Source organism: Streptomyces sp. AP-93, assembly GCF_022808175.1.
Taxonomy (GTDB): domain Bacteria; phylum Actinomycetota; class Actinomycetes; order Streptomycetales; family Streptomycetaceae; genus Streptomyces.
This window is the reverse complement of the sequence record NZ_JALGBX010000013.1, coordinates 111811-168800: the sequence shown is the minus strand read 5'-3', so window position 1 is coordinate 168800 and position 56990 is coordinate 111811. Positions and strand designations below refer to the sequence as shown.

General features: G+C 72.9%; 51 protein-coding genes (1 of these 51 running past the window's edge). 17 read left to right on the top strand and 34 right to left on the bottom strand.

Annotated elements, in window-relative coordinates:
- The 4 genes from MTF69_RS22470 to MTF69_RS22455 form a co-directional block, all read right to left on the bottom strand.
- Nucleotides 1-19 carry the 5' portion of an MFS transporter gene (locus tag MTF69_RS22470; protein ID WP_243336965.1) on the bottom strand. 1199 nt of this gene lie to the left of the window's left edge, so the window shows 19 of its 1218 coding nt (coding positions 1-19); the start codon lies at nt 17-19; the stop codon falls past the left edge of the window.
- A 66-nt stretch (nt 20-85) separates the two neighbouring features.
- Nucleotides 86-640, bottom strand: coding sequence for a DUF5825 family protein (locus tag MTF69_RS22465; RefSeq protein WP_243336963.1), 555 nt, complete (start codon nt 638-640; stop codon nt 86-88).
- Nucleotides 637-2514 carry a RiPP maturation radical SAM C-methyltransferase gene (locus MTF69_RS22460; protein ID WP_243336962.1) on the bottom strand — a complete coding sequence of 626 codons (1878 nt, stop codon included), beginning with the start codon at nt 2512-2514 and terminating at the stop codon, nt 637-639. The genes MTF69_RS22465 and MTF69_RS22460 overlap by 4 nt, the downstream gene beginning before the upstream one ends.
- Nucleotides 2515-2632: 118 nt before the next feature.
- A complete protein-coding gene (locus MTF69_RS22455) occupies nt 2633-2779 on the bottom strand; it encodes a hypothetical protein (RefSeq protein ID WP_243336960.1) in 147 nt (48 codons plus the stop codon).
- A 167-nt stretch (nt 2780-2946) separates the two neighbouring features.
- Between MTF69_RS22455 and MTF69_RS42965 the strand changes: the two genes are divergently transcribed.
- Nucleotides 2947-4443 (top strand): TerD family protein, encoded by a 1497-nt coding sequence (locus MTF69_RS42965; protein WP_279346079.1) that lies wholly within the window; start codon nt 2947-2949, stop codon nt 4441-4443.
- A 16-nt stretch (nt 4444-4459) separates the two neighbouring features.
- On the opposite strand, the gene MTF69_RS22440 is transcribed toward MTF69_RS42965, so the two are convergent.
- Nucleotides 4460-5152 (bottom strand): MarR family winged helix-turn-helix transcriptional regulator, encoded by a 693-nt coding sequence (locus tag MTF69_RS22440; RefSeq protein WP_243336958.1) that lies wholly within the window; start codon nt 5150-5152, stop codon nt 4460-4462.
- Between the two features lie 35 nt (nt 5153-5187).
- On the opposite strand from MTF69_RS22440, the gene MTF69_RS22435 reads away from it, so the two are divergent.
- The gene (locus MTF69_RS22435) at nt 5188-5625 is read left to right on the top strand and encodes a carboxymuconolactone decarboxylase family protein (RefSeq protein ID WP_243336957.1); all 438 of its coding nucleotides are present in this window, start codon (nt 5188-5190) and stop codon (nt 5623-5625) included.
- Nucleotides 5626-5707: 82 nt separating this feature from the next.
- On the opposite strand, the gene MTF69_RS22430 is transcribed toward MTF69_RS22435, so the two are convergent.
- The 12 genes from MTF69_RS22430 to MTF69_RS22375 all read right to left on the bottom strand — a co-directional run bounded on the left by MTF69_RS22430 (nt 5708) and on the right by MTF69_RS22375 (nt 25314).
- Nucleotides 5708-6133, bottom strand: a complete 426-nt coding sequence (locus tag MTF69_RS22430; RefSeq protein ID WP_243336955.1) for a hypothetical protein — start codon at nt 6131-6133, stop codon at nt 5708-5710.
- A complete protein-coding gene (locus MTF69_RS22425) occupies nt 6130-6453 on the bottom strand; it encodes a hypothetical protein (RefSeq protein WP_243336954.1) in 324 nt (107 codons plus the stop codon). Before MTF69_RS22425 ends, MTF69_RS22430 begins: the two co-directional genes overlap by 4 nt.
- Nucleotides 6450-7430 (bottom strand): GTPase, encoded by a 981-nt coding sequence (locus tag MTF69_RS22420; RefSeq protein ID WP_243336951.1) that lies wholly within the window; start codon nt 7428-7430, stop codon nt 6450-6452. The genes MTF69_RS22425 and MTF69_RS22420 overlap by 4 nt, the downstream gene beginning before the upstream one ends.
- Before the next feature lie 142 nt (nt 7431-7572).
- Nucleotides 7573-9939, bottom strand: coding sequence for a sensor histidine kinase (locus MTF69_RS22415; protein WP_243336945.1), 2367 nt, complete (start codon nt 9937-9939; stop codon nt 7573-7575).
- Entirely contained in the window at nt 9936-10634 is a 699-nt protein-coding gene (locus tag MTF69_RS22410) for a response regulator transcription factor (protein WP_243336944.1), read from the bottom strand. Before MTF69_RS22410 ends, MTF69_RS22415 begins: the two co-directional genes overlap by 4 nt.
- Nucleotides 10635-10800: 166 nt before the next feature.
- On the bottom strand, nt 10801-12969 hold the full coding sequence (locus tag MTF69_RS22405; protein WP_243336943.1) for a TIR domain-containing protein: 2169 nt from the start codon (nt 12967-12969) through the stop codon (nt 10801-10803).
- A gap of 65 nt (nt 12970-13034) precedes the next feature.
- Nucleotides 13035-14063, bottom strand: coding sequence for a toll/interleukin-1 receptor domain-containing protein (locus MTF69_RS22400; protein ID WP_243336941.1), 1029 nt, complete (start codon nt 14061-14063; stop codon nt 13035-13037).
- Nucleotides 14060-16063 (bottom strand): GTPase, encoded by a 2004-nt coding sequence (locus tag MTF69_RS22395; protein ID WP_243336939.1) that lies wholly within the window; start codon nt 16061-16063, stop codon nt 14060-14062. Before MTF69_RS22395 ends, MTF69_RS22400 begins: the two co-directional genes overlap by 4 nt.
- Nucleotides 16063-20052: a GTPase gene (locus MTF69_RS22390; RefSeq protein ID WP_243336929.1), complete on the bottom strand. Its 3990-nt coding sequence runs from the start codon at nt 20050-20052 to the stop codon at nt 16063-16065. Before MTF69_RS22390 ends, MTF69_RS22395 begins: the two co-directional genes overlap by 1 nt.
- 205 nt (nt 20053-20257) lie before the next feature.
- Complete coding sequence (locus tag MTF69_RS22385) at nt 20258-22516, bottom strand: cache and HAMP domain-containing protein (RefSeq protein ID WP_243337066.1); 2259 nt, start codon at nt 22514-22516, stop codon at nt 20258-20260.
- A gap of 205 nt (nt 22517-22721) precedes the next feature.
- The gene (locus MTF69_RS22380) at nt 22722-24086 is read right to left on the bottom strand and encodes a CapA family protein (RefSeq protein ID WP_308401441.1); all 1365 of its coding nucleotides are present in this window, start codon (nt 24084-24086) and stop codon (nt 22722-22724) included.
- A gap of 190 nt (nt 24087-24276) precedes the next feature.
- A complete protein-coding gene (locus MTF69_RS22375; RefSeq protein ID WP_243336920.1) occupies nt 24277-25314 on the bottom strand; it encodes a GlxA family transcriptional regulator in 1038 nt (345 codons plus the stop codon).
- Nucleotides 25315-25385: 71 nt separating this feature from the next.
- Between MTF69_RS22375 and MTF69_RS22370 the strand changes: the two genes are divergently transcribed.
- From MTF69_RS22370 to MTF69_RS22345, 6 genes are all read left to right on the top strand, one after another.
- A complete protein-coding gene (locus MTF69_RS22370) occupies nt 25386-26753 on the top strand; it encodes an MFS transporter (protein ID WP_243336919.1) in 1368 nt (455 codons plus the stop codon).
- A 153-nt stretch (nt 26754-26906) separates the two neighbouring features.
- The gene (locus MTF69_RS22365) at nt 26907-27128 is read left to right on the top strand and encodes a hypothetical protein (RefSeq protein ID WP_243336918.1); all 222 of its coding nucleotides are present in this window, start codon (nt 26907-26909) and stop codon (nt 27126-27128) included.
- Nucleotides 27125-27367, top strand: a complete 243-nt coding sequence (locus MTF69_RS22360) for a hypothetical protein (RefSeq protein WP_243336917.1) — start codon at nt 27125-27127, stop codon at nt 27365-27367. Before MTF69_RS22365 ends, MTF69_RS22360 begins: the two co-directional genes overlap by 4 nt.
- Nucleotides 27368-27392: 25 nt before the next feature.
- Entirely contained in the window at nt 27393-27908 is a 516-nt protein-coding gene (locus MTF69_RS22355; RefSeq protein WP_243336916.1) for a GNAT family N-acetyltransferase, read from the top strand.
- A gap of 73 nt (nt 27909-27981) precedes the next feature.
- Nucleotides 27982-28569 (top strand): TetR/AcrR family transcriptional regulator, encoded by a 588-nt coding sequence (locus MTF69_RS22350; protein WP_243336915.1) that lies wholly within the window; start codon nt 27982-27984, stop codon nt 28567-28569.
- Nucleotides 28566-28946 carry a hypothetical protein gene (locus MTF69_RS22345; protein ID WP_243336914.1) on the top strand — a complete coding sequence of 127 codons (381 nt, stop codon included), beginning with the start codon at nt 28566-28568 and terminating at the stop codon, nt 28944-28946. Before MTF69_RS22350 ends, MTF69_RS22345 begins: the two co-directional genes overlap by 4 nt.
- A 35-nt stretch (nt 28947-28981) precedes the next feature.
- Here the strand turns inward: MTF69_RS22345 and MTF69_RS22340 are convergent, their stop codons facing one another.
- A complete protein-coding gene (locus MTF69_RS22340; protein WP_243336913.1) occupies nt 28982-29845 on the bottom strand; it encodes an ABC transporter permease in 864 nt (287 codons plus the stop codon).
- Nucleotides 29842-30762, bottom strand: a complete 921-nt coding sequence (locus MTF69_RS22335; RefSeq protein ID WP_243336911.1) for an ABC transporter ATP-binding protein — start codon at nt 30760-30762, stop codon at nt 29842-29844. Before MTF69_RS22335 ends, MTF69_RS22340 begins: the two co-directional genes overlap by 4 nt.
- A 211-nt stretch (nt 30763-30973) precedes the next feature.
- On the opposite strand from MTF69_RS22335, the gene MTF69_RS22330 reads away from it, so the two are divergent.
- Nucleotides 30974-32074: a sensor histidine kinase gene (locus MTF69_RS22330; RefSeq protein WP_243336910.1), complete on the top strand. Its 1101-nt coding sequence runs from the start codon at nt 30974-30976 to the stop codon at nt 32072-32074.
- Entirely contained in the window at nt 32071-32757 is a 687-nt protein-coding gene (locus MTF69_RS22325; protein ID WP_243336907.1) for a response regulator transcription factor, read from the top strand. Before MTF69_RS22330 ends, MTF69_RS22325 begins: the two co-directional genes overlap by 4 nt.
- A gap of 52 nt (nt 32758-32809) precedes the next feature.
- Here the strand turns inward: MTF69_RS22325 and MTF69_RS22320 are convergent, their stop codons facing one another.
- From MTF69_RS22320 to MTF69_RS22305, 4 genes are all read right to left on the bottom strand, one after another.
- Nucleotides 32810-33661, bottom strand: a complete 852-nt coding sequence (locus MTF69_RS22320) for a PRD domain-containing protein (RefSeq protein ID WP_243336905.1) — start codon at nt 33659-33661, stop codon at nt 32810-32812.
- Between the two features lie 148 nt (nt 33662-33809).
- Nucleotides 33810-35927 (bottom strand): glucose PTS transporter subunit IIA, encoded by a 2118-nt coding sequence (locus MTF69_RS22315; RefSeq protein ID WP_243336903.1) that lies wholly within the window; start codon nt 35925-35927, stop codon nt 33810-33812.
- Nucleotides 35928-36251: 324 nt separating this feature from the next.
- Nucleotides 36252-36881, bottom strand: coding sequence for a class I SAM-dependent methyltransferase (locus tag MTF69_RS22310; RefSeq protein WP_243336902.1), 630 nt, complete (start codon nt 36879-36881; stop codon nt 36252-36254).
- Nucleotides 36882-36890: 9 nt separating this feature from the next.
- Nucleotides 36891-37892 (bottom strand): helix-turn-helix domain-containing protein, encoded by a 1002-nt coding sequence (locus MTF69_RS22305; protein WP_243336901.1) that lies wholly within the window; start codon nt 37890-37892, stop codon nt 36891-36893.
- 168 nt (nt 37893-38060) lie between these two features.
- Between MTF69_RS22305 and MTF69_RS22300 the strand changes: the two genes are divergently transcribed.
- Both MTF69_RS22300 and MTF69_RS22295 read left to right on the top strand, forming a co-directional pair.
- Nucleotides 38061-38435: a PadR family transcriptional regulator gene (locus tag MTF69_RS22300; RefSeq protein WP_243336900.1), complete on the top strand. Its 375-nt coding sequence runs from the start codon at nt 38061-38063 to the stop codon at nt 38433-38435.
- Complete coding sequence (locus MTF69_RS22295; protein ID WP_243336899.1) at nt 38432-39031, top strand: hypothetical protein; 600 nt, start codon at nt 38432-38434, stop codon at nt 39029-39031. Before MTF69_RS22300 ends, MTF69_RS22295 begins: the two co-directional genes overlap by 4 nt.
- Nucleotides 39032-39066: 35 nt before the next feature.
- On the opposite strand, the gene MTF69_RS22290 is transcribed toward MTF69_RS22295, so the two are convergent.
- Complete coding sequence (locus MTF69_RS22290) at nt 39067-39459, bottom strand: molybdopterin-binding protein (protein ID WP_243336898.1); 393 nt, start codon at nt 39457-39459, stop codon at nt 39067-39069.
- Between the two features lie 305 nt (nt 39460-39764).
- Here MTF69_RS22290 and MTF69_RS22285 point away from each other — a divergent pair, with 305 nt between their 5' ends.
- A complete protein-coding gene (locus tag MTF69_RS22285) occupies nt 39765-39968 on the top strand; it encodes a cold-shock protein (RefSeq protein ID WP_243336897.1) in 204 nt (67 codons plus the stop codon).
- Between the two features lie 110 nt (nt 39969-40078).
- Nucleotides 40079-40867 carry a GNAT family N-acetyltransferase gene (locus MTF69_RS22280; RefSeq protein ID WP_243336896.1) on the top strand — a complete coding sequence of 263 codons (789 nt, stop codon included), beginning with the start codon at nt 40079-40081 and terminating at the stop codon, nt 40865-40867.
- Nucleotides 40868-40928: 61 nt separating this feature from the next.
- On the opposite strand, the gene MTF69_RS22275 is transcribed toward MTF69_RS22280, so the two are convergent.
- Genes MTF69_RS22275 through MTF69_RS22255 form a run of 5 tightly spaced genes read right to left on the bottom strand, consistent with a single transcriptional unit; the run spans nt 40929 to nt 45804 of the window.
- Complete coding sequence (locus MTF69_RS22275) at nt 40929-42191, bottom strand: ABC transporter substrate-binding protein (RefSeq protein WP_243336895.1); 1263 nt, start codon at nt 42189-42191, stop codon at nt 40929-40931.
- Nucleotides 42188-43339 (bottom strand): branched-chain amino acid ABC transporter permease, encoded by a 1152-nt coding sequence (locus tag MTF69_RS22270; protein ID WP_374323540.1) that lies wholly within the window; start codon nt 43337-43339, stop codon nt 42188-42190. The genes MTF69_RS22275 and MTF69_RS22270 overlap by 4 nt, the downstream gene beginning before the upstream one ends.
- A complete protein-coding gene (locus tag MTF69_RS22265; protein WP_243336894.1) occupies nt 43332-44222 on the bottom strand; it encodes a branched-chain amino acid ABC transporter permease in 891 nt (296 codons plus the stop codon). The genes MTF69_RS22270 and MTF69_RS22265 overlap by 8 nt, the downstream gene beginning before the upstream one ends.
- Entirely contained in the window at nt 44219-45010 is a 792-nt protein-coding gene (locus tag MTF69_RS22260; RefSeq protein WP_243336889.1) for an ABC transporter ATP-binding protein, read from the bottom strand. Before MTF69_RS22260 ends, MTF69_RS22265 begins: the two co-directional genes overlap by 4 nt.
- Complete coding sequence (locus MTF69_RS22255; protein ID WP_243336887.1) at nt 45007-45804, bottom strand: ABC transporter ATP-binding protein; 798 nt, start codon at nt 45802-45804, stop codon at nt 45007-45009. Before MTF69_RS22255 ends, MTF69_RS22260 begins: the two co-directional genes overlap by 4 nt.
- Before the next feature lie 187 nt (nt 45805-45991).
- Here MTF69_RS22255 and MTF69_RS22250 point away from each other — a divergent pair, with 187 nt between their 5' ends.
- Entirely contained in the window at nt 45992-47179 is a 1188-nt protein-coding gene (locus tag MTF69_RS22250; protein ID WP_243336885.1) for a CdaR family transcriptional regulator, read from the top strand.
- A 180-nt stretch (nt 47180-47359) separates the two neighbouring features.
- On the opposite strand, the gene MTF69_RS22245 is transcribed toward MTF69_RS22250, so the two are convergent.
- Nucleotides 47360-47764, bottom strand: a complete 405-nt coding sequence (locus MTF69_RS22245; protein WP_243329483.1) for a transglycosylase SLT domain-containing protein — start codon at nt 47762-47764, stop codon at nt 47360-47362.
- Between the two features lie 473 nt (nt 47765-48237).
- Between MTF69_RS22245 and MTF69_RS22240 the strand changes: the two genes are divergently transcribed.
- Nucleotides 48238-49113, top strand: a complete 876-nt coding sequence (locus MTF69_RS22240) for a serine hydrolase (RefSeq protein ID WP_243336883.1) — start codon at nt 48238-48240, stop codon at nt 49111-49113.
- A gap of 96 nt (nt 49114-49209) precedes the next feature.
- On the opposite strand, the gene MTF69_RS22235 is transcribed toward MTF69_RS22240, so the two are convergent.
- The gene (locus MTF69_RS22235) at nt 49210-50115 is read right to left on the bottom strand and encodes a D-hexose-6-phosphate mutarotase (protein WP_243336882.1); all 906 of its coding nucleotides are present in this window, start codon (nt 50113-50115) and stop codon (nt 49210-49212) included.
- 134 nt (nt 50116-50249) lie between these two features.
- Between MTF69_RS22235 and MTF69_RS22230 the strand changes: the two genes are divergently transcribed.
- Nucleotides 50250-54089, top strand: a complete 3840-nt coding sequence (locus tag MTF69_RS22230; protein WP_243337069.1) for a hypothetical protein — start codon at nt 50250-50252, stop codon at nt 54087-54089.
- A 114-nt stretch (nt 54090-54203) separates the two neighbouring features.
- On the opposite strand, the gene MTF69_RS22225 is transcribed toward MTF69_RS22230, so the two are convergent.
- The 3 genes from MTF69_RS22225 to MTF69_RS22215 form a co-directional block, all read right to left on the bottom strand.
- Nucleotides 54204-54941 carry a cyclopropane-fatty-acyl-phospholipid synthase family protein gene (locus tag MTF69_RS22225; RefSeq protein ID WP_243336879.1) on the bottom strand — a complete coding sequence of 246 codons (738 nt, stop codon included), beginning with the start codon at nt 54939-54941 and terminating at the stop codon, nt 54204-54206.
- 77 nt (nt 54942-55018) lie between these two features.
- A complete protein-coding gene (locus MTF69_RS22220) occupies nt 55019-56104 on the bottom strand; it encodes an oxidoreductase (RefSeq protein ID WP_243336877.1) in 1086 nt (361 codons plus the stop codon).
- A 27-nt stretch (nt 56105-56131) separates the two neighbouring features.
- Nucleotides 56132-56902 carry a beta-glucanase gene (locus tag MTF69_RS22215; RefSeq protein WP_243336876.1) on the bottom strand — a complete coding sequence of 257 codons (771 nt, stop codon included), beginning with the start codon at nt 56900-56902 and terminating at the stop codon, nt 56132-56134.
- Between the last annotated feature and the right edge of the window lie 88 nt (nt 56903-56990).

Sequence of the window (56990 nt, the reverse complement as noted above, 5' to 3'; positions counted from 1 at the left end):
GGCGGTGCCGACGCAGCACACGCCACGGCGTGCTCCCGTTGTCGGCGCCCGTTGACGAGGGCCGGGTCGGCGACGAGGTCACGGGTCAGATGCTCGTGCAGGGAACGGGCCAGCGGCGCAGGCGCGGCGGCAGTGCCACCGCCCACCCCTGCGTGACCAGCACGAGACGCTCGTCCGCCAGCAGGGACAGGGCCTCGCGGTGCACCGCGTCGAGCTCGTCGAGGGCCGTGGCTTCCTGCACGGCGAGGAACGCGGCGAGCAGCGCCGGCTGGTCGATGGTGAACCGGGCTGCGGCCGACGGATCCCTGCGGTCCATGACCGTCACGAAATCGGGCCCGCGGCGATGGTAGAGCAGGCCGTACGCGTACCGGGACCGCCAGGCGGCCACCCCGTCGGGCCCGTCGGGCCCGCCCGGGGAGGCGGGCCGGGGAGCCGGCGGCGGGAGGTGGTGCAGCAGTCCGGTGTCGAAGGGCAGGGCGTCGGTGTCCGGGACCCAGTGCACCGTGAGGGCTTGGCTCTGGCAGTCGCGCAGGAAACGCACGGCGTCCGCGGTGCCGCGTCCGCCCGTGCCCAGCGGCAGCGGCTCGTCCACGACGACCTGACCGCCGGTCCCGCCGATCCCGCCGCTCCCGCGGCTCATATGGCCACCGCCTCGGCCTCGGCTGCGGCTTCCGCGGTGACGGCGCGTACCGGAGCGTTCCGCAGGGGCAAGGACACGTAGGACCGCCCGTCGAAGAACAGCAATCCGAGGGAGACGTTCTCGCCGAGCCACTCCGTGAGCCGCCCCGGGGTGACCGGATGCCCCTCCTCGGTGAGGAGCCGGTGCAGGGCGTGCTCGGAGCGGCCGTGTCCGAGGTGCAGGAACGCGGCGGCCTCCCAGCCGCTCAGCCGGTGCGTACGGGGCGGCCATCCGCGTCGCCGGTCGTGCACCAGCAGTTCGCCGTCCGCGCCGGATTCCATCAACAGCGTCGAACCGGCGTGCGCGGCCCGCCAGTTCTCGGCGGCCCGTGTGAGCCGCTCCTCCGTGCTCCCGCCGATCCCGCGGGGCGGTGTGTCGAAGAGGTAGACCAGATCGGCCAGTTCCTCCACGGGGAGGTCGTAGACGTGGCCGTACATCTCGGCAGGCCTCCGTTCGGCGAAACCGAGGGCCGGATCGGCGAAGTGCGGGCTGAAGCGCTCCAGTTGGATGCGGAACGCGCCGCCCGGTGGCTGCAGGTGGACGAGCGCGGGGAACTGGTCGACGACCGCGTCGTAGTCGTCCGCCGTCTCGCCCGGGAACCCGTACAGGTAGTTCCACGTGCACGTGAGCGACCGGTCGGCGCATTCCCGGAGCGTGCGGACGTTGCGGGAGCCGGTGACGCCCTTGTCCATGAGGCCGAGGACGCGGTTGTTGAGGCTCTCGATCCCCGGCTGGATGTGCACCGCGCCCGAGCGGGCCAGGAGCGCCAGTTGGTCCGTGGTGAGGTTGGACTTGACCTCGTAGTGCATCAGGAGGTCCCAGCCGCTGTCGGCGGCGAGCGGCAGGAAGTCCGTGAAGTACGCCATGTCGATGATGTTGTCGACCGTGACGACGTCGAGGATCCGGTGCCGCCTGACGAGCCGGTCGACCTCGGCCCACAACTGCTCGCCGGGCTTGGCGCGGAACGCCATGGCAGAGCCGTTGAGACCGCAGAACGTGCAATGGTGCTTCTCGCCCCACCAGCAGCCGCGAGCGCCTTCCACGACCAGTTTCGGACGGACGTACTCGGCCACCGGGGAGGCGTCGAGCTCCGCCTGCCAGACGTCGTAGTCGGGCGCGGGGATGTCGCGCGGGGCCACCGTACGGCGCGACTCGTCGTTCGCCCGCGAGGCCCCGTCGTCCCACCAGCACAAGCCCGGTACGTCGACGGGCGGGGTCCCGGCGTCCAGATGGGCCAGCAGGGCGGGGAACGCGTACTCGCCCTCTCCGCGCACCACGTGGTCGACGAAGGGGTGGTTGCGGTGCAGGGCGTGGCCCATCGGCCCGTCGCAGTTGCTGCCGCCGAAAACCACGGTGAGGCCGGGACGGCGGCGCTTGAGCTCGGCGGCGAGCGCGAGCGAGGACACGTTCTGCATGAACGTGCTGGTGAACCCGACGACGTCCGGGTCCTCCGCGAGGATCTCCGAGGCGCTGCGGGAGACGAACTCCGCCGCGTGGACGCGCATGGCACGCGCCTTGTCCACCGGGATCCCGCGTCGCTCGGCGTACGCGCCGAGCCGCGCGACGCCCCAGTCGGGGTCCGCGTAGAGCACACCCGAGAAGACCCAGTCGCCGAGCCCGTCGAAGATCGAGTCGCTGCCCACCTCGGCGTGGTCGGCCGGGCGCAGCAGTCCGTCCGTCCGCTCCAGCAGGAATTGCGCCCAGCGCAGCGAGCCGTGGAACTCGCGGACCTCGTCGGAGGGGCGCGTACGGGTCAGCAGGGAGTGGAGCAGGCCGATCTGGAGCGAGGGCAGGTCGATCGGCTGCCAGGGCATGGTCACCAGATGAACGCGCATGCGGTCCTCCCCGCCCGGCCGGGTTCCGGCCGCCGGCCGGCCACTCCACCGGCGGCCCGGTACGGGGCGTCGGCGCCCGGCGTCCGCGGTGCCACGCCGGGCGCCGACTCCCGCCCGGTCAGGACGCCGGTCGCTTGTCGATGGTGAGCCGGTCGCGCTTCCTGGCCTCGTCGCGAACGGCCACCTTCTTGATCTCCGGCTTGATCTCCGGCTTGATCTCCGGCTTGGCCCGGGTGTCGTCCCCTGGTGCTTCGTTGCTCTCCACGATTCCTCCCGTTCCTCAAGTCCGGTGACCCTAAAGGCCGTTACTCGTGGTACGCAAGGGATGATTTCAGCCGACGGGGTAGCGGGATCGGCGCGCGGGACCCGCGCCTTGCCGCACGCGCCTGGAGGGCCGAAGATCATCGAATGATCGATTCAGGGGGAGGGAACATGATCAAGGGGGGCAATGCCTTCGTTCCGACGGTGCCGCTGCGGTTCGCCGTGCGGAGCGGGCTGGACGTGGCGGCTCTGTTGCTGACGGAGCGGGGCCGGGTCCGGTGGGACACGGACATCGTGTTCCACGGTGCGCCGGTCCATCCGTCGGGCGCCGTGCGGCTGCTCGGGGACGAGAACGGGACGGCGTGGCTGGAGGCCGCGCTCACCGCGATCGAGGAGGAGATCGTCCGGGTCGTCGTCGTCGCGTCGACGGGGAGCGGCACGATGCGGGACGTGCCGGGGCTGTCCGTGGACGCGTTCGCGCCGGACGGCACGTCGGTCGCGCGGTACGACGTGACCGACGCCGGCGATGAGACGGCGATGGTGCTCGCGGAGCTGTACCGACGGTCCGGGGGCTGGAAGTTCCGTGCGGTGGGCCAGGGCTACCTGAACGGCCTCGCGGGGCTGGTGGCGGACCACGGCGTGAACGTGGCGGACGCCCCGCCGGTGGCTGTGCCGGTGCCGGTGGCTGCGCCCGCGCCCATGGCGCCGGCGGGGCCGGTCGGGACCCCGGTGCCGTTCCAGATTCCCGCTCCGGGCACCGCTCCGGCTCCGAACCAGACCCCGGCTCCGTTCCAGGTTCCGGCTCCTGCTCCTGCTCCTGCTCCTGTGCCGTTCCAGGCTCCCGCCCAGATACCGGCGCCCGCTCCGGCGCCGTACCAGTCGCCCGCTCCGGCTCCGTACCAGGCGCCCACGCCGTACCCGGTCCCGGTCCCGGCGCCGGTCCCGATGGCCGCGGTCGCGGCGGCTGCGCAGCCCGCGCCGGAGATGCCCGCGGCGCACTGGTTGTTCGGTGGCGCCTTCGAGCCGTACGCGAAGAGCGGGCGGGACAACGACGTGATCACGGTGAACGGGCTGCCGCCCGGGCCGGTCGTCGTCGAACTCGCGATCCGGGGCGACGGGTACACGGGCCTGTGGCCCCTCACCCGGTTCAACAAGGAGGGCGACAACCTCATCAGCAGCTGCGAGAAGAACTTCCGGGGCCGGGTGCTCACCCAGGTTCCCGGGAACGGCCGGCTGCGGCTCAAGCTGGAGGCGGAAGGGAGCTGGCAGCTCCGCGTGCTGCCGCTGGCCGCGGCGACGCACCTGACCGAGGATGAGCTGGAGGGCGGCGGCCCCGACGTCCTGCTGCACACGGGCGGAACGGCCGACCTCGTCCTGCGCTACCGAGGCAGCGACAACCTCATCGTCTACCTCTACGAATTGGCGGGGCACGACGACCCCGCCGAGCTTCCGGAGGGGGAGAACGTCGTCAACGAGATCGGCAAGCGGCGGGAGACCGTACCCCTGCCCGAGGGTCCGGTCATCGTGCAGCTGGAGATGGCGGACGGACCCTGGCGCGCCCGGTTGACGGAGCTGGAGCCCCACAGCGACCCGTCGAGCGCCGGTGGCGTGGCGAAGGTGACCGACACGAACCGGCCGCAGGGCCAGTCCTGGTGGGGCAGGTCATAAGCAACCACTCGACCACCTAGGCCGACTGGTGTTCGGCGCAGTCCACCCGCAGTTCCGGGTCGCCGATCGGGGCGTCCAGCAGGGCGCAGTGGTGCGGGCGCCGGGAATCGTCATGCTCGTCCCGCCGGAAGAAGCGGCAGGTGGTGCAGGTCCGGGCGACGGACAGGACACCGGTGTCGGCGAGGTGTCCGACCAGGTCGAGGACCAGGCGCAGGGTGCGGCCCTTGTCCTCGGTGGGCAGGGTCGCCAGGTGGGTGGTGACGGGGTCGGGCCAGTGGGCGAGGGCGGCGGCCGCGGCGAGGCCCGCCTCGGTCGGTGCCATCACATGGCCGCGCTTGTCGCCCGGGACGGGCTGTTTTTCTACGAGGCCCTTGCGGCGCAGGGCGGACAGGGCTTCGCTGACGGTGGCGGCGGACAGGTCGAACTCGGCGGCGAGCGTGCCGACCCTGCGCCGCTCCGGAGGTTCGACTCCGAGGCGCAGCAGGAGTTGGACCTGGATGGGGCTGAGCCCGTGGGCGGTGGCCTGGGTCCAGATCAGCGTGCGCAGTGCGTGGCCCGCGCGTTCGAGCGCCGAGGCGAGGCGCCGGTCCAGGTCGGACCCGTCGCCCGAATTCCCGGGCAGCTCCTGCGCCGCCAGGTCGGGTGGCAGCTGCGGCGCCGCGGGGGCACCGGTGTCGGCTGGGTCGGCGGTCGGCACGGGCGGGGCCACGCGCCCTCGGCGTGACGCCGAACATGATGCGGGCGATGGCTACCTCGCCGGCCGTCCTGGACGGATACCTGTCCTTCAGCGGCGCGCTGTCCAAGGGGCTGCTGCCCGGCTCGCTCCGCGAGCAGATCGCCCTCGTCTCGGCGGCCGAGAACTCGTGCGAGTACTGCTACGCCGCCCACCACGTGCTCGGCGCCCACGCGGGCGTCTCCGCCGAGGACCTCGCCGCGGGCGGCCACGCACGGGCCTCGGACCCCAAGGCCGCGGCCGCCCTGCTCTTCGCCCGAACCGTCCTGCGGACCAGGGGGTTCGTCGCCGACGCCGACATCGAGGCCGTGCGCGCCGCGGGTTACGGCGACGGGGAGATCGGCGAGATCATCGGCGCCGTGGCCCTGAACGTCTTCACGAACTACTTCAACTCCGTGGCCCGCACCGAGGTCGACTTCCCGGCGGTCGACCTGCCGGTCGCGGCCTGAGCCGTTCTTCCGGGCCGGGCGGGCTTGTGCCCGCCCGGTCCGCATGCGCCGGTCCCCCACCGGCGCCGGGGCCGCGGGGTCCTCAGAACAGGGTCCGCACCAGGCTGCCGACGACGCGTCCCGCCGCCGCTCCGAGCGTGCCCGCGAGCGCGTCGGTGAGGTGTCCGAGCCACGAGCGGAAGGACGCCTCGCCCGCCCGCCGGATCTCGGCGAGGTCGCGGCCCTGCTGGACCAGGATCTCCACCAGCAGGGAGGCGACCCGGATGATCTCCCGTAGGGCGGCCTCCACTTCGGCCGCCTCGAAGCGACGTCCGCAACCGCAGTGGAACCGCGTCTCCCACACGCTCCAGGTCCCCCGGCAAGCCGCGCACCGCACCCGCGCCCCGTTCGGGTCGACGTCCAGCGTCCCGCCGACCCGGTCCCCGGCCGGGCAGTCCCGGTGCCTGCTCGCACTCCACGCGCGGGAGCAGGCCGGACACGCGGGGAACGGGAACTCCACCCACGTCATGCGCGCGCCCTTCGCGGCCGTTCGCCGGGCGGCGGCACCTTGCGGGACCTGCGGTAACCGTCGTGGTAGGCGTCGGCGAAGGTGCGGCCCGCGCGCCGCGCGATCGAGCCGACGTCGTCGAAGAACGCGTGGACGCTCGACAGGGACAGGCCCAGGGCCGCCGAGAGGCGCTGGGCCAGGCTGTCGACCCACAGGCGGAAGGAGACGTCCGAGAGCCGGACGATCTCGCTCATGTTCTCCTCGTTCTCGCTCATGGCGGCCCACACGCGTTCGAGCAGTTCGTCGACGTCCACCTCGGCGCCCGCGGGTTCCGTGTTCATCGGCCGCTCTCCTGCTCCACGCGCCGCGTGAATGCCAGGAACAGGGCCCGGTCCTGGGTCAGTTCGCGCCACTTCGCCTCCGGCAGCGCCGCGAGCGCCTCGGAGAGGCGGGCACCGGTGGCGGGGGCGGCGGCCTGTGCGGCCTCGACGGCTGCCTGGGGCCGGACTTCGGCGAGCATGCGGGCCGAGGCGGCCTTCAGCAGCTTCCGGTCCACCTTGGCCGTGAAGTCCGCGAGGTCCATCCGCCGCTCCAGCACCCAGCGCCGCTGCTGCGGGACTGCTTGCATCATCTCCTTGAAGAGCGCCGTCAAGTTGTAGTGCTGGCGCGCCGAGTACGTCACCGCCCCGCCCTGCCAGGCGGGCAGGACCCGGACGATCTTCTCGGTGAAGTCGGCCGCCCGTTCCCGCAGGGCCTCCAACTGGCGTGCGGACGGCAGGTTGGCGCTCCGGTTCCAGTCGTGCGGATCGATCTCGTCTGCCTTGTTCAGGGCGAGCACGAGGCGCTCGGACAGGTCCGGGCCGCTCTGGCCGAGAAGATCCAGGAGCGCTTGCTGGACGAGGTGGACGCTGCGGTCCTCGGCCGCGTGCACCCAGACGATCGCGTCGGCCGTCGGCAGGACCCGCAGATAAAGGTCGAGGTAGCGACGGTAGTTGGTCAGATCGTCGCCGATGCCCGGCATGTCGACCACCTCCAGCACGCCGCGCCGCCCGCTGACCTCCTCCACCTGGACGGCGTAGGCGTGGTCGGTGGTCGCCCGGGTGTGTCCGACCGGTTGGCCCGCGTTGAAGAGGGCGTTGACGGTGGTCGACTTACCGACGCCGGATTCCCCGATGAGGACCAGCCGGGGCGGGCGCTCCCCGTCGAGTGCCGCGTCGTACCCCCGTATCAGCGCCTCCTGTTCGGCCGGGGTGAGGGCGTCGGACCGACCCGACGCCTCTTTCAGTTCCTTGCGGAACGTGTGGACGAGCCTCTTCACGGTGTCTCCCTGGTGAGGTGCGCCGGGGAACGGGCTCCGGGGCTCCTCCCCGGACCTCTCGGCGTTCCTCGATGCTCCCGGCCCGGACCCCCTCTTGGCTGTCCCCATCGATGGGGACAACGCCCTTCGGTCCGGCTCCGGTTCAGGCCGTGCGGACGCGGGCCTCGACCCAGGTGGACTCCGCGGCGTCCTCCACGACCGCGCTGAGGCCGGCGACCGCCTCGCGCAGGGCGCCGGCCCGCCGCCGGTCCCCGGGCAGTACGACCAATGCGGCGTCGACGGTGTCCGCCGAGGCCGTCACGCTGAGGATCAGCTCCCGGGGGGTGGGCCCGGCGCCCAGGGCGGTGGTCAGCAACAGGCGCAGTAGGGCGGGCGGGTGCGGGTCGTCAGCGTCCGACTGGATCGTGACGACGCAGCCCGCCGTGCGCGCCGCGCTCAACAGGTCGCGTGCCGGGCGGTCGAGGACCCCCGGGATGTGGATCTCGTCCCGGACGGCGTAGCCGAGCAGCCGGGCCGTGTCGCGGACCTCGGGGTCCCGCGGCGAGCGCAGTCCGGTGGCGGTGGCGTCGAGGAAGGGCAGGATCTCCTCTCCCAGGTCGGCGAGGCGTCGGCGGTGCAGGGTCTCGCGGGCGTCGCGGACGGCCTCGCCCGCGAGGGCCGCGGCGCGGTCCGCATTGGCGCGCGTGGTCACCCCGCCGAGGCGGGCGACCGTACGGCCGATCGCCATGCCCATGAACACGCCGAGGGCCGGGGCCGACAGGGCGGGGAGGGTCAGGACGACCGTCCCGCCGAAGGTGGGGGCGATCGGCGGGCCGGTGAGTACGAGGAGGACCACGCCCGCCTGTTCCAGGGCCATGGCCGTCAACGCCTCCCTTGCGGGCCGCACGATCACCAGCAGCGTCAGCAGCGGCGTCACCGCGCCCACCGGCCAGGAGGTGTAGTCGGCGAGGCCGGCCAGAGGCAGCACGAGGAAGCTCCCGAGCGCTCCCGCGACGGCGAACGCGCAGGCCGCCCAGGCGGCGGCGGGGCCGATCCCGCTCCGGGCCCTCAGCAGCAGGGCCACGGTGATCGCGGCCAGGACCGCGTACCAGGCCGTCAGCCAGAGCGCACCGGGGACGTGCCGGGTGTGGATCACCGCGATGACGCCCATGACCAGGAGGAAGGGCAGGCAGACGGCGGCCAGCGGGCGCCGGACGTCGCCGATGGCGGCGTTCATCCGCTCCACCTTCGCGGGGACCGGCCGGGCCGACTTCGCCGTCCGGGCGGACGGGTACGCCGGGCCCGCCGCTTCTCCGCCGGCTCCCGCCGCCGCTTCTCCGCCGGCCCCGGCCTCCTCCTCGTCCGTCCGCCCCGGTCCGTCCGGGGCCCGCACCCGCTGCCGTTCCACCCCGGCGGGTGCCGGCCACTCCAGGCGTACGGCCGTTCCGCGTCCCGGTGTGCTGTGGACCTCGGCGCGTCCGCCCACGGCCTCCATGCGCCGCATCATCGAGCGGCGCACGCCTACGGACGACCCCCTCAGCTCCTCCCTGACGAAGCCGGTGCCGTCGTCGGTGACGCACAGGACGAAGCCCGTGCCGTGCTCCCGGACCGTCAGGTCCACCCGTACGGTCCGGGCACGGGCGTGGTCGGCCACGTTGCGCAGTGCCTCCCGGGCCGCGCCGATCGTGGCCGTCGCCACCTCGTATGGGACGGCGGCGACGCCCTCGGCCACGATGCTCGCCCCGATCCCCTGCGGGGGCGTGAGGGAACGGATCAGCGCGGCCACATCGGTGCGGCTCCCTTCGCCGGGCGTGGTCCGGGCGCCGGCGATGGCCGCCACGGCGCCGCGCGCCGCCTCCCGCACCCGGTCGACCGCGATCCCCGGTTGGCCGATGGCGCGCAGGGCGGCGCTGACCTCGTCGTGCAGCATCCCCTGGAAGTCCCGGTGGGCCTCGCGCCGGGCGGCGGCGCGTGCGGCATCGGCACGGGCCGCCGCGGCCCGGCGCTCGGATCGGTCGGCGCCGTCGCCGGCGGCGCGCATGAGCGGGGCGAGGACCGTACCGGCCACGGCCGTCGCCAGTGGCGGCCAGATGCCCTCCGCGGCTGCGGCCGGACCGTCGGCGGGCCAGCTGGTGCCGAGTTGGGCGGCGAGGGCGACGAGGCAGGCGCATCGTCCCGCGGTCCGGGGCAGGAACCCGGTGGCAAGGAGCACGGCGGGCACGGTCAGCATGCAGCGCTGCCCGATCACGACGTACGGCGAGCCGCCGGCGAGGACGATGACGGGGTGCGCGACGACGGCGACGGCGAGGGCCGCCAGGGCGTCGGCCCCGTTCAACCGGACCCGTACGCCCCGGACCACGAGGTGGAGGGTCAGCGCGACGAAGGTGACCGCCACCGCCGTCACGCCGGGCGGCGGCCGGTCGGCCGAGAGCGGGACCGTCGCCCAGTTGAGGGCGAACAGGGCCGAGACGGCTGCCACGGACCGGGAGAGCCCGGCTTCGACCCCCGCCCGGTAGGAGTTCCCGGTCATCGCCCCGGGGTGTCGGGCCGCTCCGGGCCGATGTCGATGTGGCCGTCGGCGACGGCCCGCCAGACGATCTCGGTGTTCGTCCCGAGGAGACCGTCGCCGGCGTCCGTGTAGGCCTCGATGGCCCGCTTGCGGTGCGTGCGGACGGTGTCTTCGGTGACGTGCAGGAGCTTGGCTATCTGTCCGTGGGGCAGGCCCCGCGCTATCAGCTCCAGCACCCGGTGCTGTTGCCGGGAGAGCCGGATGCCCCCGCGCGGGTCGGTGACGATCTGGTGGGCGAGCCGGCTGGACACGTACGCCTCGCCGGCGTGTGCGGCGCGGACGGCCTCGGCGAGCCTGGTCTGCGGATCCTCTTTGAGGACCAGCCCCAGGGCGCCCGCGTCGAGCGCCCTGCGGATCAGGGCGGGCCGTTGCTCGGTGGTGTAGGCGAGCACGCGGGCGCCGGTGGCCCGGATCCGTCGCACGTTCTCGCCGATGTCACTGTCGTCGCGCAGCCGCAGGTCGAGCAGGACCACGGAAGCGGTGGCTCCGTCCTCCTGGGCGAGGAGGGAGTCCACGTCCTCCGCGATCGCCACCAGCGCGATGTCGGGCGTGGTGTCGGCCAACGACGCGCGCAGGCCGACCAGGACGATGGGATGGTCGTCGACCGCGGCCACCCTGATGGGGGCGGCCGCCTCCTGCGCGTGCAATGGATCCACGGTTCCCCCCAGGGCGCGGCTCGTGCCGGAATCGTATGCTCCGTCGGCCCGGCCCGTGGGGCATTCGCCCGGTTCCGCCTCGAGCCCCCGGGACGGTGCCGCCGCCACAACGCCCTCGGAGCGACCGTGGTCGGCCCGTACGCGTACCACGGCGTGGGGCTGCCGGTCAGGCCAGTGCGGCCAGGAGCTTGGCCGCCGTTCCGCTCCACGAGTAGGCCTCCTGGAGGATCGCCCGTAGGTCCGCGGCGCGCCGGAATGCCTCCTGGCGGTCGCTGAGCACGGCCTCCATGGCCTCGCTCCATCGTGCGGCGTCCTCGCCGTCGTCACGGGTGCGCACGACGAAGTCGGCGGCACGCCGCACACCCAGGACCTCCGTCAGCAGCGCGGCGACTCCGCTCGTACTGCTCACCAGGGTGGGAGTACCGGCGGCGATGGCCTCGGCGGCGGACAGGCCGAACGCCTCCGCACGGGAGGGGAGCACCAGGAGACTCGCCCCGCTCAGGTCCTTGGCGCGCTCGCGGGCGTCCGTACTGAACGGTCGGATCACGAGGTGTCTCCCCAGAGAGTTCTCCGTCTCCAGCAGTTCCTTGAGCCGCTTCACCGCGTCCCCGTCCGCGGAAACCCCTCTGACGATGAGCCGGGTGTCCGCGAGCCGCTCGCACCGCCGCACGAGCAGCGACAGCGCCGCCGATGCCGTGTCCAGCCCCTTGACCTTCACGTCCTCGGTCCGTCCGAGGACCAGGACGCGGGGGCTTCCCTGCGGCGGAAGCCGCGGTTCGGGCGGGGCGGTCAGCAGGTCGGAAAGTGCCGACTCGGGCCCGTCGAAGCCCGGTACCAGCTCGTTCAGGGGCCGGTCGGAGAAGTCCGCCGCGTAGCTGTTCCACAGCACCCTGCCTACGGCGAAAGGATGGTCGGCGCTGTCGCCAAGAGCCACCTCCATGCTGTTTCGCTCGGCGGCGATCAGGGCGGCCTGCCCCGCGCGGTGGTCCTTGAGCCATTCCAGATCGTCCGGATCCATGTGCAGGATGTGCACGCGGGCCGCGCGCGGGTAGTGGTCGTCGGCCAGGATCTGGGCCGCCCTCCCGGTGATCCGGCCGTGCCCGATGACCACGTCCGGCGGCAGCGGCAGCACCTGTTCGCACGGCTTGCGGAACAGCGCCCACTCCCCCGCCCATGCGGGCCCCCGCCCGTGCTCTGCCTCCAGCAAGGTCACGTGCGACCTCCGGGCGTCTTCGCGTTCCTCGTCGTCGGCTCTGGGCACCAGGCAGTACACCGTGGCTCCGGCGGCCGCGAGGCCGCGGCAGAGCCGGCGGTTGAAGGTGCTCAGACCGCCGCGCCGGGAGGACCATTCGGTCGCCACCGCCAGGATCCGCTTGGGCGTGGGCGGTTCGGGAATCGACAGGGGCTGGTCGCGGCGTCGGGAGTAGACCTCCGTCCATGCGGCGTCGGCCGACAGGATCAGGGTATGGCCCGACCGGGGCGGCAGCAGCCGGTAGAACGCCGCGGGCGCCGCCGCCTCTGCCAGGACGAGGAGCCAGCGGTCACGTCGGACGAGATGGGCGAGGAGATCCGCCGCCCGGTCACCGCGCTCGCCGGAGGGAACGCCGAGGAAGTCGGCGAGTTGGGCGTACGCGGTCTGCAACGATGCCCTGTCGGTCGCCGGCACCCGCCACACGAGGTCGTACTGCGAGCCGAAGCGCCGGGCGTACTCGCGGGCCACTTCCTCGGCGCCGATGCCGTCGGCCCCCGTCGCGGCGTCGACCGGGGCGCCACCCCGGCTGAGCAGTTTCTCCCGCAGCATCCGGAACAGGGCCTCCCGTCCGAAGTCCGCGTTCTCGGCCCGGGCGAGATTGGACAGCGCGGGGGACGCGGCGGCCGGGTGGCGCGGCGGCGCTCCCGAAGGCCCCGGATCGCCTTCGGCCGGCGCGTCGTCCGGAGGGAGGAGCCGGTGGGCGGCGCTGTCGACCGCCGCCAGGAGGGACTGGACGGCGGCGCGTTCCCCTTCCGCGTACAGCGGGAGTAGCGGGCGTGCCGCCAGGGCGGGGGGCAGCAGGTGGTTCGCCACCGGCTCCACGAGCATGGGCACCAGTCGGTCGACGTCACCGACCGCGGCGGACCATTCCTCCGCGGTCCACGCGTTGTCCAGGTACGAGGGGGACACCAGCTGCACCACGATGGTGTCCGAGCCCGCGTCGGCGTCCAGCCGGTCAGTGACGAGCTTGGTGGACCAGTCCCATGGATCGGACACCACACGGTGTCCGGCGCGCCGGAGCTCCCAGGCGATCCATTCGGCCCAACTGCGGTCCCGTCCTACATGGTTGATCACTACGCGCATCGCGCCCCGCCCCTCCCCCGGCCTGCGATCACCCTACTGCGCGGGCCTGCGATCGAAGCGGTGGTTCACGTCGGCCGTGCTCGCGGCGCCGGGTCCACCCCTGTCAGCAGCAGTCCTCCGCGCGGCCGGAGCAGCGTGACGCGCCGGTCCGCGACGAGCTCCTCCAACTGCTGGCGGACCACGAGCAGAGGGGCGTCGGCCGCCGTGGCCAGGTCGGTGTCCCGGAGGGCGGGGTCCTCCGGTCGGTGGCCGGCCAGACGCTCGATCACCCGTCGCCGTACGGCGTCCAGGTCCGGCACGACCGAGGGGACCGCCCGGTGATAGCCCTGGGGAGTCAGCTCACACCAGAGGATCCGGCCGCGATGCCGGGTTACGGAGACCAGGCCCGCCGCTTCCAGGGCGCCCAGGGCCCCCTCGCGTTCACCGGGCCGTGGTGGAACCCCGCTCCCCGTCGAAACCTCCTCCGACCAGGGCAGCGGGCCGAGTTCGCCGACCTCCAGGGCCTGGTGGAGCAGCAGGCGCAACAGTGTGAGGTGGTCCTCGGGCAGACCGGGGAAGGGTGGAGGCGACGGGGTTTCGTTCTGGGCGGGGGGCGGCGTACGGACCGCCGGCCCGTGCCCTTCGGTGCCGTGGAGCCACGACGGTGTGAGGACCGGGGGCCGGTCGTTGATCCCGTAGAGCGTCCGGGCGATCTCCACAGCCGCCCGCAGGGCTTCCGGTTCCGAGCGCCCTGTTCTGAGGGGGTGCAGGTGGGCGAGGGGCGCCGGCGCGGGGGCGCTGTCCAGCAGCACGGGTACGAGGCGGCATCCACTTTCGATGCGGCGCACCGTCATGCTGTCCAACTGATCGGCCAGCCACGGGTCGTGGGCCCATTGCGGTGAGTGGACGAGGACGAACGCGTCGGCGCCTGCTATCCCTTCGACATAGAGCTTTCGGCCCAGGCTGTCGCCGTACCTGACCTCCCAGAAGTCCGCCCAGGTCACGACTCCGTTCGCTGCGAGTCCCCGCCCCAGGCTCTCGGCGAAGGCGCGGTCCGCCGTGGCATGGCAGAGGAAGACCCGGGGCGGTGCGGGCGGATCCGCCACCGAGGTCATCGGGGTGCCCGGGCGAGAAGGTCCTCCAGCTGGTCGGTGGCCTCGGTCAGCCGGGCGTGCCGGTCGCGGACCGGTGCGAGGAGGGCGTCGGGCGTCTGCTGCGCCTTTACGGTCTCGGCGAGCCCGTCGGCCTCGAGCAGCCAGTCGGTCTCGGCGACGGCGGCGAGGTCGTCTGCGAGCGTCCCGATCCGTCGGCGCAGCGCCGCCTGTTCGTTGGACCGGACCTGGTCCTGCTTCTCATTGTGGTGGACGCGCCACAACTGGTAGAGGGTCGTGAGGCTCTGCGTCACGGGTCCCGCCAAGGAGGCTGCGAAGTGGTCGTGCCCGCCGGTGGGGAGCGCCGGCGGATCGCTCCCCGCGGGCGCTCCCGCCGAGGAGGTGTCGGGCCCGCCCGGGGAGCCCTCGTCGAGCGTGCGCACGCTGCCGGAATCGGAGGCCGGGGTCTGGTCGTTCCACTCCGGTCGTCCCGGCTCCGCCGGGCTCGGCGTGGGGCCGGGGCGGCCGTCCGGAGCGCCATGGCCGTCGGATGCGGCTGACTGGTCGGACCGGGTGGTCGCCCCCTTCCCCCGGTGTGCGTCGAGGAAGGCGGTCACCTGCTGGTGCGCCGTGCGCAGTGCGTCGTCGTGGGCCCGTTCGACCTTGCGGGCGGTCAGCTGCTGGATGGCCGCGTTGATCGACGCGAGGTTCAGCCAGACGGCCTGGTCGTTCCGACCGGCGCTGCCCCCCGCGGCCGGGGCGCGGCCATCCTCCGTTCGGGCGAGTATCTCGGCGACGTCGTCGGCGTAGGCCAGGAAGGCCTGGCTTCCCGGCTGGGAGCGCGAGGTCTCCTGGGCCTGCTCGACCCGCTGGCCGAGGCGGCGGAGTTTCGTCGTCCATCTGCCGTCCCACGCTCGTGCGATCTGCGCGATCCGCTCGAGGGCGGTGCTGCTCAGCCTCTCGTCGGTCACGTCGGTGGGGAGGACTTCGGGCAGCGTGCGCAGCCGTTCACCCATCAGTGCGCGCAGTTCCGCGACGGCCTCGCCCCGCAGTGCCTCCAACTCGCTCTCCAGCAAGACGTAGCGCTGCCTGCGGAGTTCGCCGCCTTCGATCACCGCGCCGAGTTCGTCGAGCCCGCGCCGCGTCTCGTCGATGGCGTGGCGGGAGCAGGCACTCCAGTAGCGGACTCCGGCGGCCGCGCGCAGTTCCGGGGTGCGGACCGCGAGCCCTGCGAGGTCGTCGCGGAGCCCGGCGATGCCGTCCCAGTCGCGCGAGGTCGCGTAGTGGGCCTTTCTGAGCTGATCCGTTCGCAGGTCGGAGGTCATGCCTCCCGGGTCCGCGGTGATGAAGTGGATCGCGGGCAGGGGCTCGGGGCTGCGGACGGCGCGGAGCTTGTCCCGTACGGACGCGCGGAGCGTCGCGGCCAGTTCGCCGAAGCCGGGGGTGCCGGGGAGACGGCCGCGGTCATCGCTCTTCGTCAGGGCCAGCAGCAGGGCTCCGGGAGGAAAGGGGTGCGGCCGGGCGGGGTCCACGAACCTGCCGCTGACCAGGGCGAGCAGGTCTCCCTCGGATGTTCCGCCGGGCACCTGGTCGAGCACGAGCAGAACGGCGTCGGCCGTCAGCACGGCCTGGGCGGCCCGTTCGGCGTGGCTGCTGTCTCCCGCACCGATGCCAGGGGTGTCCAGGTAGCGCAGCCGGGCCGACCACGCCTCGGCGTTCTGGTAGGTCTCCTTGCGTGCGCTCACCACGGCCCAGGTGGGAACGTCCGCCCCGTCCTCGACCAGGAGGCGGCGCAGCAGGGTGGTCTTGCCCGAGTTCTGGGTGCCGAACAGCACCACCGTGGGCTCGGTCCGCCCTGCCGCCTCCGCCCAGACGGCGTCCGCGAGGTCGCCCGCGATGTCACCGACGGCCGCCCGGTACGCCGAGCGGATCCGCGTGATCCAGTCGCCGCCGGCTTCCGCGCCGGGCCCGCGCCCGGCCCCGGTGCCGTCGTTCCGGTGCCCCGGCGGTGTCTCCGCTGTCATCACAGGCCCTTCCGGTGGGAGGGGTACGGGGTGGGGGCGGGGACGGAGCTGCCTCGGCGCTGTGCCGGCAGGGCGGGTATCCCGAGCCTGGTGGTGGCTCCGTCGGCTGCCGCCTCGTACACCCGCAGGCGTTCTCGTACGCCGCCCAGTTCGTCCAGCGCGGCGTTCTGACGATCGGTGTAGCGCATGGCCAGGGCGTCGAGGCGGCCGCAGATCGCCTCGACCGGGGAGAGCCCGCCGCGCACTCCCGTCGCCCAGGTGTCGGCGGAGGCGCCCACGGCCGCGAGCAGTGCTTTACGGGCTGCGTCGGCCTGCTGCTCCTCCTCGGCCACCGACATGAGCTTGGCGATCCTGCTGATGGAGTTCAAGATCTTCAGAAAGCCGCTGCCCGCTGCCAGGCCGTCCAGGATCGCCACGGCCTGGTCGTGGTCGATCAACACGCCGAGGTGCTCACCGAAGGCGGACAGGTCGTCCGGATTCAGCTCGGCCAGGCTGCCGGCGGCGACGGCGGTGTCGCGCAGCAGGGCATCGCTGTCCGTGGCGTCCGGCGTCATCGTGTCGAGGACGGCGGTGTCGGTCGCCGGCAGTCCTTCGGGAAAGGCGAGGACGAAGCGCTTCGACGTCAGCCGGCGCCGCAGGGCGCCACGGACGTCGGCGAGCCACTCCCCGGCCCGCGCGACTGCCTCGGCGCGGGTCTCGGCCCAGAGGGTGGTGAACTCCGGGTCGGCGGACCAGTGGTCGAGCCGGGCGCCACGTGTCTTCCGGGTCGGATGGTCCAGCCCGGGGGCCAGGGCCGCGTCCACGAGTCCGGCGGTGAACTCCCGAGCCGACTGCCGGGCGTCCTGCACCGCCGCGGCGACGAGGTCCCGGCCCGTACGCGCACCGCCCGCGGCATCCTCGGCCAGTTCGCCGAGCCGGGCGATGCGCTGTTCGAGCCGCGCCGCCCGCCGCCGCTCGGCGTCCGCCAGGTCCGCGAGACGGGCGAGGCCGCCGTGCAGCACGGTCACGTCGACGGCGTTGCGCCTCAGGTCCGTGCGGAGTCCGCGGATCTGCGCGGCGAAGTCCCGGAAGCCGTCCCAGTCGCGGAAGGCGTCGTGGTCGCGCGCGGTGTCGTAGCGGAGCTCTCCGGGGGCGGCGGCCATGGAGACGATCTGATGGCCGGGGCTCCCCGGGCGGGCGGCGTCCGTGCACGTACGGGGGCCCTTCGGGCCGCTGGAGGGGAAGCGGTCGAGGTAGAGGCGCAGGGCGGATTCCCGTCCCTCGACCATCGTCCGGAACACCCGGCCGAGGCGGGGGTCGGGGGCCAGTTGGTCGATCTTGTTGATGACGAAGACGACCCGGTCGGCCTTGGCCGCGCGGCCCTCCTCCGGGTTTCCGCACAGCAGCAGGGCCAGGTCGGCTCGGTCCCCGGTGACGAGATCCGGGCCGACGAGGTAGAACACGGTGGCCGCGTCGGCGAGCGCGGCGACCGCCGCGGCCGTATGCGGTTCGATGCCGCTCTGGAACCCCGGTGTGTCGACGAGGAGCATGCCCTCCCACTCGTAGGCTGCGGCGGTCGCGGTGACCGGGCCGGGAGCGCTGCGCAGTGCGTCGGACACCGGCAGCCCGGACTCGGTCAGCAGCCGTCGCACGAAGGCGGACTTGCCGGAGTTCGTCGCCCCGGCGACGACGACGCGGGGCCTCAGGTCCGCGGCGAGTGCGTCCAGTTCCGCGAGGAGCGCCGCGGCTTCGGCAGTCCCGTCGAGTTCCTGGTGCAGCAGTCCCAGCCACTGCCGTCCGCTGCCGGGAGCCGGGACCAGGGAGCGGACCGAGAAGGCGGAGCGCAGCCGCATGAAGAGGCTCTCGGTGAAGCGGGGCGTGGAGCGGGAGCGGCCGCCGGCCGGTTCCTCGGAGGCGGGTTCGGCCAGGTTGTACGGGTCGCCGCACCATGAGGATCCCAGCCAGTACCGGTCCGGCGCGTCGACGACGTCGCGTTCGTACTCGATCCGGCCCATGGCTTCGCGCAGCACTCCGGCCGGTTCGCGGGTCTGCGGCAGTCCCGCGGCCGCGCGGAGGAGGCGTTCGGAGTCCCGGGCCGCGTCGGCCGCGATCCGTCGCAGGGCCAGGGCTTCGGTGACCAGGGGAGGCGCCGCACGCAGGAGCGTGTCGTGGACGCGCTGCTCGCCGTGCGCCAGCACGTGGGCTTCGATGTCTGCGAAGTATCCGCGGACCGCGCGGCGTGCCTCCTGCCGGCTCTCGATCCGGGCGGCCTCGCGCTGCCGGGCCGCCCTGCCCAGGCCGAAGCGGCTGAGCAGCCGCCCGCCCACGTACGCCAGGGAGTTGGCGACGGCCACGCCCGCCGCCACCCAGCCGACCGGGTTCCAGAAGTGGAACACGACGGCCGCGGTCAGGACGGGGCCGAGGATGCCGCCGGCGGCGCTGACACCGCCGGACCAGAATCCCATGCGGCGCATGCCGCTCCCGGCGTCGCCGACCACCCGGACGGTGGGGACGGCCACCGCTTTCAGGTTGGCGCGTGCCTCGGCGGCGGTCAGCGAGAGGCGGGCGAGCAGATGGGTCTCGAACTGCGCCACGACGGCGTCCACGGCGTCGGTGACGGTCTGGACGGACATCACGGTCCGGGAGAATTCCTCGTCGGATATCTCCCTGCGATCGCGGAATCCGCTCTCCACCAGCTCCTCGGCCCGGTTCTCCGCCTCCGTGCGGAGCGGGGCGGTCCGGGCGGCCAGCCGGTGTTTCAGATAGCCGCGCACCTCACCGGTGGAGGTCGCCTCGAAGCGGCTGCCGCGCAGCCGTTCCAGCTCGCGGAGGGCCGTGGCGAGAGCCCTGAACTCGGTGTTCCGGCCGGCCGCGGCGCCGGTTCCGGCTTCCGCTGCGGCTTCCGCTGCGGCCGGGCGGGGTGCCGGTGGGCGGCCGAGAGCGGTCAGCAGTTCCTCAAGGCCCTCCTCGTACTGCTCGCCGTAGGAGACGGCCGGACGGGTCAGGACGCGGGCCAGTTCCCCGGCGACCTCGGTGAGCGCCCCGGTGAGCCGGCCGGTGAGGGCCCCGAGCCGCAGGTCCTGGGCCCCTTCGGTGACCGCCGCCGCGAGCAGGGTCTCCAGCGCGGGTAAGTTGGACCAGGCGAGGAGCAGCTCGCGGCCGTCCCGGTACGGGAGGTCACGGCCGCTGCGCCGCACCAGCTCGCCGCTGAGGTCACGCAGGAGCGCGATGGTGTCCCGGTCGGGCCCCTGGTAGTCCTGCGCGCCCCGCGCGGCGACGGCCCGCTGGGCGCTGATCGCGACCAAGGGGACCCGGGCGAGGCCGTGCACACCGAGGTGCTCACGAATGTTGGAGGCGTGCTCGGCCACCTTGACGGACAACTGGGAGCGCCGGTCCCCGGAGGGGACCTGTGCGGGGTCCCGCCAGTAGCGGTTGCGGACGTTGAGTACCGCGATGGCGGGCTTTCCGTAGGCCAGCACCCATTCGGCAACCTTGGCGAACTCGCCCTCGAGCTGGTGCAGGGTGTCGAAGCAGAGCAGGACCACGTCGGCGGCCAGGACGGCGCGGCGGGCGGCCTCCTCCAGGCCCTGGTTCGCGCCGTCGGCTCGCCAGCCGTTGGTGCCCGGGGTGTCGTACACCCGCAGGCCCTGCCACGCGGCGACGTCCACCGTCGTGGTGTAGTCGATGTCGCCGGTGGAGATCCGTGAGCCGGTGCCTCCGGTGAGTGCCTCGACGAGGGTGCTCTTGCCGCAGTTGGTGCGGCCGAACAGGACGACGTTGAAGGTGTCCATGGATTCCAGCCGGGACACGGCCAGCTCCTGCACTGCGGCCACGGCACGCTCCCGCACCGCGCGTTCCTCGGCCAGCAGCCCTGAGGAGTCCTCTCCGGCCCGCTCCGGTGGGGCGAGCTCCTTCGCCAGCTCGGAGGTCAGGGTACGCAGCCGCTCCACCATCGGGGCGCTGTCGGCCACCGCTCGCTCGGCGGCCGCGGCCAGCCCGGTCTCTCCCATGTGCTCCGTCTCCGTCGCTGCGACGCCGGCCCCGCCCCTTCGAGAGCGGCGCCCCCGGATCCTCCCCCGGCCCCGGGAGGCCCAAGCCTTCCGGGACCGGATCCGGGGGGACCAGGCGTGGCCCCGCCGGCGACGCGGAGACGGCGTGCAGCGGCGCGGTACGCGGTGCATCACCGGCACGGTGTGGAGGAAGGGCGCCGCCCGGTCAGTTCCTTCCGGCCTTGGCAGCCTGGCCGGACCGGCCGGCGCTGCTGGTGGCTTCCCGCTTGCGCAGCTCCTGGAGCTGCTGCCTGATGACTTCCAGGCTGCGGGTGACGGCGCCGACCTCGTCGTGGTGGCGCGGGTAGAGGACGGTGCGGCGGTCGCCGTCCGCCAGGGCTTCGGCGCGCTGCGCGAGCTCGCGCAGGGACCGGACCACGATGAGGTGGAGCCATCCGAGGCAGGCCACGGCGGCCGTGAGGCCGAGCAGGCCGGCCAGCACCGTACGGTTCTGCAGGCTGTACTCGGGGATGGCGAGGCCCTTGGCCGGCTGCCAGCTGACCACGGTCCAGTTCATCTTCTTGGCGGCGCCACCGCCTACGAACGGGGTCGCGGCGGCGATGGTCGGCGAACCGCGGTCGCGGTAGAGGACTCCGGCCGGACGGGGCGCCATGCCCACCTTGAGGGAGGCGCCGTCGATCAGTGCGCCGAGCCGCTTGTCGCCGAGCTTCTCGAAGGCCTGGTAGCCGCTGCTGGAGGCGATCACCCGGTGTTCCGCATCGACGACCCGGATCTCGCCCAGGCCGGGGCGTTTCAGCAGCGAGTTGAGGAAGTCGACCCGGAACTCGGCGACGACTGCCGCGCCCTTGCGGCTGGAGGTGTCGGCGGCGGCGACGAGGAGCGGTTCGTTGCCGCCGGTGACCAGGGTGATCGGTTCCCGGCCGGGACCCTTGGTGGCGGGCGCCTTCGGTTCCGAGCCGGCCTTGGCGAGCACCTTGCCGTTCGCGTCGACGACGTACAGCGACTGGTAACGCAGGTGTTCCTGCAGCGTGCGCTCCAGCACGATGGCCATGTGCTGCGGGGTGGTGCGGTCGTTCATCAGCGAGGCGACCGAGACCAGGTCGGCGTGCCCTTCGTTGAGTGCGCGCCGGACCCGGTCGTTCACGGTGTCGGTGCGCTCGCGCTGGTCGTTGACGATCTGCTGGGGGACGACGACGTCTTCGCCGGCTCGGTTGAGCATCAGCCCGAGGGGCAGGCACCAGCCGATTAGCAGGACCAGGGCCAGTGCGACGAGGGTGCGGACCCCGATCTTGCGCAGCTTGCCTCCGGCGGCGATGCCGTCCGGACCCGGATCGGGCTGGTCGAGCAGCTGGCGGCGCAGGCGCTCCAGCGCCAGGCCGATCCGAGCACCCTCACCGCTGCGCGGGACCCTCACGGGCCGGTGCAGGTCACCGCGGGTCAGCCGCCGGCTCTCCAGGAAGAGGGCGAGCAGCGGTCGCTGGACGGTGGCGACGAGCAGGAGGATCACCAGGCCGCCGATGAGCAGCAGAGCGCCGGCCGCGATGAGGCCGACGACGGCGTCGGTCGCCGGCCGGGTGTCCTCGGCGACGTTGACCATGGCGACGACGGTGAGGCCGAGGCTGGTGGCGGTCGTGCCGACACCGGCCTCGGGGCCGGCCAGGGTCGCATAGCCGGCAGCGGCGCGGTCACCCGCGAACTCGCCGCCCAGCAGGCTGCCGCTGACGCCGCGGAACCCTCCGGAGCCCGGCTCCTTGGTCGTCAGCGGGTGGCGCTTGGCCTTCTTCGCCGCCGATTTCGCGAAGGACTTGAGCTGCTTGGTGTCCCGCTTGACATCCTCGCGCTGAAGGTCGGTGAGCACCTGCTCGGGTTCGGGGATGCCGTCGCTGCTGAGGATTCGGCCTTCGGAGTCCACGACCGCGATGGCCCGGAAGTCGCCGAGGCTGATGCCCGGGAAGCGCAGGCTGCTGGAGGCGACCAGTAGTTGCTGCGGCTTGCCCGGCCAGGTGAGCAGGGCGAGGGTCAGCAGTCGGGTCTCGCCGTTCTCCAGGCGGATCATCCGGGGTGTGAGGCCGCTCTTGTCCGACAGCTTGGACAGGTCGATGGCGGGCAGCGGGAGGTTCTCGCCGCGGGCGGCGAGCAGCCGGCCGGAGCTGATCTCGACGAGCGCCGTGCCGCGCCATTTCTGGTAGGCGCTGCCGATCTTGTCGAGGACGGCGTCGGGAGTGACCGGATCTCCTGCCGAGAAGAGGGTGGCGGTCCGGTTGAGGTCGGTGACGCTCTCGTCCAGTGACGCCCGCAGGGCGATCGCACCGTCCTCCGCGAAGTGTTGCTGGGAGGTCAGCACGGCTTCGGGCAGTTGGTCCTTGCGGACGCTGCCCAGGCTCAGGGCGGTGAGACCGGCCAGGAGGAGCAGCAGGGCAGACAGCATGGCGATCGGCGGGCGTATGCCGCCGAGCAGGGACATGTCTGCCCTTCGGCGGGCTTTGCGCCGCCGCTTCGTTGTGGAAGCGGCCACAGGGGCGCTCCTCTCCTGGGTGCGGTCGTGCGGATATGGCGGTATGTGGGGGTAAAGGGTCCTGGCACGGCCGACGCGCGGGCGCGCCGCGGGCCGGCCGGGCCTGGGCCGTCCGGCCGGGCAAGACCCGAAGAGGCGGGCCGGCCGGGGGAGCTCAGCCCGGGAGTTCCTGCAGGGGGCGCAGGCCGTCCTTGGCGGCGCCCCGGTTCATGACCGTGCCCACGGTGCGTTCGAAGGCCACGCGGTAGCGGGACCGCTGCTCGGGCAGCAGGTTCGAGTCGTTGCGGAGTGCTTCGGCCACGTCGACCAGGCGGTGGTCGCGTACGGGCTTGATCTCGATCCCGGCGGCGGCGCCGTCCTGTGTGGCCTCGGGGTCCGGCGGGATGTCGGTGAAGGTCGGCACGAACCGGGCCTCCACGTCCCACTTGCCGCCCTTCTCGGCGAACTCGAACCAGCCGATGGCGCCTTCTTCGGTCAGGCCGGTGGGCACGTCGTGGCGGGCGAGCTGGTTGCCGAGGCCGTACGCGATCCAGGTGCCGTCGACCTTCTCGAAGGGCTGGACCACGTGCGCGTGGTGTCCGATGACCAGGTTGATCCCGGTCTTCTCGGCGAGCCGGCGGGCGAGCTTGAGCTGGGGCTTGCTCGCGTTGGGCTGGTGCTCACGGCCCCAGTGGATCGACAGGATCACGACCTCGGCGCCTGCCTTGCGGGCGGCGGTCTCCGCGGCGGCGATCTTGTCGAAGTCGTTCAGGTTGGCCAGCCACGGCTTGTCCTGCGGCAATTCCCGGCCGTTGAACCCGAAGGCGTAGGAGAGCTGTGCCACTTTGACGCCCTTGACGTCCATGATCAGCGGCTTGTCGGCTTCGGCCTTGTTGCGTGCGGAGCCGGTGTGCTTCAGGCCCGCTTTGTCGAGGGTGTCCAGCGTGCGGTACACGCCCTCCGGGCCGTGGTCGAGGGAGTGGTTGGAGGACGTCGAGCAGGTGTCGTACCCGATGTTCTTGATCGTCGTCGCGATCTGCGGCGGAACCAGGAAGTCCGGGTAGCTCTGGAAGGGGCCGGCGGGCTTGCCGAGGACCGGTTCCATGTGGCAGATGCCGAGGTCCGCCTTGCTGATGACGGGTTTCACGCCCGCCATGATCTTGTCGAAGTCGTACCCGGACCGGCCTTCGGCCTTCGCGTCCCGGGCGGCCTGGTCGATCAGCTGGGGGTGGATCAGGATGTCGCCGGCCGCGGCCACGGTGAAGGACCGCCCGCCACCGCCGGCCGTCATGGCGCCGTCCGCGTAGTCGCCCGAGCCTCCCAGGAGTCCGCAGCCGGTGAGGGCGGTGGCCAGGAGACCGGCGAGCGCCGCCGTGCGGAGCGTGACCGGGGTGACGGACTTCTTCACTCCGACCACCAGTGAGGAGGCCCCCGGGGCGCCGTCGGCCGCCGCGCCGGCGGCGGGGTGCGCCGAAGCGCCGCCGGCCCCGGATGCGGCTGCCGTGCCGACGGCCGTCATGGGACTCTTGAAGCTGTTCACCGGTCTCCCCCGTGCGTTACATCTGATCGACTGCACGGGTTTGACTGCCGGCCGGCCCCGAGGGTTGTACGGATATCGGCACCAGTTCACATCCGGATGGAGCGCTGTCGTCGTAGCGGCGGTGCCCGCTGTGTTCCTGGTGTTCCTGGTGTTCCTGGAGGCAGCCGCCGAGGCTACTTCGACACGATGCTCAGCCCGTACGCCGAAGGGCGACCGGTTCCTGCCTGAGGGGATGCCCCGCGGCCGGCTTTGCCGCTCGGAAGTCGCGCCGGTAGGCGGCCGGTGTGGTGCGCAGGGCCTCCTGGAAGCGTCGGCGCAGGTTGACGGCCGAGGAGAGGCCGACCCGGTGCGCGATGGTTTCCACGGGCAGGTCGGTCTCTTCCAGCAGGGCCCGGGTGGCGGCGAGGCGCCGGTCCAGCAGCCAGCGCCCGGGGCTGATTCCCAGCTGTTCGGTGAAGCGCCGGGTCAGCGTGCGGGCCGAGACCTGGGAGCGGACCGCCATCTCGGCGACGCTGACCGGCTGGTCCAGCCGCCCGGCCAGCCATTCCAGCAGCGGGGCCAGCGAGTCGGTGACCGGTCCCGAGGTGGGCAGTTCGGCGTATTGCAGCTGGCACCCCTCGCGGTGCGGCGGCATCACCAACTGGCGGGCGATCCGCATGGCGTACGCGGCGCCTTGGTCGGTGCGCACCAGGTGCAGGCAGAGGTCCACGCCGGCCGCCGATCCGGCGCTGGTCGCGACGTCGACGTGGTCCACGTACAGCACTGCGGGGTCGACCCGGACGCGCGGGAACCGGGCGGCCAGTTCCGGGGCCTGGGCCCAGTGGGTGGCGGCCCGCCGATCGTCCAGCAGTCCGGCGGCAGCGAGTACGAAGGCGCCCGAGCAGATGCCGACGACTCGCGCGCCGCGGAGGTGCGCGCGGCGGACCGCCGCGATCAGCGTTGCCGATACTTCGGTGCCGACGGGTTGTTGCCAGCCGGGGACCAGGACCGTGTCCGCGCGCTCCAACGCCTCCAGGCCTGTCGTGACCAGCAGATCGTATCCGGCATGGGTTCGCACCGGGCCGGGGTGCTCGGTGCAGACCTCGAACGCGTAGCGGGAGGGGATCGCCGGGCTGTGGTCGCCGAACACCTCGGTCGCGCAGGCGAGCGGGAAGGTCGACTGCGGGGGCTGCAGCACGGCCACTACCCGGTGAAGCGCCGGGGGTTCCGGCAGCGAACGAGGCGTCATGGCGCGAAAGTACCCCATCGTGTCGTTCAGGACACTGGGGTGAGGAGATTGGTCCAGTCCAATATCGTCCTGTGACCACCGCACAGACACAGGCCCAGACCGACCAGACCGACCAGACCGACCAGACCGTCCGGACCGATGCGCCAACCGGCAGGCCCCCCTTGTGGGACCGGCGATTCACTCTCTACTTCACCGCCCGCGCGGTTTCCCTGGTCGGCGACGCGATGATGCCGGTGGCGGCGGCCCTCGCGGTCGGGCCGCTGTACGGGATCTCCGGAGTCGGCTTCGTCCTCGGCACCTGGACCGGGACGTTCGTCCTCCTGGTCCTGTTCGGCGGGGTGTTCGCCGACCGGGTGGGCGCGCGCCGGATGATGGTCGGCGCCGACCTCGTCCGGGTGCTCACCCAGGGTGTGCTGGCTGCCGCGTTCTTCGCCGGGACGCCGCCGTTCTGGCTGCTGGTGACCATGGCGGCACTGGCCGGCGCGGCCGTCGCGATGTTCCAGCCGGGGGTGAACGGGATGGTCCCGCTGGTCGCCCGGGAACCGCAGCGCGCCAACGCCACGCTCAAAGTCGCCGACGCGCTCGCCCAACTGCTTGGCCCGGCCCTGGCGGGGCTGCTGATCGTACTGACCGGCGCCGGGACCGTTTACGCGATCGACGCGGGCACCTTCGTGCTCAGCGCCCTGTGCTTGGCGCTCATCCGGCTCGCCCCCGCGAGCACGTCCGCAGGAACCCTGGCCGACGCCGACGGCGATGCCGATGCCGATGCCACCGCCGTAAAGAGGAGTTCGCTCCGTCGGGACCTGCGCCAGGGCTGGCAGGAGTTCCGCTCACGCACCTGGATGTGGGCGGTGATCCTGATCTGGGTGGCCTTCGGCGTGCTGCTCTTCGGCCCGCTGGTGCCGCTGAGCTCAGCTCTGATCGGAGCTCGGCTCGGCCCGAATGCCTACGGCGTGGCCGTCTCCTTCCTCGGTGTCGGAACGGTGCTCGGCGGCTTGCTGGCACTGCGACTGCGCCCGGCCAGGCCGCTGGCCGCCGGCGCGATGGCCATGGTGCTGTTCACCGGGCTGCCGCTCTGCGTGGCGTTGGGCGCGGGGCTGCCGGTGCTGCTGGCGGGCCACGTCCTCGGTGGTGCCGCCTGGGCGTTCTGGTCGGTGATGTGGGCGACCAGCGTCCAGACCCACACGCCACCGGCGGTCCTCAACCGGGTCACCGCCTACGAGCTGGCCGGCTCGGTGTCCGGAATCGCCCTCGGCCAGATCCTGGCCGGGCCGGCCACGGAGCTGGCGTCCCCGGAGACGCTGCTGCTGGTCTCGGGGGTCACCTGCCTGGCGGGCTGCGTGGCGCTGCTCTCGATCCCGGCGATCCGCACCCTGCGCCGCATCGCCCCCACGGCCGGCGACGAACTGACCGCGCCCGTCGGTCCGGACGGCGGATGAGCGGACCCGCCCACCACGAACCCGCCACGGGCATCGGACGCATTGGGGGCAGTCCGTGAGTCTTGACCTGCACCGGGGCTTGCCCGGGCCCGAAACGGGGATGTCGCCGGGGAGCTCGGCGCCTACCCTGGCGCAAAGGAAGCGGGAGGGGGAATGATCATGATGGCGAAGAAGCCGATGCACCCCAAGGCAGGGCTGTGGATCTCCGGCGTCGCCGGGGTGGCGTGGTGCGGGGTGCTGGCGTTCTGGCTGCTGGTGGTGCCCGAGCCGCTCGACATGCCGGGCGGGCTGGTGCCGGCGATCCTGACGGTCGGCCTGGTCGCACAGTTCGGCATGGCCGCCATGTATGTCGTGCGGCTACGGTCGTCGCGGTGACGGACCGCGAGCGCGTGCCCGTCGACAACGGCGACCCGCAGACCTGGTACGCCCGCGGTCTGGCCCTCCTCGGCCTGGGCGGGGCGCTGCTCCTCGTGGTGTGGCTGAACCGGCCGGCTGAACCATGGTTGCTCCTCGACCTCCTCGACGGGTTCGGGTTCGCACTCCTCGGATTCGGCGCGCTGTTCTTCGCCGCGGGCGTGGTGCTGCGGCTGATCCGCCGCCGTCACCGCCATTGACCGTTCCTTCTTGCCAGGGAGTCTCGTGCCCAACACATCCATGCGCCTCGCGACCACTGCCGACCGCACCACGGTGGAGCGGCTGTGGCTGATGTTCCGACATGACATGTCGGAGTTCCACGGCGTACTGCCCAACCCTGACGGCGCCTTCCGCGACGAGTGGCTGCATCAAGCCTTCTCCGAGTCCGATTGGGCGCCGTACCTCCTGACGAGCGGTGACAGACCTGCCGGCTTCGCGTTCGTCCGCGGCTTGACCGCCTCGACGCGCGGACTGAACAGCTTCTTCGTGGTGCGCGGTGCGCGGAGGTCGGGGATCGGGCTGCAGGCCGTTCAGGAGATCCTGGCCCTGCACCCCGGCTCGTGGGAGGTCGCCTTCCAGGACGCGAACACGGCCGCGGCGCGCTTCTGGCGCCGGGTTGCCACGACTGTCGCCGGCGACGCATGGACCGAGGAGCGCAGGCCGGTACCGGGTCGGCCGGACCTGCCTCCCGACGTCTGGATCTCGCTCAGCACCATAGCCGCGTCAACTGGGCGCACGTGACGAGACGCCGCCGGCTCCGGTCTCGTCGGGCTCGCTCTTGATTACGTTACGGGTCGACCCGTAAGGTAAATGCATGAGTTCCTCTCCGCCCTCCAGAGGGCGTCCCAGGGATCCCCGGTCCCACGAGGCCATCATCGGTGCGACGGCCGGGCTGGTGGTCGAGGTCGGCTACGCCGCGACGTCGATCGGGGCGGTGGCCGCGCGGGCCGGTGTCGGCAAGGACACGATCTACCGGCGGTGGCCGGGCAAGCCGGAGTTGGTCTTCGAGGCCGTCTTCACGGCCACCGATCAAGCGCCGCCCCCGGACACCGGAACGCTGGCCGGGGATCTGACCGTGCTGCTGCAGGGCCTGGTCGACGAGTTCCGCGCGCCCGCCGCCGCGGCGGCACTCCCGGGGCTGCTCGCCGACTTCGCCGCCGATCCGGAACTGAAGGCGCGCATCCGCGGCGACTTCCTGGCGCCGTCGAAGGAACGACTGCTGATCGTCTTCGAACGCGCCGCGGCGCGGGGGGAGATCGCGGCCGGAACACCGGTGGACCTGGTCCTGGACACCCTGGCCGGAGCCGTGTTCTTCCACATAGGGCTGGTCGGGGAACACCCCGACGAGCAGCTGGCCACACAACTGGCCACCGTCGTGGCCAAGGGAATCGAGGTCCGATGAACAGCTGGTTTCTCGCGGCGGGCATCACCGCTGTCGGCGTGGCCGCGGTGCACATCATCGGCGGGCGCCGCGATGTGGTGCGCCCGCTGCTGTCCTGCGGGCTCGCGGACGAACCCAAGCGTGTCCTGCACGCCGTCTGGCACATGGTGAGCGTCGACTTGGTGCTCTCCGGGCTCGTTCTGCTGTACCTCGCCCAGGCGGACGGTGCGCCGGGGACCGGCCTGGTGGCGTGGTTCGTCGCCGCGCACTTCATCGCGTACGCGGCAGCCTTCCTGGTCGTCACCCTGTCCGTCGGCTGGCCCAGACCACTGCTCCGTCTGCCGCAGTGGATCCTGCTCCTGCCCATCGCGGTGCTGGCAGCGGCGGGTGCCGCGTAGCCCCGCACAAACAGAGGCCGGCCGCCGGGCCGGCCTCAGACGTCCCGGCGCCGTACGACCGTCACGGCGACGATCACCGAGACGAGCGCCCAGGCCGCGAGCGCGGTCCACGAGCCTGCGATCGTGCCCGGGTGGGCGCCCAGACTGGTGTAGGAGTCCGGGTTCAGGCCCAGCCGTGCCTGGGCGGCGAGCGGGAGGTGATTGCCGATCTCCTTCAGGACCCGGTACCTGTCGCCGCCGAAGAGCAGGGGCACGATGAAGAGGATGCCCACGACGGAGACGATCGAGGCCGTGGCATGGCGGAGGACGGCTCCGAAGGCCATCCCGATGAGTGCGCAGACCGGGACGACCAGCGCGTAGGCCACGACGGCCCGCAGACAGCCGGGGTCGTGGATCGAGAGCCCGACGTGGCGGGAGGCCAGCATCGCGTTGATGGTGAAGAACGACGTCGCGGAGACGATCGCGCCGAGGGCGAGCGTGATCACCGCGACCAGGGCCACCTTGGCCGTGATCACCGCACGCCGGTCGGGGACGGCCGCGAACGTGGTGCGGATCATCCCCGTGGCGTACTCGCCGAAGACCGTGATGGCCCCGAAGGCGGCCGCCGCCAGTGCCATGACATCGGCCGAGATGCTGCTCAGTCCGTGGAACAACGGGTCGTACTTGTAAGGAGGTTCGCCGGGCAGCGCAGGGTGCGACTGGTCGATGTACGGGAAGTCGGAGTGGACGGCGTTCACGTTGATCGCGATCGCGACCACGGCGCTGAGGACGAGCACCCAGTAGGTCGACCTGAGCGAGCGCATCTTGATCCACTCCGCGGCGAGCAGGTCGGTGAACCCGGCCGCGGGTTCGGCCGCCCGCTCGGACGACTTGGTGCCGGACGGGGTCAGCGTGCTCATCGGGGGTCTCCTGCGAGGTATTCGACGCTGTCGGCGGTCAGGGTCATGAACGCCGACTCCAGGGACGAGGTGTGGGTGGCCAGTTCGTGGAGCACGATGCGGTGCCGGTGGGCGAGTTCGCCGATCCGGGCCGCCGTCAGGCCGGTGACGCGGACCGCCGGGCCGTTCTCCCGGTGCACCGACCCGCCCTCGGCGACCAGTACGGCCTCCAGGGCCGCCAGGGCCGTCGGGTCAGGGGTCTGCACCGTCACGCCCCGGGAGGCGTGACGCGCCGAGAACTCCGCCAGGCTCGCGTCGGCGATCAGCCGGCCCCGCCCGATGACGATGATCCGGTCGGCGGTGTGCTCCATCTCGGCCATCATGTGACTGGAGACGAAGACCGTGCGGCCCTCGGACGCCAGCCGCCGGAACAGGCCGCGCACCCACAGCACGCCCTCGGGGTCGAGGCCGTTGAGGGGCTCGTCGAACAGCAGCACCGGCGGATCGCCGAGCAGGGCGCCCGCGATGCCGAGGCGCTGCTTCATCCCGAGGGAGAACCCGCCGATCCGGCGGCCCGCCGCCTTCGTCAGCCCGACGTCCCGCAGGACCTCGTCCACGCGGGACAGGGGGATGCGGTTGCCGCGGGCCAGGGCGGACAGGTGCGCCCGCGCGCTCCGTCCGCCGTGCACGTCGTGGGCGTCCAACAGCGCGCCCACGTGGCGCAGTCCGCGCGGGCGGTGGGCGAAGGGGACCCCGTCCACGGTGACGGTCCCGCCGGTCGGCGTGCTGAGGCCCAGGATCATCCGCAGGGTGGTGGACTTGCCGGCGCCGTTGGGGCCGAGGAAGCCCGTCACCCGGCCCGGTTCCACCGTGAAGGTCAGGTCGTCGACGGCGACCGTGTCGCCGTACCGCTTGGTCAGTCGAGTCGATTCGATCACGGGGTCCACGCTGCCGGTGCGGGCACGGTCCCTGCATCGGCCGGTGGTTCACACTGTGGCGCACCGCCGGTAGCCCGGGGGATTAGGTCCGCGGGCCAATGCCCAGGCGGGCGGGCGCGGATACGATCGGCCGATGACCGCCGCTCCTCCTCGTCCTCGTCCGCCCCTGCTCAGACGTCTGCCACCGGGTGCGTGGGTGGGTGCCTTCTGGGTGACCCTCATCCTGGTGCGCACGCTGCAACGGCCGGACGAGCTCCGGCATCTGGTCCAGTACGACGGCAACATCGAGGACGCACCGCTCCTCGTCACCGCCGTCGTCACGACCCTGGGCGCGCTGCTGCTGTTCCGGGCGCCGCTGGTGGCCGTGGCCGTGGCGCTCGCGGGCTCCGTGTTCTCGATCGGGATGGCGGTGCGCGAGACGACGTTCGTCCTGTTCCTGCTGGCCGACGCGGCCGTCGGCTACACCGCCGCGACCCGCTCACGGCGGGTCTCGGTACCCGCCGCCCTGCTCTGTGTCGCCACTCTGGCGGGCTATGCGGCCTGGAAGCTGGCCCATGGCCACTTCTTCAACCCCTCGGCGCCGGCCGGGCTCGCGTCGACCGTCGTCATCGCCTGGCTGATCGGCAACACGGTCCGTCAGGACCGGGCGCACGCGGACACGGTGCGCGCCCAGGTCACGCGGCAGGCGGTCACCGCGGAGCGGCTGCGGATCGCCCGGGAACTGCACGACATGGTCGCCCACAACATCGGCATCATCACCATCCAGGCCGGTGTGGGCAGCCGGGTCATGGACACCCAGCCCGCCGAGACGCGCAAGGCGCTCGACGCCATCGAGGTCACCGGCAGGGAGACCCTCGCCGGTCTGCGGCGGATGCTCGGCGCGCTGCGCAAGGGCGAGGAGGAGTCCGCGCCGCTGGAGCCGGTCCCCGGTCTGGCCGCCCTCGACCAGCTGGTCGGGCGGAGCGCGGCCGCCGGTGTCCGGGTAGAGGTCCGCCGGCGGGGGGAGCATCGCGAACTGCCCCCGGACGTGGACCTCGCGGCCTTCCGCATCGTCCAGGAATCGGTCACCAACGTCGTACGGCACTCCGGTACCCGGGACTGCACCGTCACGGTCGACCACCGCGGTGACGAGCTGGCCGTGGACGTCGTCGACCTCGGCTGCGGGGGCGGCGTCGGGGGTTCCGGCTACGGGATCGTCGGCATGCGGGAGCGAGTCGGCCTGCTTCACGGCGAGTTCAGCGCCGGGCCGCTCCCGGACGGCGGCTTCCGGGTGGCGGCCGTGCTGCCGATACCCGTGGAGGCGGGCCGGTGATCCGTGTCGTGCTGATCGACGACCAGCCGCTAATCCGTACGGGCCTGCGCGTCCTCATCGCCGACACCCCTGACCTGGAGGTGGTCGGGGAGGCCGGGAACGGCGCCGACGCCGTGGAGCTGGTGGCCCGGCTGCGGCCGGATGTGGCCATCATGGACATCCGGATGCCCGGCACGGACGGGATCGAGGCAACCCGGCGGATCGACGCGGATCCGCGGTCGACGACCCGGGTGCTGGTCCTCACCACCTTCGACGACGACGAGTACGTCTACGGGGCGCTCCGCGCCGGCGCGAGCGGCTTCCTGGTCAAGGACATGCCGCTGGAGTCCATCCTCGACGGGGTACGGGTCGTCGCCGCCGGGGACGCCCTCATCGCGCCGGGCGTCACGCGCCGTCTCATCGAGGAGTTCGCGGCGCGGCCCGAGCTCTCCCCCGGTGTCGGACCGGGGGGATCCCCGGGAGCCCGCCGGGTGGCCGCAGGCGGCATCACGGACCGGGAGCGCGAGGTCCTGACCCTGGTCGGCCGCGGCCTGTCCAATGCGGAGATCGCCGGGGAGCTCACCATCAGCGTGGCCACCGCCAAGGCCCACCTCGCACGGCTCTTCACCAAGCTCGACGCGCGGGACCGGGTCCACCTCGTGATCCTCGCCTACGAGTTCGGCCTCGTCGCGCCGCCGGGGTGAGGCTCACCGTCGGGACCCGGATCGCGTACCGCTGCCCTCCTCACCAGCCTGCTCATGCGGCGGTGCCGTCCGGCTCCGTGGTCATGCGGGCCACGTGGAGTGCGAGGTAGGAGACCTCGTCCTCGCTCAGGTGCTCGCCCAGGCGCAGCTCGACGATCGTCGCCAACTGCTGCGCGGTGCGGGTCGCCTCCGGGTAGTGCCGGCGGATTCCCTCGCCGATCGTGGACTCGTGGCCCTTGAGCTGCCGGTGCTGCTGCATGCGCACGAAGAGGTAGCGCACGTGGGTGATGAACCGCGCCGCGCTCATGGACTCCTGGGACACGGACAGCCCGTACCGCTCCCTCACGACCGCGAGCATCTGCTGGATGACCCCGGTCATCGTGTACGTGAAGGACAGGTCGCCCGTGGCGAAGCCCGCGTTGACCAGGTGCAAGGCGAGCGCGATCGCCTCGGAGTCCTCCAGTCGCGGGTCCACGCGCTCGTTGATCGCATCCAGCAGGCGCTGCGCCTGGGCGTACTCGGAGGCGTACAGGGCCTGGACCTCCGCGCGCAGCGGGTACTCGATGACGATGCCCCGCGCGGCCCGGTCCAGCGCACCGGCCACGTGGTCGGCGACGGCGATGGCGAGGGTCGGCCGGGTGGACTCGCGCCCCTCGACGCCCGCTTCGTCGAGGGCGATCACGACGGCCCGCAGGACCTCCTCGTCGATGAGGGAGAGGACCTCGCTCAGGTGGTCGGGGTCGCGGCCGTCCGCCGGGACGAAGACGCGCACGATCAGCGCGGGGTCGACGGGCTTGCCCTGGCGGGAGCTGAACCCGATGCCGCGCCCGGTGAGGATGACCTCCTGGCCCCTGTCGTCGCGCGCGAGGACCACGTTGTTATTGAGGACACGCAGCGCCTTCAACGCCTGCTCTCCTTCTCGATCGCGGTCCGGTTCTGCCCAATGATCCCGCATTGTCTGCCACGCGTACGCCACCCTCTCCCCCGAACCGGTCCGACGCGGGCACGCCCCCACGAGGTGGTGCGTACCCGCGTCGGACCGGTGGCGGCCGTTACCGCCGTACGGTCACCACGGGGGCACCGGCTGCGACGCTGTGCCCGGTGTGCGGCTCGACCGAGGTGAGGTCGGCGGTGTTGGTGACGGTCATGAGGGTGACGGTCGGGTGCTCCGCCGCGCGCACGGCGTCGAGGTCGACCTCGACGAGGAGGTCGCCGACGGAGACCTGCCGGCCGGCCTCGACCTGGACGTCGAAGCCCTCGCCGCGCATCTGCACCGTGTCGATGCCGATGTGGATGAGCACCTCGACGCCGTCCGCGGTACGGATGCCGAAGGCGTGGCCGGTGGCGGCGACGATGACCAGCTCGCCGTCGACCGGGGCGACGATGCGGCCGTCAGCCGGCTCGATGCCCACGCCTTCGCCGAGTGCGCGGGAGGCGAAGACGGGGTCCCCCACTTCGTCGAGGCCGACCACACGGCCCGCGACGGGCGCGGCGAGCTCGGTGCCCCGGGCGGGGGCGGGGGTGGGGGCGGGGGTACCGGCCGCGGCGGCGGAGGCGGCTGCGGCGGCGGAGCCGGTGGATGCGCCCGCGGCGGTCGTGGCGGCGCCGACGGTGACGAGCTCGCGCTCATCGGCCGCCGCGGACTCCCCGCGGGAGACGGCTTCGGCGGCGTCGCGCTCGGCGTTGGCCTGGACGCGGTCCTCCGGGGTGCGGAAGTCGGAGAAGTAGACGAGCGCCATCGAGACGAAGAAGGCCGCCGTGATCGCGATGCCGTAGGTGGCCATCGGGGAGAAGACCGGGATGGTCAGCAGGGAGGTGAAGGCGAAGGCCTTGGTGTCCACGCCACCGAGGACGCCGACGATCACGCCGCCCACGAGGCAGCCCACGAGCATGCGCGGATAGATCCGCTTGAAGCGCAGGTGGATGCCGTACAGCGACGGCTCGGAGATGCCGCCGAGCAGTCCGGCGGCCAGGGCGCCGGTCGCGGTCTGGCGCATCTCCTTCTCGCGGTGACGGAGCGAGAGCAGCAGCACACCGGCGGTGGCGCCGAAGCAGGCGAAGTTCCAGGCGCCCATCGGGCCCTGGATGAAGTCGTAGCCGAGGGTGTTGATGTTCACCAGCATGAGCGCGTTGAGCGGCCAGTGCAGGCCCAGCGGCACCAGGAAGGGGTAGAGCAGCGGGATGAGGATCGCGAAGACGATCGGGGCGTTGCCGTTCAGCCAGGACAGGCCCTCACCGAGGCCGTTGCCGGCCCAGACGCCCAGCGGGCCGATGAGGAAGGCGGTGATCGGGATCATGATCAGCATGCTGAAGAACGGCACGAAGACCAGGTGCACGGCCTCCGGGAAGATGCGCTGCAGGCTCTTGTAGACCAGGGCGAGCAGGGCGACCATCAGCAGCGGCACGAAGACCTGGCCGCCGTAGTCGTTCAGCTGCATCGGCAGTCCGAAGACGTGCGCCACGCACTCCTGGGTGCCCAGGGTCCCGTTGGTGGTGCAGGTGATGCCGGGGATGCCGGACTTCGGGTTGAGCATGCCCGTGAAGTTCGGGGTCATCACCGCGGCCATCACGGCGGCGCCCACCCAGGGGTCGATCTTCAGCTTCTTGGCCGCGTTGTAGGCGACCATGATCGGCAGGAAGTACAGCACCGAGCGCCACATGGCGTCGACGAAGACCCAGGTGGCGGACTTGTCCGCGGCGCGGAAGTCGACGAAGCCCAGGGCGTCGAGGACGGAGGCGATCGCGATGATGAGCGAGGAGCCCAGCAGGACGCCCATGAGCGGGCGGAACGAGTCGGACAGGTACTCGAAGAAGTTGTCGACCACGGCGTAGCGGCCGCGGCTCTTGGCCCGCATCGCGGCCTTGACGTCGGCGTCGGACTTCGGGCCCGGCGCGGCGCCGCCCGCCATGGACGGCAGGTTCATGATCTCGGAGTAGACGCGTGCGACGGCTCCGCCGATCACGATCTGCAGGCGGTCACCGGACTGCGGGACGGTGGCCATGACGCCGTCGAGGGCATCGAGCGCGGCCGTGTCGGCCTTCGCCCCGTCGTGGAGCTGGAAGCGCAGCCTCGTCGCGCAGTGCGTGAGGCTCTCGATGTTCTCGGCTCCGCCGACGCCGCGGAGGATCTGGTCCGCCTGCGTGCCGGGTCCGGCTACGGGTGTGTTCATGATGCGTCCTTGCATCCTGGGGCTCTTGCCATCCTGCTTCGGTCCGCGATCTCTCACGCCCGGATCCGGGCAACAAAAAAGGCCCGGGTCGCGCACGCGGCGCCACCCAGGCCTTGCCTCCCCTCAAGCGGCACGCCGCCTTGACGTCGCGTGGCGACGAAGGTGACGTCCTCAGGGAGTAACAATCCTGCGATCGAGATCGATCAGACAAAACCTTAACACCGGGAAACGCGTGCTCAGGACGGCGCCGCCGCCGTGCGACGCGTCGCGTGGGCTCGGCGGCTCGGGGCTGCGCGGGCCCGGCCCTGATCCGAAGGACACGCCCTACGGGCGGCGGGCCAGCAAGTGGGCGTCGAGGAAGCCGCGTTCGGAGGCCGGGTCGTGGAGGAGCCGCGCGAACGGGACGAGGCCGGCTCCGGTCAGCAGCTCGGCGAGCCGGTCCGCCGGCCAGCTGTAGGCGGGCGTCACCTTGTGGTCGAAGCGGACCGGATCCGGTCCGTCGGTCCCGAAGAAGGAGACCAGGAGCAGGCCCCCCGGCGCGAGGACACGGACCTGCTCGGCGAGCAGTGCGGGCAATGCCGCGGGCGGGGTGTGGATCATCGAGTAGTGGGCCAGTACGCCGCCGAGCGCGCCGTCCTCGACGGGGAGGGCCTCCATGCGCGCCTCGTCGAAACGGAGCGCCGGATGGGCCCGGCGGGCGTGGTCGACCATGGCCGGGGAGAGGTCCAACCCGAAGGCGTCCAGTCCGAGGTCGTGCAGCATGGCCGTCAGATGTCCGGGGCCGCACCCGACGTCGGCCGTCCGCGGGTTCCCCGTCCCCCGCACCAGCTCGGCGAAGGTGGTGATCATGGCTCGCGCGAAGGGCTGCGTCTCCAGCCGGTCGGCGAACAGCGACGCGTACAGCTCGACGACACCGTCGTAGGCCACCCTGGTCTCGTCTTGATGATCCGCCACGGAAGGAAGCTAACATCCGCGCGTGACGGCCCGCCCCGGGGCCGTCGCGGACGACGCCCGGTGTTCCGTAGGGGTGGTTCCGTAGGCTTCGCGGAACGCACGGCTGAACGCGGTGGCGCTGGAGAATCCCCAGCGGGCCGCGATCACTTGGACGGGCTGATGGCCGAGTTCCCCTCGTGCGAGGTCGGCGCGGGCGCGCTGCAGCCGGCTTTCGCGGATGCGTGCCGCGACGCTCAGGTCCTGGCCGGCGAAGAGGGCGTAGAGAGCGCGCAGGGACATGTGGTGCCGATCCGCGATCATCTGAGGGGTCAGGCCCGGGTCGCCGAGGTTGTTCTCGATGAAGCGGTGGATCCGCTGCAGAGTCTCCTGTGCGCGCACCGCAGCGGGCGCCTCGCCCAGATCGCCGAGCTGCTGCGCGAGACAAGCGGTGGCCAGGTCGAGGGCGATGGAGCCCATGGCGCGCAGCTCCTCCGGGCGGCAGCGCGGGCCGTGCGTGAGCAGCGTTTTCAGGAAGTCGGCGAAGACCGCACCGGACCCTCTGTCCGCGATCAGGTTCTGCGCGAGGAGGCGGTCCACACGGTTCGGGCGCAGCGCCAGAGCCGTGCGGGGGATCTGCAGCACGACCGCCTCGCCCTGCCCGCCCGCGCTGGCCCCTTCGCTCGGCCGAGAGGTGTCCGTGAGCACGAGCCCCCCTGCCACCACCGACTCGCTGCCCCGCTGGGAGATCTTGAAAGCGCCTTGGGTGATGAGCGCCAGCTGCACGTGTTCGGGATCACCACGCCGGACGTGCGCCGCGGTACGGCGCGAGAGCACCGGTGAGCACCTCAGGGCGGACAGCCGCACCACGCCGAGATCCAGGTCCGTGATCTTGGCGCGGAAGTCGGCCGTGTGCGGGGTGCTGAGCCTGACCGGCATCACATCGCTGGACACCGTCTCGCAGAACCAGTCGAACCTGTCCTCGCGCGCCACGACGGCTTCCGACGCCACCAGCGAGCCCATGCGATCACCCACACCCTTTGACCTGGCCGTGAACCAGTCCTTCACCGGTCGACCCACGGCCGTGCTTCCCCCCGTCACGTGATCAAGTATCGGCCACTCGGGTCCGGCGAGGGCACGTGCCGGCGCCCCGTTCCGCACCCCCCTTCCTAGCCCGTTGCCTCACCAGGTATCTTGCATCGCATGGAACCAGGTGATTCGACCAAGCAGGCCCGGGCAGCCGCCCAGCTGCGCAAGGGGGTGCTGGAGTACTGCGTACTCGCCCTGATGCGGGACCGCCCCCGCTACGGCGTGGAGCTCCTCCACGCCCTGGAGGACTCCGGCACCCTGGCCACCAGCCAGGGCACGGTCTACCCGCTGCTCTCCCGGCTGCGCCGCGACGACCTGGTCACCACCACCTGGCAGGAGTCCACTTCCGGACCACCCCGCCGCTACTACGCGCTCACCGACAGCGGCCGCGCCGCGCTCGACGAGTTCACCCGCGTCTGGCCCGGCTTCCGCAACGCCGTCGACGACTTCCTCGCCGCCCCGCACCACTCCACCGGAGATCCCGCATGAAGACCTCGGCCGACCCCGTACGCGACTACCTCTCCGCCGTCGAGCGCGAGGCCTCCGCACTGCCCGCCGACCGTCGCCGGGAACTCCTCGCCGACCTCGCCGAACACATCGAGGTGACGCGCGCCGAACGTCCCCACGTCACGATCGGCGAGGTCCTGGGCGAGCTGGGGGACCCCCGTACGATCGCGGCGACGGCCCTGGCCGAGGCGGGCGACGGGGTCGTCGAGGCCCGTGCGCAGAGCGTCGCCGGCGCACCCGTCCGCCGGGGCAGGGTGCACCCCCTGATCCCGCTCCTGATGCTCACCGTCCCGTTCCTCGTCGCTGCGGTCCTCCCCTACGACCCCGCCCTGGGATTCCTGAGCACCTTGTTCCGCGTCATCGGCGCGGTGCTCCTCTTCACCTCGGTGCACTGGACCGCCGGCCGGAAGACGACCGGCGTTCTGCTCACCGCGGTCCTGCCGACCCTCGCCATCGGCATCTGGAAGCTGTCCGTCGCCGCACCGGCGGGCGACACCGCGGCCAACCTGGCCAACCTGGCGACGCTCGTCCTGCTGGCCGGCACGACGGCATGGCTCTGGCGGGTTCGCCGCGTCTGAGACGCTGCTCCCCCGTCGGCCCGCTCCAAGCCCGTTCAGCCGCGTTCGACGTGCACGCTGGTCGACTTCACCCGGGCGGTGACCGTCACACCCGGCTCCAGGCCCAGTTCCTCGACGGCCTCCCGGGTCAGCAGCGACACCACCCGGTGCGGACCCGCCTGGACCTCCACCTGCGCCGAGACCCCGCCCAGCTTGATCGCGGTCACGATCCCCGGGAACGCGTTGCGCGCCGAGGTGTACGGGGTGTCCTCGTCGTCGGCGCGTTCATGGGCGACCTCCACGCAGAAGGCGGCCAGGTCGGGCCCCTCCACGATGCGCCGGTTGCCCTGCCGGTGGGTCGGGAAGCGGTTCGCGTCCGCCCACCGCCGCACCGTGTCCACGCTCACACCCAGCAGCTCGGCGGCCTGCCCCATCGTGTACGACTCCATGGGCACCACCCTAGAGGCAGCAGGTCATGGGCCTGTAGACCGCCCTCGGCCCCGCGCCGTGGCGGGCTCACCCGATCGGGGCGAACACGGCCGTGGGCCGGTTCCGTCCCCCCGGGGAGGTGCCCGATCCCGGGGCAAACCGATCATCGGTTTGCCCTCCTCGGGCAAGTGGGTAGATCATGCCTCGTGATCGGCAGTCGTGTGTCCGAAGTACCGCTTCACCAAGCGTCGGAGGACCAGGGCAAGCAACCCACACCCAAGGGTCCTCACAAGCGAGGACCCTCGTCCCCGACAGGGAGCAACAGATGGCCACCGGAACTGTGAAGTGGTTCAACTCGGAAAAGGGCTTCGGCTTCATCGAGCAGGACGGCGGCGGCCCCGACGTCTTCGCCCACTACTCCAACATCAACGCCCAGGGCTTCCGTGAGCTCCAGGAGGGCCAGAAGGTCGAGTTCCAGGTCACCCAGGGCCAGAAGGGCCCGCAGGCCGAGGACATCCGTCCCCTCTGAGCCGCAGCATCCCGACGCCCCGCACCGTTTCGGTGCGGGGCGTCGCCGCGTTCTGCGCCCGTGACCACCTCGCCGTCGAACCGGATCATGCCCCGCCGTACTCTGTGCGGGTGATCCTGCACAGCCTTCACGACCGATCAGCCCTGGCCGCCCGCTTCGAACGGGATCCGGCCATGAACCTGATGGAGCTCGGCGACCTCGACGATCTGCCCTGGCCCCACACCAGCTGGTACACCCTTTCCGACGACGGGCCGGTGGCACTGCTCTACGCCGTCGGCGACATCCCGACGCTGCTGGGGTTCACCCGCCCCGGGCAGGCGGCCGCCCTGGAGGAGCTGGTCGAGGCGCTGCTGCCCGTACTCCCCCGGCGCTTCCTCGGGCATCTGACCGGGAACGCCGCGAAGGTACTGGAATCCGCGTACGCCGCGGAGTCGCACAGCACCCTGCTCCGGATGGCGCTGACCGATCCCGGCCCGGCCGACCGGTACCCCGCCGGACCGTGGCGGCCCGCTCCGCTGAGCCGGGACGACCTCCCGGAACTGCTCGAACTGTTCGAACAGGCCTATCCGGGCAACTGGTTCGACCACCGCATGCTCGACACCGGCCAGTACCTCGGCGCCCGGCAGGACGGGCAACTGGTGGCCGTGGCGGGCGTACACGTCCACTCGGCCGCGTACCGGGTCGCCGCGCTCGGGAACGTCACCACGCACCCGCGGGTACGCGGACAGGGCGCCGGCAGCGCCTGCGTCGCCGCGCTGTGCCGACGGCTGGGAAAGACCGTGGACCACATCGGACTGAACGTCCGTGCGGACAACGCCACCGCCGTCCGCCTCTACCGCCGGCTCGGCTTCAGCGAGGTCGCGGAGTTCACCGAAGCGGCCTTCACGGCGCGTCCGTAGGGAACCGGCGGCGCCGCCCCGACACCGGTCGGGGCGGCGCCGCCGTTTCGGTGCCCGCCGCTCAGGAAGCGGGCGTGAACTTCGTCGCGGCAGGCGCGGCGGTGGCCTCCTTGACCACCTTCATGCCCCCCGGCACCGTCGCGTCGGGCTTCATGATCACGCTCTGCCGGGTGGAGGGGGCCTTCGGGTCCGAGAAATCGTGGATGATGCCGAAGCCGTTGTCGTAGGACTTCAGGCTCAGCAGCGCCGCCCGGATGCCCTCGCGGGTCAGGTCCTTGTCGGCGCAGGCCTTCTTCAGGACCTCCCCGAACAGGGCGCCGGCGGAGTAGCCGGCCACCACGCCGTTGTCCAGGCCCGCGTCCGGGTACTCCGCCTTGTACGCCGCGGCCAGGGCCGCCGGGCCCGCCTCGGTCGAGCCGATCGGCAGGGCCGAGGAGGCGACGTAGTAGTCCTTCTGCAGGGCCGCGCCCGCCGGGGTGGCCAGGAGCTGCGGCGCGAAGGCCGAGTTGTTGCCGACGATCGGGACGCCCCAGCCGCCCGCCGCGGCGACTCCGACGAGCGAGGCGGCCTGGCGGGGGCCGGCGCTGACGACCACGGCCTTGACCCCGGCCTGCTTGAGGGCTGCGACCTGGGCCGTCATGTCGTTGTCGGTCGGCTTGATCTTCTGTTCGACGACGGTCAGCCCGGCCTCCGCGGCGATGGCCTTGGCCCCGGTCAGCGCGTTCTCGCCGTAGTCGCCCTCGAAGTAGACGTGCCCGATCTTGTCGCCCGAGACGATCCGCTTCTGGTCGAGGAGGAAGCCGACGGCGTTGATGGTCTCCACGTCGTACGTAGCGCCCACCGTACGGATGTACGGGCTGCCGAGCAGCGAGGCGGACCAGGCCTGCGGGATGACCAGACCCTTGTCCTGGCCGTCGATCCGCTGCTTCACGGCGGCGACGAACGGGGAGCCGATGAACTGGGCGAAGCCCAGCACCGAGGGCTCCAGCTCCGTGTAGGCGGCGAGGGCCTTCTGCGGGTCGTAGCCGTGGTCGCGCACCGTCAGCTCGATGGTGCGGCCGCAGATGCCGCCCGCCGCGTTGGTCTGCTTGACCCACAGCTGCTGCGCCTGGGTGACGCTCTTGCCGAGGGAGGCGTAGACGCCGGTCATGTCGGTGAGCGCGCCGAGCTTGATGGTCTTGTCGCTCACCCCGGCTCCGGCCTTGACCCCGCCCGCGGCGGGCTTGTCCCCATCGGCGGGCTTGGCCTTGCCACTGCACCCGGCGGCGCCGGTCAGGACGAGTGCGGCCGCCAGGGCCGCGGCAGCGTGCCTTCTTCTGTTCACGTTCGCTCCTTCGGGGGTGTGGTGCGGGTTCGGGTCCGGACGGTCCGGACGGTCCGGGTGATGCCGGTGAGACCGCCGGGCAGGAACAGGACGGCCACGACGACGGCCGCTCCGTACAGGTAGCGGGAGGCCTCGCCCGGCGATACCCCGCCCGTTCCGGGGGCGGACACCAGCGGGAGGGCTTCGCTGTAACGGGTGAGGAGTTGGGGCAGGAGGGAGACGAAGACGGCGCCCACGACGGCGCCCGAGACGGTGCCGAGGCCGCCGATCACGATCATGGCGAGGTACTCCAGGGACAGCACCATGCCGAAGTAGTCGGGCACGGTGCGCTGGAAGACCAGGGCGAGCAGGACGCCGGCGAGCCCCGCGTACATGGACGACAGGACGAAGACCGCCGCCCGGTACCGGGCGACCGGCACTCCCATCACCCCGGCGGCGATGCTGTGGTCGCGCAGGGCGTTCATGGCCCGGCCGGGCCGGCCCCGCAGGACGCCGCGCGCGAACAGGGCGCCGCAGAGGAGGGCCGCGAGGCCCACGTACCAGAGCTTCTCGGCGGACTGGAAGGGGACGGCCGCGATGACGGTCTCGGTGTCGTCGAAGGTGAGGCCGAAGAGGGACAGCGGCTCCACCTCCCGGCCGTTGAACCCGCCGGTGACGCTGGTGGCGTTGAACAGCACGTGCTGGCCGATGAAGATCAGCGCGAGCGTGGCGATGCCGAGGTACGCGCCGCGCAGGCGGCCGGCGATGGGGCTGAAGATGCCGCCCGCCGCCCCGGCGAGGGCGACGGCCAGGATCGCGGCGAGCCAGCTGGGCAGGCCGAGGCCGACCAGCGTGTGGCTGCCCACCGTGCTGCCGTCCCCGGCGAGCGCGCAGTACCCGTAGGCGCCGACGGCGAGGAAGAAGGCGTGGCCCATCGACAGCTGGCCGGTGGCTCCGGTGAGCAGGTTGAGCCCGATGGCCCCGATGGCGGCGGCGATGGCGAACAGCCCGGCCTGCAGCCAGAACCGGTCGAGGTAGAACGGCAGCGCGAGGAGCACCAGGCCGGCGGCTGCCACTGCCGCGTTCCGGGCGCTGAGCAGCCGCGGCCGGGTGGCCGTCAGCCGCGCGGCGGCCTCGGGGTGCAGCACGGGGCTGCGGGTGTCAGACACGGGCGAGCTCCTTCGTGCCGAAGAGTCCGGCGGGACGGATCAGCAGGACCGCGACCATCACCAGGTACGGGGCCAGGTCGCCGATGCCCCGTCCGAGGAAGGTCAACTGGCCCTGGTAGCCGGTGGCCAGCGCCTCGGTGACTCCCACGATCAGGCCGCCCGCCAGTGCGCCGGAGGTGGAGTCGAGACCGCCCAGGATCGCGGCCGGGAAGGCCTTCAGGGCGGCGAGGGAGGTGGCCCGCTCCAGGCCGGGCGTGGGGAAGACCGTCAGGAAGAGGGCGGCGACGGCGGCGAGCGCCCCGGCCACGGCCCAGGCCGCGAGCGAGACCCGGCCCAGCCGTACGCCCATCAGCGCGGCCGTCTCCGGCTGTTCGGCGGCGGCGCGCATGGCCACGCCCCAGGAGGTGTGCCGGAACACGAGCAGGAACACGGTGATCAGCAGGCCGGCGGCGAGGATCGCGGCGATCCGGGTCTGGGGCACGGTGACCGCGCCGAGGTGGACCACGCTGTCGCCCCACGGGTCGCCGAGCGAGAGCACGTCGGTGCCGAGGCGCCGGGTGAGGTCGGTGATGAGGAGGATGTCGACGCCGATGGTGACGATGGCCAGCACGCTCTGGTCCTGGCCCCGGTAGCGCCGCATCACCAGGAACTCGATGGCCGCCCCGACGGCTGCCGCCGAGAGGGCGCCGGCCAGGAGCGCGCCCCAGAATCCGAGCTCCTCGTGCAGGGTCGCGGTGACGTACCCGCCGGCCAGCAGCAGGGAGGCGTGGGCGAAGTTGACCACTTCGGTGGCTTTGAAGATGACCACGAAGCCGAGGGCGATCAGCGCGTAGACGGAGCCCATGGAGAGCCCGCCGAGGAGCAGTTCGAGGAATGTGGTCATGCGGCCGGTTCCTCCTCTCCCAGGTAGGCGCGGACCACCGCGGGGTCGTTCTGCACCTGCGCGGGAGTCCCGCCGCCGATGCGCCTGCCGAAGTCGAGTACGGTCACCGCGTCCGCGAGCCGCATCACCACCCCCATGTCGTGTTCGACCAGCACGATCGAGATGCCGAGGCCGTCCCGGACGCCCGCGATGACGGCGGCGGTGCGCTGCCTCTCGTCCGCGGTCATGCCGGCGACGGGTTCGTCGAGGAGCAGCAGCCGGGGCTCCATGCACAGGGCCCGGGCCAGCTCGACGAGTTTCTGCTTTCCGTACGGGAGCGAGCCGGCGGGCGCCGCGAGGTCGCCGTCCAGCCCGACGAACTCGGCGATCTCCCGGACCCGTTCGCGGTGCCGGCGGTCCTCGCGGGCGGCGGCGGGCAGCCGCAGTCCGGCGGCCAGGAAGCCGGTCCGCATCAGCCGGTGGCGCCCCAGCAGGAGGCTGTCGGCGACGGTGGTGTGCGGGGGCAGGGCCAGGTTCTGGAAGGTGCGGGCGATGCCGAGGGCCGCGACGGCGTGCGGGGCGAGGCCGGTGAGCTCGGCGGCGCCGAAGCGGACGCTTCCGCCGGTGGCCCGGTAGACCCCGGACAGCACGTTGAAGCAGGTGGACTTGCCCGCTCCGTTGGGTCCGATGACGGCGTGGACGCTGCCGGGGTCCACCGTGAAGGAGACCGAGTCGAGCGCGGTCAGGCCGGAGAAGCGGACGGTGACGTCGGTGACGGTGAGCGGCGGAGGTGAGGCGTTCGCGTTCATGCCGACCACCTGCGCAGTTCCCGGCCCGTCCCGGCGGTGGCCGGCCCGGGTGCGGTCTCGTCCGTGATGCCGAGGTAGCGGCGCCGGACCTCGTCCGAGGCGGCCAGCTCGGCGGCCGGGCCGTCCAGGGTCACCTCGCCGACCTCCAGGACGTAGGCGTGGGAGGAGAGCCGCAGCGCGAGGGCGGCGTTCTGCTCGACGAGGAGGACCGAGGCGCCCGAGGCGTTGATCTCGGTGATGGTCTCGGCGATGGTGGCGGCCATCTTGGGCGCGAGCCCGAGGGTGGGCTCGTCCAGCAGCAGCAGACGCGGGCGGGCCATCAGGGCCCGGCCCAGGGCCAGCATCTGCTGTTCGCCGCCGGACAGCAGTCCGGCCCGCTGCCGCGCCCGCTGGGCCAGTACGGGGAACAGCTCGTGCACCCGGGCCAGGGAGCGGGCCGTATCCGCGCGGGATCCCGCGCGGCCCCCCAGGGCCCCGGCACGGAGGTTGTCCGCGACGGTCATCCGGGTGAACACCTTGCGCCCCTCGGGTACTTGCACCACCCCGGCGGCCACGACCCGGTCCGGGGTGAGCCCGTCCAGCGGCCTCCCGTCGAAGGCGATGCTCCCGCCCGTGACGGCTCCCCGGTGGAATCCGAGCGTCCGGGACACCGCGCGCAGCAGCGTCGACTTCCCGGCGCCGTTCCCGCCGAGTACGACGACCACCGCGCCGGCGGGCACGTCGAGCGATACGGAGCGCAGTGCCCGGACCGGCCCGTAGCCGATGGACAGAGCGCGTACTTGTAGCGAACCCACGTCCTCTCCTTCCTCTGGGCGGCCTTGTGCTGGCGCACACATCAGCACCGGGCCGGGGCGGGCGTCCACGGCCCGATGCGGAATCGCTGCCGATGACCAGCCCGGACAGGAGCCTGTTGTGCACGCGCACAGACCTGTCGCGCGGGCCCCTTACGGGGACGGAGGAGGGGTGACATCCTCAGCGGCCATGGGTGGACGCAGAACGCGCACGGAACAGGAGTGGTCGGTCCTGGTGTCGGCGGCGGAGGTACTGATCGCCGACATCCCCGGACTCACCGACCAGCTCATCAGGGACCTGACGAAGCACTCGCCGCTGTTCGACCTGGCCGTTCCGCGGGACGAGCACTGGCAACAGGTCAGCGAGGCCATGCACTACGGGATCGAGGCATTCGCCGCACCCAGGTCCGGCCCGCGCAGGGACCTCGCGTACGCGGAAGAACTTGGGCGACGGCGGGCCGAGCAGGGGCTGCCGCTGGACCTGCTGCTCTACGCGTACCGCAGGGCGGGCCGGCTCACCTGGGACGCGCTGCTGGACATCGTCACCGAGAAGGAGCCGGAGGCGCTGCCCGTGCTGGCCCGCGCGGCCGGGGCCATGTGGGCGGGGATCGAGCAGCAGGCGGCCGCGACCGCGGAGGCGTACCGCACCGCGGAGGTGGAGATGCGCCGGCGCAGCGACGAGCGGGCCCAGGCCCTGCTGGACGCCCTGCTGGAGGGGGACACGGCGCCGGCCCTGGCCGCGCAGGTGGCGCTCGCCCTGGACCTGCCGGAGCAGGGGCGGTACGCGGTGGTGGTGCTGCCGGCCGACCGGGGCGACTCGGTGCACCGGGTGGTGGCGGCGGGCGGGATGCGGCTGTTCTGGCGGATGCGCACGGAGCGGGAACTGGCCGTGGTGGCGCTGGGCGACTCCTCGCCCGCCGATCTGGCGGCGGAGCTCGCGGACCGCTGCCCGGGACCGGGCGGAATCAGCCCGGTGGTGGACGGACTGGCCGAACTGGGCCGGGCCCGGCGGCTGGCCGAGACGGCGCTGCGGACCTGCGGGCAGGACGAACGGGTGCTGGTACGGCTGTCCGACCGGCTGCCCACGGCCCTGGTGGTGCGCCAGCCCGAGCTGTCGGCCGAGCTGGTCCAGGCGGTGCTCGGCCCCCTGCTCGACCTGGACCCGGCCGACCGGGCGATGCTGCTGGAGACCCTCGACGCCTGGCTGGCGGCGGAGGGGTCGGCGGGCCGCGCGGCGAGCCGCCTGTACTGCCACCGCAACACGGTCTTCAACCGGCTGCGCCGGCTGGAGAGCCTGACGTCGAAGTCCCTGTCCCGTCCCCGGGACCTGATCGCGCTGACCCTGGCGCGGGACGCGTACCGGCTGTCGGTCGGCTGACAGGGTCCGGCGACGAGACCGGGGATGCCTCGAGCCGGGCACCCTCACTTCAGGTGTCTGGTGGCCGCCCTCGCCCCGCCGACGAGTTTTCGTGGACCCGGCGCCCGCCCGCACATGCAAAAGCGCTCGGCCGGGGAGTCCGGCCGAGCGTTGTCGTGTTCTCGCGGTCCGCTGGCGGGTTTAGTACCAGTGGTGGTTCTGCCAGAAGGTCCAGGCGCCTTCGGGGCTGCCGTAGCGGGAGTTCATGTAGTCCAGGCCCCACTTGATCTGGGTTGCCGGGTTGGTCTTCCAGTCCGAGCCCGCCGAGGCCATCTTCGAGGCCGGCAGGGCCTGGACCAGGCCGTAGGCGCCCGAGGAGGAGTTCGTGGCGGTGTGGTTCCAGCCGCTCTCCCTCGAGACGATGTTGTTGAACGCCGCGAACTGGGCCGGGTCCTTGATCATCTGCTGGGCGATCGCCTTGGCGCTCATCGGGGCGGCCTGCGCGGGAACCGCGGCCAGCATGGAACCGGCCACTCCCAGAGCAAGGACGGTACCGGCGAGGGCCTTCTTCGAAGCGGCGATGCGGCGGATGACGGTGTGGGACACGGACGGACCTTTCGACGGGGACAAGGGCGGTCGCAGACGTGCATGAGCCACTCACGTGGAGGAGAGGGGTTCATCGGCGGGAGCGGGAGGGCCGGGGTGAACCCGGGGGGGGATCTCCGTCCGCCTTGCGACTCATCCAGTTCTACGGGGGTAGAGCCCGCCTGGCAACGACCCGTCTTACTAGTGGTCCTCGCAGCCGGGGCGCAACGGCCCCCCCGGGGCGGGTGGGTATCACCGCAGGTGGGGGGTGGTGTGCGGGGGCGGGTGCGGGACGGTTGGGGACTACTATCCCGCCTCGTATGTGACCTGGGTCCTGTGGGGCGGGTCACCGCCGGGAAGCCCGGATCTCACCCTCCGTGGCCGCCCGTACCCCTTTCGGGGAAAGGTGAGTGGACGATCCGACCCCCGGATCGAAGGCCACAGGGGCGTCGAACGCCGCCTTTCTTGGTCCGGAGGGGAAGAGGACGACGACCTTGAACACCACAGGGAAGACCCCGTCCCGACGCGCACTGCTCGCGTGGGGCGCCGGAGCGGCCGTGGCCGCCTCGCTGCCCGCCAGCGGGAGCGCCTTCGCCGCGAACGCGTCCCCCGCCGGCAGCGGCGCGGTCGCGCACGCTCCGGCGGACGTCGCGCACGCGATGGCGGAGCTGGAACGGGAGCACTCCGCCCGCCTGGGCGTCTACGCCCACGACACCGCCACCGGGCGCACCGTGCGGTACCGGGCGCAGGAGCGCTTCCCCGTCTGCTCGGTCTTCAAGACCCTGGCCGTGGCCGCCGTACTGCGCGACCTCGACCGGGACGGGGAGTTCCTGGCCAGGCGCGTCCGCTACACCGCGCAGGAGGCCGGCGCCTCCGGGTACGCCCCGGTCACCGGCCTGCCGGAAAACCTCGCCCACGGGATGACCATCGCGGAGCTGAGCGACGCCACGATCCGCTTCAGCGACAACGCCGCCAACCTGCTCCTGCGCGAGCTGGGCGGCCCGACCGCCGTCACCCGCTTCGCCCGCTCGACGGGGGACCCGGTGACCCGTCTGGACCGGTGGGAACCCGAGCTGAACAGCGCCGAGCCGCGGCGGGTCACCGACACCACCACCCCGCACGCCATCGGACGGACCTACGAGCGCCTCGTCCTCGGCTCCGCGCTCGAGCCGGCGGGCTGGACCGTGGCGGACAAGACCGGCGGGGGCGCGTACGGCACCAACAACGACGTGGGCCTTGCCTGGCCACCCGGCCGGCCGCCCCTCGTCATCGCCGTCCTGACGACCAAGCCCCGCCCCGACGCCCCGGCCGACAACCCCCTCATCGCCCGGACTGCCGCACTTCTGGCCACGGCCCTGGCAGGGGGCTGACCGCGTCGGCCTTCGCCGCTCTCATGCTCCCCGCTCTCACGTTCACCTCTCTCACTTTCCCTGCCCTCGCTTTCCCTGCCCTCACCTTCCCTGGCCTCACGTCTCCGTCATCCGAAGCTCCACCGCCAGTCGACCCGGCCGTCCTTCTTCCGCCACGAGCGGCCGTCCCAGCCGGGCCGTCTCCGCGCACACGAAGTGCCGGTGCTCCTGCGGCGCGAGGTCGGCCATGCCCCGGGCGAGTTCGGCGCCCGGGTTCCAGACCACCACGTCGCTGTGGTCGTGGTGGGCGAGGGCGACGATCCTTCCCAGCACCTCGTCCCGCACCGTGGTGACGGGCGCCGGCGCCGTCTGGAACCGCTCGACGTGGTCCACGGGGGTCAGCGTGCCGTCTTCGTCCTCGTAGCGGCGCCGGGTGAGCCCGTCGGTGTGTTCGGGGCCGAGGCCCGCGAGGTGTGCCCGTCCGAGGTCGCCGATCCGTACGTAGGTGTGGAGCGCGGCGGTGGCGGTGTGGTCGCCGCGGTCCTCGATCTCGATGAGGCAGGTGTCGGTCAGCGTGTACCGCGCTACGAGGACGAACTCCTCGGGCCACACGGCGCGGGTCGCCGGCGAGGGACGCAGCGTGCATTCCACGACGACCCGGTCCGCGTCCTCCTCCCACGCCGTCAGCTCCCAGTCGGTGGTCCGCGCGAACCCGTGCGAGGGCGAGCCGGCGGGGCCGGACGGGCCGAACCACGGCCAGCACAGCGGGACGCCTCCGCGCACGGCCGTTCCGCGCCGCCACAGGTCCGGATCGGCGGACCACAGCACGCCGGGGTCGTCGGGGCGGGCGGCGGCCGGGCGCCAGGTGACGAGCTGTCCGCCCTGGATGCTCAGACATGCCTGTCCGGCTCGCGGGTGGTCCACGATCAGGACGGGGAAGTCCGCGTACCTGCGGCGGGTGAGGGACGGGGAGAGCTGCTCCTCGACGGGCAGGGTCCGGAACTTCGCGAAGATCTGATCCATGCCCCGACCTTCCTTCACGCCACGGAGCGGGTCAAATCATCATGGTTGGGGAGGGTTCTGCTCCTGGCAGGGCTTGCGACCGGCGCCTTGCAATTGCCTCGCTCCTCATCCGCCGCCTGTTGCACGATGGCCCCATGAGCACCTCCCAGCAGCCCTCGCACCACTCCGCCCGGCCCGGCCGGGAGGCCGCAGCGCGGCTCCTCGCCTCGCTCGCTCCGCTCGCCCACCGCGAGCGGATCCGCGCGGCCGTCGCCCAGGTGCGCGCGCTGCCCCCGGCCGAGGTGCCCGACCTGCTCACGGAGCTGGCCGACCCCGACCGGCACGTCCCCGACACCCGGGCCACGGCCCTGATCTGCGCCCGCGCCGTCCCCTGCGACCCGGCCCACGGGGACCTGCTCGCGGGCCTGCTCGTCGCGGGGCTCACCGACCCGCACGGGGCCGTACGCGCCCAGGCGCTGGTGGCGCTCCGCACCGGCCGCATACGTCCGGCCTCCGAAGCCCTGATGACCGACCGGGTCACGGCCGCGGCCCGCGAGCAGCTCGTCACCGCGCTGCACTGCACCCCGGCCGCGCTCCCCGATGCCCTGATCGACTCCGTCCGCGCGACCTGGGGCGACCGCGAAGCCGCGCGGCTGCTGCCCGCCTGTTCCCCCACGACCGTGCGGCGGCTGCTCCCCGACCTACGGCACGCCCTGCACTCCTGGCTGCCGTTGGCGCGCCGGGTGCCCGAGGTCGTGTACGAGACCGTGGTCCGGGAGGCCGAGGCACAGGCCCCGGCCGCCCGTGAATTCTGGTGGCTGCTGGAAGCCCGCGACCCGTTGGCCGCCCTGGCGCAGGTCGACCCGGGCGCGACGCTGGACCTGTTCGACCGGGTCGGTCCCGAGCGGCTCCCGGCCGGGCTCGTCCCGCACCTGCCCGCCTTCGTCGCCCACCGGCCCCGCCTCGCGGCACGGTTGTGGGGGCGGGGCCGTCTGGTACTCGCGGAGAGGACGCTGTCCGTCAACGGTGCGCGCCGCTTCGCCGACGCCGTCCCCGAGGACGAACTCGTCGCAGCGGTCCGTGCGGCGGCCGTCCCCGCGCCGGTGCTCGCGGAGCTCCTGCCCGCGCTCCCGCCCGGCCGGCGCGGAGCGGTGCTCGACGCGGTCCGGGCCGAGGAGGGCTCCGCGTCCGCCACGCCCGCCGGCCCCGAGACGGCGGTACTCCCGCCCGCGTTGATGCGCCCGCTGCCCGCACGGGACGCCGCGCCCTTCGCCCGGCAGGCCATCGACCGGGCACGGGCCCGGGGCGCCGCGCCGATCGAGCTGCTGGAGTTGCGGGCCTTCCTGCCGTACGGGGACGAGGCCGCCGCGCTACGGGCGGACACCCGACGGGCCGACTCCACCGAGCGCGCGGCCGCCTGGCAGGCTCTGGTGCACGCGGCGGCGCGGGCCCGGCGTGCGGAGGCGACCACCGAGGTGCTGACGGAGCTGGCCCGGCTGCGCTCGGAGCAGGACCCGGTGCGCCAGGCGGCCGTGGGCGCGCTGGGCGCCCTGCCGACGCACACGTTCACCGCGGCGGCGGCGCCGGCGCTGGAGCGGATCGCCTCGGACGCGCTCGCCGCGCGGGACCTCTCCTACGGCACCCTCCTGGCGCTCACCCACCTCGCGGGCCGCCTGCTGCACACGACCGGGGACGGGACGAACAGTGCGAACAGGACGCACGGGATGCACGGGATGCGCGGGACGCACCCCGCTCCGGAACCCTCCGCAGCCGATCGCGCCGCTCTTCCCGCGCTCGCCGCGTGGGCGGTCCGCACCCTGACCCGCGCGGACGGCCCCGACGTTCCCGGCGGCGGGTTCGGCACGTTCGTGACGCGGGCCCTGCGTCCGGCGCCGCCGGCCGCCGCGGCCCGGGCGCTGCTCGACGCCGTGCGTCCCGTGGTGACGGAGTCCCTCGGCTCGGGCGATCCCGTCCCCGCGCTCTCCCTCGCCGAGTCTCTCTCGTCGGAGCCGGGTTGGGAACGGGCGGAGCCGTGGCTCGCGGAGATCATCGAGCGGATCGCACTGACCGGCGCGCGCGGACCGGCGGAACGCGCCTGCGTGCTGTGGCTGGCCTCGGCGGGTCCGCGTGCCGAGCGGGTCCGCGCCCTGCTGGCCGCGGATCCGTCCGCCGTCGTGCTGCCCCGCGTGGTGGAGCTCGTGGCGCGACAAGCCGACGACCTGTTGCCGGCTCTCGCCTCCACCCCCTTGGACTCGCCTCCCTACGGCCGCTTCCACGACCCGGCCCAGGCGGTGGGCGGGTCCCTGCGCCGCGTCCTGCCGCCGGTACGGGGGTACGCGCACCGGTGGACCGACGCGGCGTGCGCGGCCGTCACCGACTGGCTCGCAGCCGGGCTGAGGGACCGGGCGGATCCGGACCGGTCCCCCGGCGACGAACTCCTGCGGGAGCTCGCGGCGGTGCCGGGCGGCGGTGGGCTTCCGGCGGTGCGGGAGGCCGCGGGATCGGCGCACGTGCCGACCGCCGAGGCGGCGCTGGCCGCGCTGCCCGGAGCCGAACGGCCCGGCCTGGTCCTGCCCGACCTGCTCGCGCGGGCCGACGGCGACCGGGCGCGGGTCGCCGTGTACGGGATCGGACGGGTCTGCGCGCACGTGCCGCCGCTGGAGCTCGCGGCGCGGTTCCGGCCGGTGCTGGAGCGGGCGACGGGCACGAAGGTGACGGCCCGCAAGGAGATCGTCCGGCTGGCGGCGGACCGGCTGCCGGCGGCGCTCGCGGGCGAGTTGCTGGTGGCGGCGTTCTCGGCGCCGGGCCAGCACCGCGACGTACGGGCGGCGGCGGTGACGCGGGCGGCGCGGCTCGTCACGCTGGGGCCGGTGGAGGCGTGCCTTCGTACGACGGCGCGGGAGGGTTCGAGGGCGGAGCGGGAGGCGCTGCTGCGGGTGGAGCCGCTCGCCCTTCCGGCGGCGGCGCGGGAGCCGTACGGGAAACTGGTGGCCGAGGTGTGCCGCCGCTTCCTCACGCAGGCGCCCACGCACACGGACTCCCCCGCCGGCGCCGGCCCGGCCCCTGCCGAGGCCCCCGACCGGCCTTCCGACGCGGCGCCCGGCCGGGCTTCCGACGGGGCGCCCGACGCACGGACGGTCGCCGAAGCCTGTCGGGTCCTGCACCGTTGGGCCCTCGTGGTGCCGTCCGCCGTGGATGCGGGACTGCTGCCGCGTCTGGCGGTCGAGCCTCAGAGCCACGGGGTCGTGTGGCGGGCGGCCGTGGAGGCGGTCGTGGACGCGGCACGGGTCGATCCGGATGCGTACGGTCCGGCGCTGGGGGCGGTCACGGCGGCGCTGCTGGGCCGGTACGTACGGGAGGCCGGGGCGGACGACCGGGCTCGGAGGCTCGGCGCGCGGGCCGAACCGGCCGAACGGGACCCGCGTGATGCCCTGCACCGGATCGCGGCGCTGGCGGGGAGCCTCGAACGGACGGCCGGGCAGGGCCTGCCCGGGGCCTGCCGGCCCGTCTGGCAGGAAGCGATCGCGCTGATCGCGGAGCAGGACGCGAGTCTGCGGTGGGCGGTAGCGGCCCGGACGGCGCTGTGGGACCCGTCCGCACCGGCGTCCGAGCGGGCCCGGGAGCTACGGGCGCAGGCGCGGGCCGTACGCGACCGGCCGCTGCTCGCGGCCCGTACGGCGGTGGCGTTGGCCCGCCGCTCGCCCCGGGTCTCCCCGGCCGCGCTGGCGGAGGCGCGCGACGCGGCGCTGGCGATCGGGGCGTCGGGGACGACGTGGTTCGCGCGGCGGCGCAGCGGCACGCTCCCGCCCCGGGACGGGCTGTTCGCGGGCCTGTACGCGGTGGGCCTGGCGGAGGACCATGCGGGCCGGGCGGCATCGACCGGCAGCGAACTCGGCCCGGCGCTGCGGGTGTTGCGGGACCTGCTGGCCCACCCCGTCCCGGAGGTCCGCGACGCGGCGGACGCGGCGCTCACGACGTGGGAACGGAAGCGATAGGCCCCCGCACCCCGGGCTTGGCCGCTCCGCGCGCACGCCGAGGCTGCCCCGGGCGGCTCCTGTAGCCCGGGGCGGCGGTTCCGCATCCCGTGTGAGGCTGGCGAACGGGTTCCTTCAGCCCGGCGTCTGACACAGGACCAGGGAGACGAAGCCCCAGGTGTCGCGGTAGGTGCGCAGCCATTCGGTGCGGCGGATCGTGGCTGTCGCCAGCAGGTGCGCGCTGTCCGGATCGGCGGGGTGGTCCACGGCCCACGAGGCCAGCGACCCCCAGCAGGCCCATTCGTAATCGTCCAGTTCGCGGCGTGTGCTGACGTGCCCGTGGACGGGAGTCCAGCCGTCGGCGACGACCTGGTCCACGGTGGTCGCCAGGTCGGCCAGGTCACCGAACATCTCGACGGCCTCCGGAGACGGGGAACGGTCCCAGAACCCCTCGCCGATCAGGACCCGGCCGCCCGGAGTCAGATGCTTGCGTGCGGCGGCGAGGGTGGGCAGCAGACCGCCGAAGGCATGCGTGGCCCCGACGCTGAGCACCAGGTCGAACGACTGGGGGGAGACGAACTCCGCGGCCTCTTGCTGGTGGAGGACCAGGCGTTCTTCGGCACCGAGGCGGCCCGCTTCCCGGCGTGCCCGCGCCAGAGCCTCCCCGGAGACGTCGACTCCCTCGGCGTGCAGGTCCGGGTGGGTTGCCAGAGCGCGCAGGAGCCATTCCCCGCTGCCGCACCCGAGATCGAGCACCCGCTCGTTGCCTCGGGGGAGGCCCCGTTCCAGAAGTACGCGTACCGAGTCGTCGTCGAGCGGGGCCTTGATCGGGTGGCCGGCATGGGCGATGCCGGAGATCTGTTCACGGTTCACCGATGCACCCTGCCAGCCCCCGGAGACCGCGCGCATCTCGATTTCGATCACACGGCGACGGCCGGCACTGAGCGCGGTCAGCTCCCGCGCACCCCTTCCAGACGCCCGACCCGCCCCTTCTCCCCCGCCGCCCAGCAGCCGCCGTCTGCCGTGCAGGTGACCGTGTCGAAGGACCCCGGGTCCAGCGCCCGCCAGGTACGGCCTCCGTCCCGGGTCACGTCCGTGCCCGTCGGGCCCACCGCCAGTGCCGTGCCGGCGCCGTACGGGAACCAGGCCGCGCCCGAACGGTAGGCCGGCGGCGGGGTCGGCGCCGGGCTCCAGGTGCGGCCCGCGTCCGAGGACACCGCCGCGGCCTGCGGGGAGGCCTGCCCGGTGCGGTAGTCGCCGCCGACCGCCAGGCCCCTCGTACGGTCCTTGAAGGCGAGGGCGAAGACCCCGCGCGCCGGGTCGCCCGCGGGGAGGGTGGAGTCGGCGACCTGCCAGGTCAGGCCGCGGTCCGCGGAGTGGAGCACCCGCGCGACCGGGCCCCCGCCGGTGGCCAGCCAGACGTCGCGGGGTCCGGCCGACACCAGGCACTGGCCGCTCGCCGCGAAGCCCGCCTCACCCGGCAGCGCGTCCGGCATCCCGGCAGTCGGCAGCACCCGCCAGCTCCGTCCGCCGTCGTCCGTGGACAGGATGCGGAACTTGCCGTCCACCGGGTCGCTCATCGCGAGCCCGTGGCGGGAGTCGAAGAAGGTGAGGCAGTCGTAGAAGGCCCGCGGGTCGGGGTTGCGGAAGGTCTCCGTCCACGTGGCGCCGCCGTCCTCGGTGCGCAGCACCCTGGAGGCCTCGCCCTCGCCGATGGACAGGGCGACCGCGCGCCGCCCGTCGAAGGCCTCGATGTCCCGCAGCTCCAGCCCTTCCGCGACGGCCCCCGGCGGTGAGACGTCGCGCCAGCTGCGACCGCCGTCCGAGGTGCGCAGCACGGTGCCCTTCGATCCTGCCACCCAGGCCGTGGACCGGCTCACCGCCGCCAGTCCGCGGAAGCGGACGTCCTTGCCGGTCTCCTTCAGCGCCCAGCGCGCACCCCGGAGGTCCCGTGACTCGCCTGCGGCCTGCGCCGGGGCGGCCACCACCCCCAGCAGCAGAGCCGCCGCGCACATGCCAACTCCCAGAAGTCTCATGGCGCCGGAAGCTAACGCACCCCGGATTCACCGTCCAGGGCGCGTCCCGGCCACCGGCTTCCCGTCGAATCCGGCCGCTGCCGCCGCGTTGCCGCTCTGCAGGAGCCCCCGATGCGTCCGGTACACCCGCAACCGGGAGACCTCGTAGGACAGCTCCGTGACCCCGGGCTCCGGCGCCGGGTGGTACCTGCCCGCGCAGACGGAGAGGTTGACGATGAGGTACGCGGACCAGCGGCGGCCCACGCCCCTGCCGTCGCTGAAGACCCGGTCGCCGTTGACCCACCAGATGACCGAACCCTTCCCGAACTCGACCTTCAGGTCGATCCACGCTCCGGGCCGGACCACCGCCGGGTCACGGTGGTAGCGGTGCGCCTCCCGGACGTGGTTCGAGAGTTCGAGGAGGTCCGGGTTGTCGGGGTGGTACTCGAAGACGTCGATCTCCTGGCCGCCGTCGCGCCAGGTCCAGATGGCGGGCCAGGCCCCCAGCTGCACCGGCAGCTTCACCCGGGCCTCCAGTACATCGCCGGTGCGCACTTCGAAGCCCTCGTCACTGCCCTCGGTGGTGAGCAGGCCGCTGTCCCAGTCGCCGTCGGGGCGCGGTGTCGCCCGGAAGATCCCGGCGCGGCTGTAGGCGGGGTCTTCGGTGAGGTGGTCCAGCTTGTTGTCGCCCGGGTTGACCGGGCCGCCGTCGGGATACGCCCAGGAGCGGCCGGCGATCCACTGGGTGGGAGAGGCGAAGTCGGCGGTGAAGACGGGAGTTCGGCGCGGTCGGGGCAGGTGCCGCAGCCGTTCGATCATGTCCGAGAGCATGGGGGTTTTCTGCCCGCCAGGAGTCGGCGCACACCCGGGACATTACGTAACGCTATCGCATGGATACTTTGCGTTC

What these genes read in the sequence shown, in the direction of transcription:
- MTF69_RS22435 (WP_243336957.1), top strand. Translation starts at nt 5,188, where the DNA reads ATGGCTACCTCGCCGGCCGTCCTGGACGGATACCTGTCCTTCAGCGGC.
- MTF69_RS22375 (WP_243336920.1), bottom strand. Translation starts at nt 25,314, where the DNA reads ATGACGCCTCGTTCGCTGCCGGAACCCCCGGCGCTTCACCGGGTAGTG.
- MTF69_RS22215 (WP_243336876.1), bottom strand. Translation starts at nt 56,902, where the DNA reads ATGATCGAACGGCTGCGGCACCTGCCCCGACCGCGCCGAACTCCCGTC.
- MTF69_RS22235 (WP_243336882.1), bottom strand. Translation starts at nt 50,115, where the DNA reads ATGGATCAGATCTTCGCGAAGTTCCGGACCCTGCCCGTCGAGGAGCAG.
- MTF69_RS22250 (WP_243336885.1), top strand. Translation starts at nt 45,992, where the DNA reads ATGGGTGGACGCAGAACGCGCACGGAACAGGAGTGGTCGGTCCTGGTG.
- MTF69_RS22400 (WP_243336941.1), bottom strand. Translation starts at nt 14,063, where the DNA reads ATGACCTCGGTGGCGGATCCGCCCGCACCGCCCCGGGTCTTCCTCTGC.
- MTF69_RS22415 (WP_243336945.1), bottom strand. Translation starts at nt 9,939, where the DNA reads ATGACCGGGAACTCCTACCGGGCGGGGGTCGAAGCCGGGCTCTCCCGG.
- MTF69_RS22430 (WP_243336955.1), bottom strand. Translation starts at nt 6,133, where the DNA reads ATGACGTGGGTGGAGTTCCCGTTCCCCGCGTGTCCGGCCTGCTCCCGC.
- MTF69_RS22285 (WP_243336897.1), top strand. Translation starts at nt 39,765, where the DNA reads ATGGCCACCGGAACTGTGAAGTGGTTCAACTCGGAAAAGGGCTTCGGC.
- MTF69_RS22340 (WP_243336913.1), bottom strand. Translation starts at nt 29,845, where the DNA reads ATGAGCACGCTGACCCCGTCCGGCACCAAGTCGTCCGAGCGGGCGGCC.
- MTF69_RS22350 (WP_243336915.1), top strand. Translation starts at nt 27,982, where the DNA reads ATGAGTTCCTCTCCGCCCTCCAGAGGGCGTCCCAGGGATCCCCGGTCC.
- MTF69_RS22460 (WP_243336962.1), bottom strand. Translation starts at nt 2,514, where the DNA reads ATGCGCGTTCATCTGGTGACCATGCCCTGGCAGCCGATCGACCTGCCC.
- MTF69_RS22220 (WP_243336877.1), bottom strand. Translation starts at nt 56,104, where the DNA reads ATGAGACTTCTGGGAGTTGGCATGTGCGCGGCGGCTCTGCTGCTGGGG.
- MTF69_RS22345 (WP_243336914.1), top strand. Translation starts at nt 28,566, where the DNA reads ATGAACAGCTGGTTTCTCGCGGCGGGCATCACCGCTGTCGGCGTGGCC.
- MTF69_RS22260 (WP_243336889.1), bottom strand. Translation starts at nt 45,010, where the DNA reads ATGAACGCGAACGCCTCACCTCCGCCGCTCACCGTCACCGACGTCACC.
- MTF69_RS42965 (WP_279346079.1), top strand. Translation starts at nt 2,947, where the DNA reads ATGATCAAGGGGGGCAATGCCTTCGTTCCGACGGTGCCGCTGCGGTTC.
- MTF69_RS22230 (WP_243337069.1), top strand. Translation starts at nt 50,250, where the DNA reads ATGAGCACCTCCCAGCAGCCCTCGCACCACTCCGCCCGGCCCGGCCGG.
- MTF69_RS22290 (WP_243336898.1), bottom strand. Translation starts at nt 39,459, where the DNA reads ATGGAGTCGTACACGATGGGGCAGGCCGCCGAGCTGCTGGGTGTGAGC.
- MTF69_RS22390 (WP_243336929.1), bottom strand. Translation starts at nt 20,052, where the DNA reads ATGGGAGAGACCGGGCTGGCCGCGGCCGCCGAGCGAGCGGTGGCCGAC.
- MTF69_RS22405 (WP_243336943.1), bottom strand. Translation starts at nt 12,969, where the DNA reads ATGCGCGTAGTGATCAACCATGTAGGACGGGACCGCAGTTGGGCCGAA.
- MTF69_RS22465 (WP_243336963.1), bottom strand. Translation starts at nt 640, where the DNA reads ATGAGCCGCGGGAGCGGCGGGATCGGCGGGACCGGCGGTCAGGTCGTC.
- MTF69_RS22395 (WP_243336939.1), bottom strand. Translation starts at nt 16,063, where the DNA reads ATGACAGCGGAGACACCGCCGGGGCACCGGAACGACGGCACCGGGGCC.
- MTF69_RS22365 (WP_243336918.1), top strand. Translation starts at nt 26,907, where the DNA reads ATGATCATGATGGCGAAGAAGCCGATGCACCCCAAGGCAGGGCTGTGG.
- MTF69_RS22315 (WP_243336903.1), bottom strand. Translation starts at nt 35,927, where the DNA reads ATGAACACACCCGTAGCCGGACCCGGCACGCAGGCGGACCAGATCCTC.
- MTF69_RS22300 (WP_243336900.1), top strand. Translation starts at nt 38,061, where the DNA reads ATGGAACCAGGTGATTCGACCAAGCAGGCCCGGGCAGCCGCCCAGCTG.
- MTF69_RS22295 (WP_243336899.1), top strand. Translation starts at nt 38,432, where the DNA reads ATGAAGACCTCGGCCGACCCCGTACGCGACTACCTCTCCGCCGTCGAG.
- MTF69_RS22425 (WP_243336954.1), bottom strand. Translation starts at nt 6,453, where the DNA reads ATGAACACGGAACCCGCGGGCGCCGAGGTGGACGTCGACGAACTGCTC.
- MTF69_RS22265 (WP_243336894.1), bottom strand. Translation starts at nt 44,222, where the DNA reads ATGACCACATTCCTCGAACTGCTCCTCGGCGGGCTCTCCATGGGCTCC.
- MTF69_RS22385 (WP_243337066.1), bottom strand. Translation starts at nt 22,516, where the DNA reads ATGTCCCTGCTCGGCGGCATACGCCCGCCGATCGCCATGCTGTCTGCC.